The following is a 57,671-nucleotide window of genomic DNA, read 5'->3' as shown; positions in this document are numbered from 1 at the left end:
TTAACTTCAAAGTTTCAGACGAAAAGCGCAAAAAAGTCGAAAATGAGCTGATGATTGAAGCCTCTAAAAACTTCCAGCAACGCGCACAGGCACTGACTCAAGCCTGGAACAAACCGAGTTATCAACTGGTAAACTTAAATCTGAATACCAATAACTATTCACCACAACCTGTACCGCGTATGGCCATGATGAAAGCTGCATCGGCGGATATGGCTGTTCCAGAGCAGGAAGTTGCTGCGGGTGAATCGCAAATGACGGTGAGTGCCAATGGTGCGATTCAGTTTAAATAAGATTTCATCATATTATTCGGATTTTTAAGAACCACCCTTTTGGGTGGTTTTCTATCATTTGAATATTCTTTAATAATCAAGGCTACAAATTCATACAAACTCAGGTAGGAATTGAGGTTTGACCGGTTTAGAGTAACGGACATTTGTACCAATCCTCTCTGCTCATGTCTCTTGACCAACTGAATCTTTACCTGTTTCATATCCTAAATGTACCTGAACACGCCTCGATCTGGATGATCCAATATGCCTCCCTGATTGCGCATGATCTGGTTTATCTCTTTCTGCTGATTTTTGCTATTGCCTGGTTCCGTGGCAGTTATGAAGTAAAAACTGGCATTATCAAGGCATTTATTTTTACAGCAATTACCTTGTCGATCAGCGAGGTATTGTCCGCGATCCTGAATACCCCACGTCCGTTTGTAATAGATATTGGTCGCACCCTGATCGAACATGCACCTACAGGTTCTTTTCCCAGCAATCATATGAGTATTTTTAGTGGGATTGCCCTATCTTGTTATTTTTCATCACAACGTGATTTGGGAAAAATTCTAATCTGGACAGCTTGGCTAGTAGCTTGGTCACGTGTTTATGTCGGTGTGCATTTTCCGATGGATATGCTGGGTGCATTCCTGATTGCAATAACAGTAAATTTAGCTGGATTACCATTGTGGTGGAAATATCAGGATAAACTCATGCAGTTTATTTTAACTATTCATCAGTCACTGTTTGCGCCATTAATCCGGATGGGCTGGATTAAATAAATCGCATTAAGATGTCATAAAAAATCCCGCTCGAAAGCGGGATTTTTTATGATTGAAATTTAAATCTGAATGACTTAGTAAATCGCCATATGATTGCGGTGAATCATCTCGAGTGAACGTGCTTCACCTAGAACCTGATGCACTTTATCAGAAGCCAGACCACGTACAATATCTGCCGAACGCGAACTAAAGTTAACACGACCGACTGCAATTCGGTGACCTTGTGTATCCACACATTCCACCACATCACCGCGCTCAAAATGTCCTTCAACCGCTTTGACGCCGACAGGCAACAAGCTACGATGATTGTCTTTAATGGCCTTTACCGCACCATCATCAATTACCAAACGACCTGCCGTTTGCAGGTGTGCTGCCAACCATTGCTGATGCGCGGTCATCCGATCTTTGTCAGTCACAAACAAGGTTCCTAACAATTCACCAGACATCAGACGAGATAGCACAGCATCACTATCACCGCTTGCAATTAAGGTCGGACAACCGGACTTTGCCGCCAGTCGTGCAGCACGAACTTTGGTCAGCATGCCGCCGCGACCAAATTTACCACCACCACCGGCCATATCAAACAGGCTCTCATCCATCGCACGTACCGTATGGAACAGTTTGGCATCTGGATTCGAGCGTGGATCTGAGTCAAACATACCTTCCTGATCCGTTAAGATAATCAGAAGATCTGCATGCACCTGACCTGCCACCATGGCAGCCAGCGTGTCGTTATCACCAAAGCGGATTTCATCGGTAGAAACGGTATCATTTTCATTAATCACTGGAATCACGCGCCAGTCAATCAGGTTCTGCAAAGCATCACATGAATTGAGATAGCGGCGACGATCTGCCAGATCATCATGGGTCAACAATACCTGCGCCGTTCGAATCTGGTGTTTCTCCAGTACGCTTGACCAGGTATGAATCAGGCCCATCTGACCAATGGCAGCACAAGCCTGAAGACTGGGTAGATCGGTGGGTCGATTCTCAAGTTTCATTCGCACCATACCTTCAGCCACAGCACCGGAAGACACCAGAATAATCTCGTGTCCTGCATTGTGTAGATCTGCGATTTGTCCCGCCCAGTGCGAGATGGCATCTAAATCTAAACCTTGTCCGTTTGCTGTGAGTAAAGATGATCCGATTTTAACAACGATTCGTTTACAACCCTTGAGCTGACGCTGCCCATCTACCACTTCTATCATCTTGTCCTCAGACTCTTCTCTCAGAGATTAGCGTACGTAGTACACTTCCACATCACTATCATCATCGCCATCTTCATCATCTTCATCGTCGCCCAGAATACCGGCAAGACGTTGCTGACGACGCATCTCACGATACGCTTCTTTTGCAGCGATGGTTTGTTCACGTGTTTCAGCTTCAAGCTGATCACGGAATGCTTTCATTTCTGCTGCATATTCTTGATCTTCAGCTTCGCGTTCACGCTGCTCTTCGATCTGATCCATCAGGTAGTAAACCACGTCTTTGGTACCTTCAGCGGTTAAGCCAGAAGTTTCAAAAACCGGGCCTTCCCACTGCAATTCTTCAAGAATATGAGTACACCATTCTTCACGTGTTTCTTCAGCCAATTGGTCGACTTTATTCAGCACCAATACGATCGGCAGTTTTGAAAGTGTTGGGGAGAAATTTTCTAACTCTTTCAAAATTGCTTTGGCATTATGCGCCGGATCTGAACCATCAATCGGTTGTACATCAACGATGTGTAACAAGATACGGGTACGTGCCAGATGCTTCAGGAAGCGAATCCCCAGACCTGCACCTTCAGATGCGCCTTCAATCAGACCCGGAATATCGGCCATCACGAATGAACGGTGACTGTCGGCATCGACCACACCCAGGTTTGGCACCATGGTGGTAAATGGATAATCTGCCACTTTTGGTTTTGCCGCCGATACTGCACGAATGAAGGTTGATTTACCCGCATTTGGCATACCCAGCAAGCCCACATCTGCCAGAACTTTAAGCTCCAGACGGATTTCACGGAATTCGCCTTTTTGACCATGCGTACACTTACGTGGTGAACGGTTGGTCGATGATTTAAAGTGCGTATTTCCTAAACCACCGTCACCGCCTGCTGCCACTTTCACGCGTTGACCATCTTCGATCAAATCGCCAATAATGTCGCCAGACTCAACATCTACAATTGTTGTTCCGACTGGAACTTTTAATACGGTGTCTTCACCGCCACGACCAGCACAGTTCGCCCCACGGCCATTTTTTGCTCGTTCTGCACGGAATTTACGTGTATAACGATAATCAACTAGCGTACTGGTGTTGTCGTCAGCCTGTATATAAATACTGCCACCACGACCACCATCACCACCATCTGGACCACCAAATGGCACGAATTTTTCACGGCGAAAACTGGCTACGCCATTGCCACCGTCGCCAGCCTCTACGGTAATGACTGCTTCATCAACAAAGCGCATATTGCCAATCCTCTAAAAACTTTAAAACCCCATATTCTGCCATATTTTAAAGAATTTCTCGACTATATTTATATGCTATTCCATGAAGATCGCTTATTTAATCCTGTCATGTTATTGAACAGCCATTAATTTTTGATAAGTTTCAAAACTAAGCTCTATGCTTTTGTTTTAATATACTTTTTAATGATCACTTGATTGTTTTTAATTATTTCTGCTTTGTCGTGCAACTGCCTATAGTGTAGGCAATGTTAAAAGAGTCGGGCCTATGAGCAATTCAGAAAGGAAATCTGTCAGTCCATTGTCATCACAATTTGTATTATTGATGGCAATGGCATGTGGCTTATGTGCAGGCTCTGCCTATTTTAACCAGCCTCTGATCTATTCAATCGAGAAAAGTCTGGGCATTAGTACCAGTCAGGCCGGTTTTGCCGTGGTGATTGCACAGATTGGTTATGTCCTCGGCTTAATGCTTTTGGTTCCTTTGGGAGACTTTCTGAATAAACGCAAACTGATCGTTAACCTGATGGTCTTTGCAGCCATTTCGCAGATATTGCTTTCATTCAGTACGACTTTATCAATGTTATATCTGTTTACCTTGTGTGCCACCTTTGGCGCAATCTCGGCGCAGATCTTAATTCCTTTTGCATCGACCATTAGCCCACCTGAATCCAGCGCTGCTACAGTGGGTAAGCTGATGAGTGGGTTGGTGATGGGAATTATTCTGTCACGTACCTTTGCCGGCTTTGTTTCCACTTACTGGTCTTGGGAAGGTGTGTATTTATCCAGCGGTGTGATCACCTTGCTCTTTGCAGCACTCATGTGGAAAAAACTACCCGATACTCAAGCTCAGGCAGGCTTAACTATTGGTGACATTTACCGCTCTTTGTTTAGCCTTGCAGGTCAGAATCCACATTTAATCCGGCGTGCCTGTGCGGGTGCCTTGGGTTTTGGAATTTTATCGATGATCTTTACCTCGATGACTTTTGTATTAGGCAATGCACCTTATTATTTCACCGATTTCGAAATTGGGTTATTTGGCTTACTGGGCGTGATCGGGATTTATTCATCAAGCTGGTCAGGCAAAACCGTAGGACAAGGTAGAGAAAATCTGGTCGCCAAGCTATGCATTGTCCTGATGTTCGGCTCTACACTGCCCTTATATTTTGCCCAGCACAATATTGTAATCTATGCGATTGGTGTGCTGATGGCCTACTTTGGTCTGACAGCCTTCCATGTTTTGAATCAGAATCTGGTTTATCGGATTGATCTTAAATCGCGTTCACGTATTAATGCAGTCTATATGACGATTTACTTTAGTGGTGCCGCTTTAGGTTCGCTTGGTGCAGTCTATGCCTGGGAGCAGTTTGAATGGATCGGTTGCGTGATCCTTGGCTTTATTTTCTCGATTGGAATTTTACTGATTGATCGCTTGGATTTTAAGAAAATGCAAAATGCTTGATTCACAAAGGAATAAATCGATCGGTTTATTCCTTTTGGTAAAGTACATACTTCATTAACTCTGTTCTAAGATTAGAATTTTGTTCTCGATGAATACTACCTAATTGAGGTGTAATATTCGCGATATGTTCCAAATTTTCACTACCAACCAGTGCGTTATATCTTACATAGTTAAGCAAACATTGATTTTGAAATCTCCTAATTTGGTCTTTTAATTCTCCATCAGATATTGCTTTACCTAAAAATTTAAAAGCATCTTCTTGCTCATTAAATATAGATATAAATTTTTTATTCAATATTTTTATACTTTCATTTCGATCAGGTTTATAAATTAAATAATTACATATTTGATTACTAAGATGCTCAAGCTCAACAAGTTGAATAACTAGTCCTTTACAATAATTAGCAATTACTTCTACCCCTTTCTGCTCTCGCCAACTAGTATAGGTCATTAATATTGCAATCGGTGCAAATATCCCTGCTGACCAAAGCAAGAGATTGGTCGCTAAAGCAATATCAACATCTAAAAGTTTGAAGATTGCATAAATCGCAATGCATAAAACTAAAATGATTGCATACACTGCCAGTAAAGTAGCCAACAGATTTTCTGACTTTTTCATCTCTTGCTACCCCAAAAGCAATTTAGCTTCTATTTGGCAACACGTTGTTTATTTTCCAAAATTTCCGGTAAACCACGTTCAATCCAGTGAATCATTTGCATCACTTTATCCGCAGCTTGTGAACCGGTAATGGTCAACTGATATTCCACTTTGGGCGGCACAACCGGATAAACCGTTCTGAGCACAAAACCATCTTGTTCCAGCACTTTTAAAGTCTGGGAGAGCATCTTTTCACTCACTCCTTCAATCCGTTGTTTCAGTTCACTAAAACGATGCACACCTTCACTCAGGCAACGCAACACCAAGACCGACCATTTATTGGAAAGATGCTCCAATATTTCACGTGATGGACATTCAGTTGATAAAACCTGTCCTAATAACGGACTAATTGCATAATTTGTCATAAATCTATCTCGGGATTTTATTACTTACTGATTTTAATATACTTACTCTTTGTAAGCTAACAGATTAATATTTCGTCAGCAAGCTGATTTACATTTTGTGATTGAATCGAATCCACCCGACTTCAATAAAAAATAAGTATAAAAAAAGAGCCTCCATAGAGACTCTTTTTTAAACTACATCAACAAATTATGCATTTGTTTCTGCAGGAACTTTAGGATAGCTTACGCCGCCCATTTGTTCAGCAATACGTAATACCTGGCAGCTATAACCCACTTCGTTATCGTACCAAACATAAGCAGTTAAACGGTTGCCTGAAGTGATTGTTGCTTGCGCGTCAAATACACCTGCAGTGCGTGAACCAATAAAGTCAGAAGAGACCACTTCAGTCGAGTTGGTATAACCGATTTGACCTTGAAGGATCGAACCGATTGAAATCTGACGAATATATTCGTTTACTTCATCACGATCAACGTCTTGACCTAAAGTCAGGTTAAGAATTGCAAGTGATACATTTGGCGTAGGAACACGTACAGAATTACCTGTCAATTTACCTTGAAGTGCTGGCAGCGCTTTAGCAACTGCTTTCGCTGCGCCAGTTTCAGTAATAACCATGTTCAATGTTGCAGCACGGCCACGACGGTCCGCTTTATGGTAGTTATCGATCAAGTTCTGGTCGTTTGTGAACGAGTGAACTGTTTCAACATGACCATTTAACACGGTGTATTTATCATGCAATACTTTCAGTGTTGGAGTAATTGCGTTAGTCGTACAGCTTGCAGCAGAGATGATGCTATCTTCAGCAAGGATGTCCGCCTGGTTCACACCGTAAACCACATTCTTCATGTCACCTTTACCAGGTGCAGTCAAAATAACACGAGCAGCGCCCGGGCATTTGAGGTGTTGAGCAAGACCTTCAGCATCACGCCATTTACCAGTGTTGTCGATCACAAGTGCATTGTTAATACCATATGCTGTGTAATCCACTTCAGAAGGATTAGACGCATAGATCACTTTAATGAAGTTACCGTTTGCAATAATTGCTTCGTTTTCTTCATCTACAGAAATCGTGCCTGCAAATGGGCCATGAATCGAGTCACGACGCAGTAGAGATGCACGTTTTTCCAAATCACCATCAGATGATTTACGAACCACGATTGCTTTCAGGCTAAGACCGCGACCCAGACCTGATTGACCAATCATCAAACGTGCCAGGATACGACCGATACGACCGAAACCATAAAGAACTACGTCTTTATGTTCTACAGCAGCAGCATTACCTTCTAGAGATTTAACAGCGTCTGCAACAAATGCATCGATGTCGCCGCCTTTTTCTTTAAATTCAACAGCAAGTTTACCTAGATCAACTTCAGCAGAACCGATGTTCTCAACTTTCGCCAATGCTTCAAGAATTGGGAATGTATTTACAACCGAAAGTTCAACATCGAGTACGCGAGTACGGCGGTGTGCTTTCAAGATCTGAATCACAGAACGGTTAATTAAAGAGCGACCATAAACTGTAGCTACAATATTTTTTTCACGATATAACTGACCAACAAGGGCAATCATGCGTTCCGCAAGTTCTTCACGGTTTTTCCAGCGACCTTGGTGCTCTGCATGTAGGGCAACGATAGTGTCTTTGCTCACAGATACGTCCTCTAATTAATTGTAAATCTAGGCATAAATTTCAAAACCCCATAATTGTAATGGAATTGGAGGCAACTTTGAATCAAAAGCTCACCGAGACGAGTGGTTTTTAACGTATATTCACTATAAATCTGGGAAATAGTTGCAATTAGCTAAATGATTTTGCATTCAAAAATTTTAAAAGCATGCGTTTTCCCGTACGGAGCAGAAATTTGTTAAATGTTGTTTATTCATTCGATCTCTTTTTAATTTTAAGAGTCTAGTCGATCCTGATAGTTTGCCAGATTTTTCTTAAGTGCTAATTGCTGTTTACGCTGCTTAAATAGATGCAGAATTCCTTCAATCACCAGCACCAATACGGCAAGCCAAATTGGAATATAAGTCAGCCACTCGCCAGCTTCCACACGCTCCCCCAAAGCCATCGAGGCAAAGGCCAACAGCACAGGTTCCAGATAACTCAACAATCCAAAGATCACAAAGGGTAAATATCGGCTGGCGAGAATATAGCTACCGAGTCCCAGTGCGCTCAAAAAACCCAATACCAATACTGCCCAGATTAAATGAGAATGATTTAACATGAGCTGCATCGAGTCGCTATAAATAAAACCCAGATAAAATGCAGCGGGCAAAATCAGAAATAGATCCCACCAGAAGCCCCCCAGATGATCCGTAGCAAATTTACGCCGCATGAAGAAATACAAAGGATAGGCCAAAGCCACATAGACCGTTTCCCATGCAATAGAGCCGATCCGCCAGATTTCATGCCCCACACCCAGCACAGCCAAAGCCACAGCAACCATCTGAAATAATGATAATTTTTCTTTATAGACCACACAGCCCACCAGTACCATCACCAGCGGCAACAGAAAATAACCGAGTGAGACTTCTAGGCCACGACCATTGATAGGGCCCCACAAGAACAGCCATAATTGTGTGGTACATAACAGGGAGCTGATCAGCAGCCAGATCAACAAGGCAGGTTGCTGCAAAACCCGCTTAAAGATACTGCTGATATGTTGCAGATCACCCGACCACCACATAAAGGCAGTTAAAAACGGAATTGTGGCCAGCATGCGCCAGGCAAAGGTCTGTTCACTATCTAAAGGCTGCAAGAAAGGCGTAAATACATAGAGCACCCCGAAAACCACCGAGGCCAATACAGATAACGCAATGCCTTTATACATAGTCAAACTCTACTTTCATTCGCCGGCATTATAACGATTAGTACACTAGAAAGCTTGATGCTTCATCTATTTAAAGTGAAATCACTACCCTACTTTGAAATATATTTTTGCTCATAAAAATAAAAAACCATGCCTAAGCATGGTTTCGATTAAGAAGATATTTCTATCTTTGCGTTTGTTTGGTATGAATCACATCACTCAGGTCATAACCCACAGACTGTGCATATTGCAAATATTCGTTTACAACATTTTTATCTAATTGCGGATTACGTGACAGTATCCACATGTATTTACGTTTAGGCTCACCGACCAGAACGGTTTGATAATTCTCATCCAGTTTTAAGACCCAATAATCGCCACGCCCGACCGGAATCCAGCGAATAAATTCGGGCAGGAAACTGACTTTTAATTTGGTATTTTGCGGTGGATCTTGCACAAATGCCTCACCCAAGGATTGGGTGGGCTGACCATCTTTTTTCATACAGCGGTTATCGACCACAATATTGCCATTTTCATTTAAGGTATAGGTTGCAGTGACATCACGATCGCATTTATTTTGAAAAGACAAAGGCTTGCGCGCCACTTCATACCAAGTCCCCAAATAACGGTCCAGTTCTACTTTTTCAACAGTGGCTAATGGCTCATTTTGCGCATAGGCCATCGTCGCCGCGCCAAAACCAAGAAGAACCGCACTACCCACAGCAATTTTTGCCAGCTTCAATCCATTACCTGAAGAATTTTGAGTTGTCATAAAAATACCTATTATATGTTCACAAAATATTTATTTAAAAATTTTCTGTTCTTACAATAGCCTTATCCAAGCACTTGATTTGTTACATTATGTTTGGTTTATGATTGACTTTAGGTCATCGAAATAAAACTTCATGTAAAAAAAATCAATCAAACATCTGGGCTTTTAAGCGCAAAATTTCATCACGCAGACGTGCAGCCTGCTCAAACTGTAACTCTTTAGAGGCTTTCAGCATTTCCTTTTCAAGCTTGTTAATATGCTTCGCAAACATTTTCGGGTCTGCCATGATATGTCGTTCATCTGCACTGATCGCGCGCGCCTGATCAGAAGCTTTCAATTCAATTGAATCATCATCCAATATTTCACCGGTATCGATTTCCTTGATTACCTGACGGACTGCGCTACGCGGAGTAATACCATGCTCTTCATTAAACTGAATCTGCTTGGCACGACGTCGATCTGTCTCATCAATGGCTTTTTGCATTGAGTCAGTTATTCGATCTGCATACAAAATCGCCCTCCCTTTCAGGTTACGCGCAGCACGCCCGATAGTCTGAATGAGAGAACGCTCAGAACGCAGGAAACCTTCTTTATCGGCATCCAGAATCGCAACCAGTGACACTTCCGGCATATCCAGACCTTCACGCAGCAGGTTAATCCCGACCAGCACATCGTGTACGCCAGTACGCAGCTCATGAATAATCTTGACGCGCTCAACGGTGTCGATATCCGAGTGTAAATAAGCGACCTTAATCCCGTACTCTTTCAAATAAGAGGTCAGGTCTTCTGCCATGCGCTTGGTCAAGGTGGTGACCAGTACCCGCTCATTGATATCTTTGCGCAGATTAATTTCTGAAAGTACATCATCGACTTGCGTCAGTACCGGACGAATTTCAATTTCAGGATCGATCAGACCGGTCGGACGTACCACCTGCTCGACAATCTGCTGCGATTTTTCCAGTTCATAACGTGCTGGCGTTGCGCTGACATAAACGGTGGTCGGGACAATGCGTTCCCATTCTTCAAATTTCATCGGGCGGTTATCTAGCGCGCTTGGCAAACGGAAGCCGTAATTCACCAGATTTTCTTTGCGCGAACGGTCGCCTTTATACATGGCACCAATTTGTGGCACAGTCACATGCGATTCATCAATAATCAGCAAGGCATCATCGGGAATATAATCGAACAAGGTTGGCGGCGCCTCGCCTGAAGGACGTCCAGACAAATGACGCGAGTAGTTTTCGATGCCATTGGTATAGCCCAACTGCTGCATCATTTCCAGATCATAACGGGTACGCTGTTCAATCCGCTGCGCTTCCAGCAATTTGTCATTTTCACGAAAGAACACCAGTCGTTCTTTGAGTTCTTCCCGAATGGTTTCAATCGCGCGGGATAAATTGTCTTTTGGCGTGACATAGTGACTTTTGGGATAAATCGTCACCCGCGGGACTTTGCGCACCATTTTTCCGGTCAGTGGATCAAACCAGCGGATGGAGTCGACTTCATCATCAAACAGTTCAATCCGGATGGCATCCTGATCCGATTCTGCCGGAAAAATATCGATAATTTCCCCACGAATACGATAAGTACCGCGCAGGAATTCCAGTTCATTACGCGAATACTGCATTTCGACCAGACGGCGGATAATGTCATCACGACCAATGCGGTCGCCTTCCACCACATGCAGCAACATGCTCATGTAGGCATTCGGATCACCCAAACCATAAATTGCAGAAACTGATGCGACAATAATTGCATCACGACGTTCTAATAATGATCGGGTCGCGGAAAGACGCATCTGGTCAATATGGTCATTAATTGCGGCATCTTTCTCGATAAAAGTATCTGAAGATGGCACATAAGCTTCCGGCTGATAATAATCATAATAACTGACAAAATACTCGACGGCGTTATTCGGGAAAAATGCTTTAAATTCGCCATAAAGCTGTGCAGCCAGCGTTTTGTTATGTGCCATGACAATGGTCGGACGCTGGGTCTGTGCAATTACATTGGCCATGGTATAAGTCTTACCCGACCCGGTAACGCCCAGTAAAAGCTGATCATGAAAGCCCTGTTCAATACCCTTGACCAGCTTTTCAATGGCCTGTGGCTGATCACCTGCGGGTTGATAACTGGTTACTAATTCAAAGGGTTGCTTATCAGTCACAGCTACATGTCTCAACTCGAATGCGGATCAGGAATTTTAGCAGATTTCAGACTTGCCGGAGCAGATTCCATAGCCAAAATACCGAAATCCAACAGATGATGACAGTCGAGAAATATGTTGAGAATTCTCATATTTAGTCAGTCTTTCAACATTCAGGCCATCCCTGCTTTTTACTTGACCCCAACCCCGATCAAAGGCAACATGAAGATCAGGATGGCCTCGAATAGACAATTATGACTTACCACTATCACGATGAAAATATTGTTAAATCCCTTCCGGAAAATACCGTGTTTGTTTTTGGCAGCAATCTGGCGGGTCAGCATAGCGCAGGCGCAGCAAGAACAGCGCTTGAGCATTTTGGTGCAGTCATGGGCGTCGGTCGTGGCTGGTCGGGTCAAAGCTATGCCATTCCAACCATGAACGAGCATTTGCAGCAAATGCCGCTGTCACAAATCCAGCACTATATCGATGACTTCAAGATTTACACCAAAAACCATTCTAAAAATAAATATTTTATTACGTCTTTAGGATGCGGGATCGCAGGTTATAAAGTCGAAGAAATTGCACCGATGTTTAAAGGCATTTCACGCAATGTCATTTTCCCGCAATCTTTTCGCCCTTTTGTAGAAAAACCTTTACCTAAACTAACAGCAAATTTCCTACATACCATATTCCGTGATTCAGTCATTTTAACTCCGGCGACGGATGAACTGATTGAAGAACTACCACTAAGTGAAAATGAAAAAAGTCTGGCAAGAATTATTTTAAATACCCAGATCTATCCAACCGACAGCAATGGGCGGGAACGTGTCTTTGAAATTGAAGATATTCTGCATAACCTAAATACTAAACTGGTCGACTTCCAGAGTCATTCAGAAGGCGGCATGCTGTTTGGTGGTGTAATTTTAGCGCTACTTGAGCTATATAATCTCAATGAAAAAGACTTTATTGATGTATGGCAAGGAGTACGAGAAATTGCGCCACCGAAACCGGAAAATAAAGCACGTAAAACTATTCGCTAACCAGATCTGACTGAAAGCCAATTTTTGAATTGGCTTTTTTTATGGGGAGAAGCCATGCAATAGCTCAGGCGAACGTTTAGCTTCCCTGTCGATGCGATGTTCTAGATCTTGAATGCAGCAGCTCAAAGTAATAAAGAATATGGATAATTCAATAGGATTCAGAGTGTATTTTGCGGGAAAATAAATAGACCAATAAAATTGTGATGACTTAAATGCCAAATATTACACACAAAAAAAGCCATGGTTCATCATAGCTTTTTAAGTTGGATCAATTAGCGCTTGCCCATTGAACGACGAGTACCGCGTGGCGGCATCCAGGTACGGTCAGCATAACGCTGCGGTCTTGGTCTTAAATCTTCTAGAACTTCTTCTGCTGCATTCTGTTCTGCCTGCTTGATCGGAAAAGGCAAATTAACTAGGGGCTTTTTTTGGGGAGGCGTTTGGGTGCTCATATGATTCACTCAATAATATATGTGCCTATTGTACAAAAAAACTCAGGTGACTGGGTAGCATGATCTAGGATAAATTCATCCAGCTCTTTTTCTGGCTGCAGTCATGCAGAAAAAAACTAGCCAATTCTCAAACCACTTCCCCCCCTGTGCTTTGTCTCAACTCAAACATGAGCGTCAAATACAAAATCAAAAACATGCTGATAAAAAGACCAAATGTTTTCTAAGGCCAGCTGGGCATAATGGACTTAAATAGCTATTTTTCAGGTAGTTTGATCTAAATAACCCAATCCCACAAAACATAAAATATACGATAGATACAAATATTAACCAACGGTTAACCTTTGACCTGTTGTTCTATAACTGAATTTTTTAATGAAATTCACATAATAAATTTACTAGAAAAACGAATAAACACAGTGGACATGGAGTTCCAAATCAATGAAAACAATGCTGGCATGTATGGCAGGCCTAGCCACTTTACCTATGGTTGCACATGCAGATTCACCTTATTTTAGTCTGCAGGATGGAGATGGCTTTAAGCGCTTTTCTGTATCAGTCGGTGCCTTGCATGTCATGCCACAAGGTAAAGCACAGCCTGTTCGTGTCAATACTGCGATTAATGAAGGCTATCAATCTAAAGTTGGAGATATTCAGGCGCAAACCGTCATAGACAACCTTGACCCCGACCGCAAACCAAACCGTGTGGTTGAAGGATTAGTCAGACTAATTGGTGCATTTGGGGGTAAAGTATCTAGTGGCCTTTCTGGAGATTCCTACGTATATGGTCTTTCAGAATGGGATAATCCAGGAACAGGTCTGGAAGCCGATGATGTCACTACCTTAGGCATTATGTCCAACTACTATTTTACCGATAATATTTCGTTTGAAATGAAAGCCGGCATTCCTCCCAAGGTCGATATCAAGGGCAAAGGCACAATCTATGCGCCATTTGCCGCTGTGGCAACGCCATTAGGCGGGATTGCAGGTAATTTGAATCTTGCTAATGACATTAGAATTACAGATCTAGCCCAGTCTAGCAAAGCAGCAGAAGCACGTGCCTGGACCCCTGCTTTTGAATTCCAGTATCATTTTGGTAAAACCGGGGTCAATAAATTCAGACCTTATGTAGGGGTAGGCTTAATGTACGCTTATTTCAATGAGCTTGAAATGGATAAAGGCATTGAATCTGATCTCGTTGCTGCAGGTCATATGATCCAGAATATTATTAATCAGAATGCTGGTGCTTCCTTGGAAATGAAGGACAGTACTGGCAGAATGAAAGTGGATCTTGAGGCTACCGATGCCTTTGCTCCCGTAGCGACTGTGGGCTTCACTTATGATTTCAATGAGAAATGGTTTGCAGTTGGTTCAGTATCTTATGCCCATTTGAAAAATGAATCTAAAATTACAGTAATTAATGAAAATACCGGACAAACCCTGATTAGCTCAAAAGCTGATGTGGAAATCAATCCTATTCTGGCCTATGCAGGATTCGGGATGCGTTTCTAATTTCAAGATCAGGTTTTAGGAAAACGGCTTCGGCCGTTTTTTTAAGCTTAAAATATTGATAAAAAAAATTTATCTTTTGATTAATTTTTATTTTATCGCCTCCATAGCTTGAATCGAATACCATAAGCGCTTATTTCATCTGCATGCTCACCCTATGTCCGATACTCCATTTTCCAAAGCGCTTATTTTTATGCTGATTGGCTCCGCTATCATTCTGGCATTGTCATTGGGCGTACGTCATGCATTTGGTCTTTATCTGGTGCCGATGAGTGATGAATTTGGTTGGGGACATAATGTTTTTAGCTTGGCGATTGCCATGCAAAACCTGATCTGGGGAGCAGTACAACCCATTACTGGAGCCTTCGCAGATAAATATGGCAGCAAGATTGTCGTTGCCGTAGGTGGGGCACTCTATGCCGTGGGCTTGCTACTCATGGCGGTCAGTTCTACTGGACTGCTGTTAAATCTGAGTGTGGGCCTGATTTTAGGTCTGGCCCTGTCTGCAACATCTTTCCCGGTTTTACTGTCTGCTGTAGGACGTGCTGCACCACCAGAAAAACGCAGTCTGGCGATGGGTATTGCCAGTGCGGCCGGATCTTTTGGCCAGTTTATCATGCTGCCTTCGACCCTGTTGCTGTTACAGAATGTCGGTTGGTCAGGAGCATTGGTGGTCAGTGCGATTTTGATTGCCCTGATTGTACCACTGGCCTGGATGCTGAAAGCACCAATGTATATTCATCCAAATGCAGCATCTACACCCAATAAAGTGTCCCTCAGTTTTAAACAGATTCTGCTGGTAGTGAAAAATCATAAACCCTTCTGGTTTCTGTCTATGGGCTTTTTTGTCTGCGGTTTCCAGGTGGTATTTATTGGCATTCACCTGCCGGGTTATCTGATTGATCACGGTTTTAATGCCACCACAGGGACTATTTTTCTGGCATTGGTGGGTCTATTTAATGTGGTCGGCACCTATACTGCGGGCTGGCTCGGGGGTAAATATTCCAAGCCGCATTTGTTGATGGGTCTCTATGGCTTACGCGGGATCGCAATTATTGCCTTTCTCATGCTGCCACTGAGCACATGGACAGTCTATGCCTTTGGTGTCATTATGGGATTACTCTGGCTATCGACCGTTCCGCTCACCAACGGCATTGTGGCGAATATGTTCGGGGTGAAATACCTGACCATGCTCAGTGGTATCGTGTTTTTTACCCATCAGGTTGGCTCGTTTTTCGGTGGTTATCTTGGCGGAGTCAATCATGACTTGAGTGGTAATTATAATGCTGTCTGGATGCTGTCGATTGCCTTAAGCATTTTTGGCGTATTGGTACATTTCTGGGTCAATGAGGAGCAAATTGTGCATGACTGATTCTATGCTCATACTCAAAATCTCGATTGCTGTGGCGCTCTTGCTTTTATTTGCTCTGTCGGTGGCATTATGGATCCAGACACCGCAGCTGTTTGAATACTTTAATCAGGCCTTTTGTGCGCATTAAACTGCTGAAATTTACTCAGCTAAATAAACACAATTCACAGCACAATACCTTAAATGATTCATAATCAATAGAATAATAAAAATACAAGGTTATTTATAAACTTTCGATCATTACTTTTTTAATTTTGTTTCAATCGGCAATTTTCTTAGATGCTCATGAACAAGAAAATTCCGAGACTTTACATTCCAGTCGTCCTTTTCCAGCCGATCAGCACCATTTACTCAAACGGATCAGTCTTGCCGGTAGTCGCCTGTATTAATGAGAAACATCATAATAAAAAAAGGACGATCCAGCCTTCCAGAATAATTAGATCAGCGAGGTATACACTTTCACCATTGAGGAACTAACCACCTCAATGGTGTTTTATTTTTGGGATATTGCCAGTTCTGCTCGAGTGAATTTTATTTTTCAAGCTTGATGAATATAAGATTCTTTCGTATATCCTTTTACATAACCAAGTTATTCTTTACTTTTTCTCACCTAATTAACCTAGTGTGTTTTCCTTTTTCTGCTTAGCGTATTCAGTCATGAATATGTTTATCGCCTTAAGGAGAAAAAGATGAATACCAGTCATTTGTCAGATTGTGTTCAAACCTGTATGAGCTGCTCCCTCACCTGTATTGCTTGTGCAGCTGCCTGCTTAAAAGAAGAACATGTAGAAATGATGCGTGAATGCATCCAGCGTTGTCTGGATTGTGCCGATATTTGTCAGCTCTGCGCGCGTATGGAGCAGAAGCAATCGCCTTTTATGCAGGAAATCTGCGAGCTGTGTGCCAAGGCTTGTGATTATTGCGCAGAGGAATGCAGTCAGCACCAACATGAACATTGTCAGCAATGTGCAGAAGCCTGTCGCCGTTGTGCAGAAGAATGCCGAAAAATGGCTGCTTAAAAACCAAGTTAATCAACTTTATCTTCATCCGAATTGAATTGGTCAATGCTTTATCTTCTAGCTGATTTAAAGCATTTAAAACAAAAAACCCGCAAGCCTTCACTTACGGGTTTTTTAAATCCAAGGCAAACATCTCGCTTAGAATAAACGATTCATACCATTGAGTGTCGCTACACGGTAGGCTTCCGCCATGGTCGGATAGTTAAACGTGGTTTCCACAAAATACTTGATCGTATTGTTTGGACTGTTCATCACCGCCTGACCAATGTGGATAATTTCAGATGCATTATTACCGAAGCAATGTACACCCAAAACTTCCAGCGTTTCACGATGGAACAAAATCTTTAATTCGCCCATAGTGTCACCGGTAATTTGCGCACGCGCCAAATGACGGAACGAGGCCTGACCGACTTCATACGGAATTTTTTCTTCAGTCAACTGCTGCTCAGTTTTACCAATCGAAGAAATCTCGGGAATGGTATAAATTCCGGTTGGAATATCAGTAACGGGGGCAACGTCTGGCTCACCGCTCATATTGGCACCCGCGCAACGACCTTGGTCATAAGCAGCAGATGCAAGCGACGGCCAACCGATTACATCACCGGCAGCATAAATATTTTCAACTTCAGTCTGGTATTGATCATTTACCGTCAACTGACCACGGCTGTTTGGTTTCAGGCCAACATTTTCCAGCCCTAAACCATCGGTATTACCTGAACGGCCGTTACACCACAAAATTGCATCGGCTTTAATTTTTTTGCCGCTTTGCGTGTGCATCACCACATGATCATCAAATGTTTCTAAAAAGTCGATCTGTTCATTGTGACGAATCAGCACACCTTGCTCACGCAAGTGATAAGACAGCGCATCGGAAATTTCATCATCCAGATAGCTTAACAGTTTGTGCTGGGTATTGATTAAATCAACTTTATGCCCAAGACCAATGAAAATCGATGCATATTCACAGCCAATTACACCTGCGCCATAAATGATGATTTTCTGGATAGAAAAGTCCAGATCCAGAATTTTATCTGAATCAAATACACGTGGATGATTAAAATCAAGAATTTCTGGGCGATACGGACGCGAACCGCTGGCAATGACCAGTTGCTTAAACACCAAGGTTTCTTTAATGCCGTCTGGACTAAATACAAAAATAGTATTTTGATCCTGAACATAGGCTCGACCATGATAGATATCGATCTTGTTACGGTCATAGAACCGTGAATGTGTATCTACTTGTTGTTGAATCACTTTATGCGCATGACGCAATACTTGCTTCATGGTGAACTGTTTCCAGTCCCCAACTTTCTGAAACAGTGGATCACGTTGATAACGGATAATACTGGATACCGTTTGACGCAATGCTTTACTTGGAATAGTACCTACATGGGTACAGTTACCACCTAGCTGTTCACGCATCTCAACGATTGCAACACGCTTACCAGATTTGGCAAGTTTCATTGCCGCGCCTTCGCCCGCAGGGCCCGAACCTAGAACTACCGCATCATATTTAACGAAAGTCCCACTAACGACCTCTTTTTTACGTGGCATTCAACGCTCCTCAAAATTAAAAAATTCACTTTAATCTACCTGCTTATTATGACGTAAATCCTGTTGATTTTGTGTATTTAACTCACATATATTGGTTGATGAGAACATTTTTTAAATGAATACCCCTTTTTGCCCTATTTATAGCTAAGTTCGTTATAATAAACGCGCTATCTTTGATCATCTCCCCCTTCAAAAACAGTGGAAAAGTTGAATATGTCTGAAAACCGTAAACCTGAACAGGGTGTCAAACTTCGTGGCGCAGAGAAAGTCGCTCGTATTCCTGTAAAAGTGATCCCTACGGTTGAAACACCACGTAAGCCGGACTGGATTCGCGTAAAGATGGCAGCGCCGGAAGAAGTACAACGGATTAAAACAACGCTTCGCGAGCAAAAACTACATACTGTCTGTGAAGAAGCAGCCTGTCCAAACCTGCCTGAATGTTTTGGTGGCGGTACCGCAACCTTTATGATTATGGGTGATATCTGTACCCGTCGCTGTCCATTTTGCGATGTAGCACATGGTCGGCCAAATGCATTGGATGCAGATGAACCGCGCCACATGGCCGAAACCATTGCTAATCTTGGGTTGAAATATGCCGTGATTACCTCTGTAGACCGTGATGACTTACTCGATGGTGGTGCGCAGCATTTTGTCGATTGTATTAAAGAAGCACGTGCTTTAAGTCCAAAAACTTTACTTGAAATTTTGGTACCGGACTTCCGTGGCCGTATGGATATTGCACTGCGCATCATGACCGAATGTCCACCCGATGTGTTTAATCATAATATTGAAACAGTGCCGCGTTTATATAAAGCGATGCGTCCAGGTTCTGATTATCAGCACTCTTTAAACCTGTTAAAAATGTTTAAAGAATATTGCCCGAATATTCCAACCAAATGTGGCCTGATGGTCGGTATTGGTGAGACTGAAGAAGAAGTGCTTGCCTTACTTGACGATTTACATGCACACGGCGTGGACTATGTGACGATTGGTCAGTATCTACAGCCTTCTAAAGAACATGCAGCGATTGATCGCTTTGTGACCCCTGAAGAATTCGAACGTTATACCGAACATGGCCAAAAACTGGGCTTCCGCAATATCTGGGCAGCACCCATGGTTCGTTCAAGCTACTTTGCCGATCGTCAATACTACGGCGAACCGGTTCCAGCAGTGCGTCGTAAAACTGACCCTGCCAAGAAAATTGCTGTTCAGGCCATTGAAGCTTAGTCCTGTTTAAACCAATGAAATAAAAGCCCTCTCAAGTAGAGTAATGCCAGTCAGTTAAGCAATTGACTGGCATTTTATTTTTTAAATTCAGTATTATATTTGATAGATAGCAAAGTTATCCGCAACTGTTTGAAGCATGAGGTATATTGCACGGCAATATTAAAAAAATGATGGTTTCCATGACAAATTTACTAGTGGATGGTGGCTGACGAGTTTTGCGGTGAGGGATCACAAGATGCCTTCCTTGCGAAGTTTCGCTTCTCATTTGGGCGAAACCAAAGTAACAAATGATTTACAAATATTTGATTTAAAAAGTTAAGACTCCATCTTGAACGACCTTGAACGACTAAGCAGTTAAAGAGTCTATTTCTAAATTCTTTAACTGATCAGCTTTACTCTCCAGTAGAGGGCTTTTTAATATCCATATTAAAATTTTACTGAGCGTTAAACCCCATTTTTTATTTTAGATAAAGATTAAGTCATTACTTATCTTCACATTTCTTTGCGCGTTCTCACTTGAAGATTGATCATTTTTCCAACAACCTCAAAATAGATGCAAGACTTAAACATATCGTTGCAAGACTTGAAAACGATCATTCTCACATGTGCAATGCTGAACCTGTCCGATCCTCAAGCGACAAAAAAATGAATGAACTGTGACAAAAATTCTATGAGATCCCAGCACAGGCAACGTTGTATAAATCTGGAGAAATATAACAATGTCATTTATTTTCGCTGTGCTACTGCTATTACTGAGTTTATGGGCAGTTTTCTATTTTCAGCTCTCGCGTAGTGCGGGTGCAATCGTGCTGATGGTCGTGTCAGTGGTCTGTGCCTTTCTTAGTCCGTGGTCACTGATTCTTGGTATCCCACTCATCCTGATCAGCCTCGTGGTGATAATCGACCCTCTGCGCATGTCGTTTATTTCCAGACCGGCCTATAAAGCACTGGCCAATGCCATGCCGAGCATCAGTCCGACAGAGCGTGAAGCACTGGACTCCGGAACCAGCTGGTGGGAAAAAGAACTGTTTATGGGTGCGCCGAACTGGGAAACCTTTAATAGCTATCCTTATCCAAAACTCTCGCTAGAAGAACAGGCTTTTCTGGACAATGAAGTTGAAACCTTGTGCAGCATGCTGGATGAATGGGAAATTCACGAGCAGAAAGCGCTGCCTGATCATGTCTGGCAATATATTAAGGAGCATGGTTTTTTGGGCCTGATTATTCCCAAAGAATATGGTGGTCGCGCATTTAGTTCTTTTGCTCAAAGCCGGGTAATGAGCAAGATTTCCTCTCGCTCCCTCACCACGGCCGTGAGTTGCATGGTACCGAACTCTCTCGGCCCGGGTGAACTATTGCTGCATTATGGTACTGAGGAACAGAAAAACCGTTACCTGCCGGGCCTGGCGCGAGGTGAAGAAATTCCCTGTTTCGGCCTGACCAGTCCTGAAGCCGGCTCTGATGCAGGCGCTATTCCCGATACTGGCGTGGTCTGCTATGGCCAGTTTGAAGGTCAGGAAGTCCTAGGCTTGCGAATGAATTTTTCCAAACGCTGGATTACGCTGGCACCCATTGCAACAGTGGTAGGTCTGGCCTTTAAAATGTATGACCCGGATCATCTTTTGGGCGAACAGACTGAATATGGTATTACCTGTGCCCTGCTGCCTGCCAGTCACGAAGGGGTCCAAGTAGGTCCTCGTCATAATCCCGGCCCACCATTCATGAATGGTACAGTTGAAGGTAAAGATGTATTTATTCCTCTGGACTGGATTATTGGTGGCGTAAAAAATGCCGGTAAGGGCTGGCGCATGCTGATGGAATGTCTGGCTGTGGGTCGTGGCATTTCCCTACCGGCACTGTCTACTTCTGCGGCAGAAATGACTTATTTAAATGTCGGGGCTTTTTCCCGAATCCGTCAACAATTTAAAATTTCAGTCGGCAAGTTTGAAGGTGTTCAGGAAGCCAATAGTGAAATTGCCAGTGATACCTATATGCTGGAAGCTTTCCGTTATCTGGTGACTTGTGGCCTTAATCAGGGCGGCAAGCCTGCTGTAATGACAGCGATTGCCAAATACTATGCCACAGAGGGAATGCGTAAGGTGGTGAATCACGGGATGGATGTGGTCGGTGGCCGCGCCATTCAGATGGGGCCACGTAATTTTCTGGCACCTTATTATCAGGCGATTCCAGTCTCCATTACCGTTGAAGGTGCAAATATTCTCAGTCGTTCCCTGATGATTTTCGGTCAGGGTTCAATGCGTTGCCATCCTTATCTCTATGAAGAATTACAACTCTTACAGGCTGAAGACCCGGCAGCCGCACTCAAGCCTTTTGATCATTTATTGTTTAAACATCTGGGATATACCTTTAACCGTACCGCCCGTTCCTTTGCCTACGCATTTACGGGTGGTTCAAGTACAGCACCTCAAAGTGCGGTTGAGTTTACCCGACCTTATTACAAGGTCATTAACCGGCTGAGCGCCAACTTTGCCTTAACCGCAGACATGTGTCTGGGTTTGCTGGCAGGCGATATCAAACGCAAAGAAATGCTGTCCGGACGTCTCGCCGATATTCATGCTCACCTGTTTATTGCCTCCTCTATTCTGAAGTATTTTGAGCATAGCAAAAAGACTGAAGCTGAACATTTGCATGCACAGCTTGCAATAGAAAAGTCACTCTATACAGCGCAGGAAGCATTTTATGATTTATTTGCTAACTTCCCGGCCGGTGCAGCAGCAGGTATGGTCAAGCTGTTATGTTTCCCATTTGGCCGTCCTGTACACAAACCCTCAGACCAGCTTAAACAGCAGGTTGCAAATAGCATGATGGAAGATAACGCATTCCGTCAGGTATTGAAAAAGCATGTCTATTACAATACCCATGAAACTGATGTCACTGGACGCATGGAATCGACTTTCGCTTTGCTACTGGATATTGAACAGCTTTGGGATCGCTTTAAAAAAGCTGAAAACAAAGGTCAGTTTAAAGGTTTAAGCTTTGCCGAGCATGTGACAGATGCACAGCAACATGGCTTTATTAATGATGGAGAAGCAGAAAAACTGCTTCACTATAATGCACGTCGTTATGACAGCATGCTGACAGATGTCTTTGATCTGCATTTACAGGAAGTATTGGAGCTGGAGAACCCCCATATTCGTAAAGCAGATGCGACAGGAACCGATACTTCTGTTCAAACCGATCCTTCACACTCAACTTCGCCTTAAATCAAACTTTGACCAAAGGTGTCATAAATTCCAAAGTGGGATGTAGTTGAATATTTCACTTTAGAACCTTTCCAAGTGGCTTTTTAGCCACTTTTTTACGACTATGGCACGATGGTATTTCGCATAAAAAGCACTAAGCTAGAGCTATAAGAAAATTGAGGGTAAACCATGTCACAACAAGATTATGAAAATGGCCTGAAAGTGCGTACTGATGTCATGGGCGAAAGCTTTGTCAAACGTGCACAGGAAAATACCGTGCCTTTTACCCAGCCTCTACAAGACTGGATTAATGAACATGCCTGGGGTTCAACCTGGCAACGTGAAGGTGTATTGCCACGTAAATATCGTTCTTTAATTACCATTGCTTTCCTTACGGCTCAAAAAAGCCCCACTGAATTAAAAGGCCATGTTCGGGGCGCTCTTAACAACGGCGCGACGGTTGAGGAAATTCAGGAAGTGTTACTCCATAGCCTGCCATATTGCGGTGCACCAGCAACTCAGGAGGCATTTCGGGCGGCACTTGAAGTGATCCAGGAATATCAGGTGAATGAGGAATAATTTGGTTGCAGATGAAATTGAGCCGTTTTAGAAATGAGCTCACAATTTAATTTTGCAGATGATTCATAAGTTACTTAGGCTAAATAAAGCTCAGCTGATTTTAGTTGCTTACCCTGATCTCAGCCTATCCGTCAAATGAATATGTACCGAGAAATTGTAGATTCTCGGTACATTACAATAATGATTCTAAAATAAAACTGATGGATTTTTTAGAGTTGAGCACCTACTTATAAAAACTCGCGCCTTTGATCACATACAGCCCGATCACTCATAAGATCAAGATCAGACAGATCCAGTAAAATAGTGGCTCAAAATAAGCCTTAGTTCAATGAAGATTCACACTAGAGCCAGTACACATTAAAGCTATAATAAAACTCCAGCACTTCAAAACGTACGTTATAGCCCAGTTCAGTCAACTCGGCTGATAAAGCCCGAATATCTTCCAAAGGCAAATGTTTGGGAAATACAGTAATGACTGCGGTATTGCCCTGTTTCGCATTTTCTTCAATTAGCTTGGCTAGACGCGGCTTATAGACCTCAATATTTAAATTGGCCACATCTGATAAAACCTTGGCCTGATCCGCCGTCATAAAAGTCATTTTTTATTTTCTCTTTTGATGTAATTTCATCAAGTTAAATGATTTAAACCAAAAGCCGTATTTCATTTTTGTATCAGGTAACTAAAAAATAACAAGCAAAAAAATCCCTCTGCAGAGGGATTTTTTTAAATAAAAACTTACTGACCGGGCAGTGGAATATATTGAGAAGAACTGTTTTGTGCTTTACGCTCAGTCACTACTACATCCAGCATCATGGTTTTGCCAGCACGCTCCACTTCAATCTGAATGGTACTATTCGGCTTTTGCAGGGCAACAAAATTAATCAAATGCGAAGCCGAACTGATCTCTTCCTCATTCACTTTCATAATTTTGTCGCCACGCTGGATGCCCGCTTTCGCTGCCGGTCCATCTGCCAGCACTTCTGCGACGGTCACCCCTTTCTCTTTAGGTTGCAGTACATCATCACGTTCTGTCGGTAATAAACTGATTCCTAACCAGCCACGAACGACACGGCCATCTTTCAGAATAGCATTCATCACCTGCTGACAGATTTTGGCTGGAATGGCGAAACCAATCCCCAGTGAACCACCAGTTTGCGAGAAAATTGCCGTATTCACCCCAATCAAGTTGCCGGCGACATCGATCAAGGCTCCGCCTGAATTTCCCGGGTTAATTGCAGCATCGGTTTGCACAAAGTCTTCATAGGTATTAATGCCCAGATCTGAACGCCCTGTTGCTGAAATAATCCCTTGCGTTACGGTTTGACCCACACCAAATGGGTTACCAATGGCCAAAACGACGTCACCGACTTCATTGCCACTCAATTTAAAAGGCAACACGGGTAATTGATCCAGTTCAATTTTAATCACTGCCAGATCGGTATCTGGATCCATTCCCACAACTTTTGCTTCAGCACGACGGCCATCCTGCAAAGCCACCACAATCTGGTCTGCCTGTGCAATCACATGATTATTGGTCAGGATATAACCATCAGGACGTACAATCACCCCGGAACCTAAACTGTTCTCATTCGGACTTTGTCCATACTGGTCAGGCAACTGATCGCCAAAAAACTCACGAAAGACCGGATCGGTCAACAAAGGATGAGCCTGCTGTTTGACTTTTTGAGTGGTAAAGATATTGACTACAGCCGGCGCTGCTACTCTCACCGCAGCACTATAGGAGACCACGCCTCCTGAGCGCGACGTATCAATCAACGGCTCTACTTTTTCAGCAGGCATTTTGACGCCATCTGGCGCAACTGGTGCCTTTGGTTTTTGTAGTTGTTGCCACCCCAAAAAACCGATAATGACTAAAATCAGTAACACCCAGGGTAACCATGTAAAGGTGCGGCGCACGTTGCTATCCTCTAAAATATTTTAATTCGTTGATGACTAAGTAATTTGTGTTCTATTGTAATGCTAAATACATAACTAAACACAAAAAATTCCACAGAGATTTGTGCAGCTTTAGTTACAATTAAAGCTATAGATAAATATGGGCAAGTTTTTAAACTTACAGGAATTTTATGGCGAATTTGAACGATATTATTCAATGGTGTGACCAGACTTTAGCGTCACGTGAATTTAAGGACTATGCACCGAATGGCTTGCAGATTGAAGGTAAATCCGAGGTCAATAAAATTCTGTGTGCCGTGAGTGCTTCGCAAAGTGCGATCGAAGCGGCAATTGAGCAAGGCGCAGATTTACTGCTGGTTCATCATGGCTATTTCTGGAAAGGTGAAGCCTACCCGATCACTGGTATGCGCGGTAAACGAATTAAAGCCTTAATTCAAAATGATATCTCTCTGGTTGGCTATCATCTGCCTTTAGACAGTCATCCAACTTTAGGCAATAATGCGGCGATTGCAGATTTATTAGAACTGGAAAATATCGAACAGTTGGATCCGAGTGAACGCCATCCGATTGGCAGTATTGGCTATTTAAAACAACCGATGCGTCCTGAATATTTTAAAAACCATGTTTCAGAAAAACTTGGCTTTGATGCAATTCATCTTCCTGCGGACAAAACTCAAATCCATAAAGTCGGTTTCTGTACCGGTGGTGCGCAGGATTATATTCATAAAGCAGCGCTACAAGAGTGTGATGCTTATATTTCTGGTGAAGTGAGCGAACGCACCTTCTATGAAGCTCAGGAACTGAATGTACATTATTATGCCTGTGGCCATCATGCCACTGAAAAATATGGTGTACAGCGCCTGGCCAAAGCGATTTCAGAACAGTTTAATATTGAGTATGCTTATTACGAATTAAACAATCCGATTTAATTCTCGCTGACAGCATTTTCCACGAGCTTTATTTATATATTTTCAGGATTTATTGTGTATTGTTATTTATACGTAATGCCCATTTGGTCCGATTATCTATTACAATAAAGCCACTTATTGTTAAAACCCAGCTAAATGCAAGGAATTGAGAACATGACAACCATTACTTTACCAGCATTACCTTATGGCTACGAAGATCTTGCTCCACACATCAGCAAAGAAACTTTAGAATACCATCACGACAAACACCACAATACTTATGTGGTTAACCTGAACAACCTGATCGCTGGTACTGAGCTTGAAGGCAAAACTCTAGAAGAAATCATTACAGCAACTGCTGGTGATGCGTCTAAAGCAGGTATTTTCAATAACGCTGCTCAAGTTTGGAACCACACGTTCTACTGGAACTGTATGGCTAAAAACGGTGGCGGTAAAGCAACGGGCACTTTGGCTGCAAAAATTGATGAAGCTTTCGGTTCTTACGAAAAATTTGCTGAAGAATTTGCTGCTGCTGCAACCACTCAGTTCGGTTCAGGTTGGGCTTGGTTAGTGGCTGACCAAGTAAACGGTCAACTGTCAATCATGAAAACTTCAAATGCTGATACGCCAATGGCACATGGCAAAATTGCAGTATTGACGATTGACGTTTGGGAACATGCTTATTACATCGATTTCCGTAATGCACGTCCTAAATACATCTCTACTTTCCTGGAAAGCCTAGTAAACTGGGATTATGCAAATGCGAAATATGCAGGTCAGCCTGCAGGTGTTGAGAAATAATTCTTTATTTCTTTGCTAAAAAATCACCCATTTCGGGTGATTTTTTTATTTTTAAGCCCCAAATGAATATTTATAAAGCAAACAATTCATTTCTTTACATTAATTGATTGACGACCTTGGGTTTCCTGCCTAAAATGCCGATCAGATTCTCCAATAGCTCAGTCGGTAGAGCGACGGACTGTTAATCCGCAGGTCCCTGGTTCGAGCCCAGGTTGGAGAGCCATCTATTCTTCCATAGCTCAGTCGGTAGAGCGACGGACTGTTAATCCGCAGGTCCCTGGTTCGAACCCAGGTGGAAGAGCCAAGATTCTAAAAAACCCACTCATTGCGAAGTGGGTTTTTTTATATCTGCTTTTTTTAAATTGAGATCGGTAGTGATATCTGTATATACAATCAGCTACCTTATATTCTCTGATCCAGATCACTTACAAAAATTAAGGCTGATAACAATCTGACTGCTCAGACTGTTTACATAAACATAACAGTTTGAACTCCAAGCCTTTTCGACTATTTTTAAAACACTTGATTCAATTTCTTCGGCTTTTTTCTAAAAGTGCCTTGACCCCTTTTCAAATCTCTCTATAATCGCTGTCAGATTCTCCAATAGCTCAGTCGGTAGAGCGACGGACTGTTAATCCGCAGGTCCCTGGTTCGAGCCCAGGTTGGAGAGCCAATCTATTCTCCCATAGCTCAGTCGGTAGAGCGACGGACTGTTAATCCGCAGGTCCCTGGTTCGAGCCCAGGTGGGAGAGCCAAGATTCTGAAAAAACCCACTCATTGCGAAGTGGGTTTTTTTATTCGTCCCTATTTGTGATCTGTGTTTAATTTGAGTCAGTTTATATTTTTTGTGATTGGCTGCCTGGCAACTTTTGCGTTAGTTTGCCTGCTCTTCCCACATCTGTTCACCCGTCAAAAAAAATTCTATCCGAAGCGTGTGATTACTGCTTTTGAAAGCAGGATGTTTACACGCCTAAAAGAAGCCTTTCCTCATCATCATATTCTGGCTCAGGTTGCCTTTAGCGCCTTGATTACGCATGACCAGATGAACATGCGTAATCAGTTCAATCGTAAAGTTACAGATTTTGTGGTGCTTGATCGTGACTATAATGTACTGGCCATTATTGAACTGGATGATCCCAGCCACATTGGCAAAGAGCAGGAAGATGCTGAACGGGATGCTATGCTGATTGCAGCAGGCTATACCGTAATTCGATACACTCAGATTCCAAGCATCAGACAACTGCAAAGAGATTTGAGATAATTTAAGGTAAGGTTACTGCGCTTTCGGATGCAGCTTGGGTTGAATTTGTATCTTGCTCTGCTTTGAGCTTTTCCGCAGCTTCTCGCGCTTCGATGCGGGCAATCATTTCTGCCTGCTGCTGTTTATATTTTTCCTGATTTTTAGCATCACTATTTACCGCAAGAAAAGCCATACTCACCAAAAATATCGGTATACATAATACCAGCGCACCTAAAATTACCAGCTTTTTAACACTGCGGGGCTGCGGCTGCTCAGACATAACAAACCTACTTTAATTTCGTCATTTAATTGCACTGCTCAATATAACAAAATAAAGTCATAGCTCAAGTCTTTGAAAAGTTTTACTGTAAAAAAGGAGCCGAAGCTCCTTTGTAGATCTTAATAACTCTATTCTTTACTTAGCTGGCATATGCTCTTCAATAAATGCAACCAGTTCAGCATTCTTTTCTACAATTGCTTGAGTATGTCCTGCACCCTCAACCCCTAGGAAAGTCACATCTGTACCCAAAGCTGCCAAATTCTTTTGCAAAACATCTGTAACATCATAAGGTACTGCCATATCTTCCTTACCCTGAATAATCATGACTGGTACACTGATTTTTTTAGTCGCGGGTTGGTTCTCCACCAAAAATTCTTTCACAGATCTGTTTTGATCAAAAGCATCTATCAACCCCGGATATTCAGCTACTGTTCTTCCAGGATTCTGCCGCAACCATTGATCGATATCCGCACTAAACTCTGTCATTAAATCGCCTAGACACAAGCCATTTTCACCAGTGGTTCCTTCTGCACGCTCAGCAACCAGTTTTGCACTGGATTCAAAAATATTCTGATATACAAAATTTGGCTCATAAGCTTTAATTCCAACTGCCACATATGCTGCATAAGCAAGTAATTCTGAATACACAGCTTTGGCAGTTCCTGCCGGAACAACATCAGCACCCTCACCGAAAACTAATCGATTTAAAGCTTGTGGGGCAACTGTACCAATAATATAACCTAGGCTGGAGGCTGGTGCCGCAGCAACCGCTGCCTTATAGTTTGGATCATCTCCTGCAAATTCTGCCGTTGCAAGCGAAGCATGCCCCCCTTGTGATTGACCCACAGAAACCCAAGCTCCATTAAACCTATTCCCTTGCTGTTGCTTAAATCCTTTCACTGCATAAATTGCAGATTGTGCCGCACTCTCTAAATGTAAATAAGGATGAATGCCCTGTGTACCCAATCCTTCATAATCAGGAGCAACAATCACATAGCCTTTGGCAAGCAGACTCTCAGCCATGGCTTTAAAGCGTGGGTTAAAAGTATTTCGACTTGGCGCACAACTATCACCGCTCCCTACTGTACCGTGCTCCCAGACAACAACACGCCAACCATCTCGTGGTTGTTGTGTTCGCGGATAAATTACCAAGGCAGTAGCTTCTGCAGTCCTATTCTGTACATTTGGCATGTTATAGCGCATAACCCGAATACTTGATGCTTGAGACATAACATCTTGGGTATACGTTTGTTCACCGAGAAAAACCTGAGGCTGCGGGACAAAGAAATCATTATTATCATCATCGTTACACGCAGATAAAAATAGTACCGAGGAACACAGCACACCTAACATCAATTTCTTATAACTGTTCTGCATATTTCTATCCTTTTATTGTTATTCCCTATCTCTTAATCGAGATCACTCAAAATTAATCATAAAAAAAGCATCCTTTATAGGATGCTTTTGTTGTTATCCGACATACGGTAATTATCTTAGAGCAAACAATATTCCCACAAAAATAATGAGGCCAATCCAACGGTTATGACGGAATGCCCAAAAACATAGCTGTGGATTTTTATCGCGAGTTTTAAACCATTGGTAAATAAAATCAGCAGCAACCAGCAAAAGTGCTAACAAGCCAAATGGAATCAATAAATTTTCCAGCCAAAGTGCAGCACCTATCAATAAAATACTGCTCGCCTGCAAGGTGCTAATGATTGGAATATCATAGCGACCAAACAGAATTGCGGTTGATTTTACTCCAATCTTTAAATCATATTCACGGTCTGCAATCGCATATTGAGTATCGTAGGCCACAGTCCAGGCCAGATTGCCAAAATACAATAACCAGCAGGTCAGATCGGGAGTTTGCCCAACAGCGGTATAGGCCATGGGTATGGCCCAGGAAAATGCTGCACCCAAAAATACCTGAGGCAAATGGGTATAACGTTTCATAAAAGGATAAATAAACGCTAACAGCAAAGCCCCAAATGACCAGTAAAAAGTTTCGATCGGCAAGAAAAGTAGCAGACAGGCGCTGGCAGCCACCAAAACCAGAAATACCATCACCGCTTCTTTGGCGCTGATGACTCCGGTCGCTAGTGGTCGGTTTTTAGTACGCTCCACATACGCATCGACTTTACGGTCAGCAAAATCATTGATGGCACAACCCGCCGCCCGCATAAAAATCACACCCAAAATCATGGGAATTAAAATTTCAATGCGTGGCATCCCCTGAGCCGCAATCCATAACGCCCACAAGGTTGGCCAAAAGACCAGTTCAGTACCAATCGGTTTATCAAAACGACAAAGATAATAATAGGCGCCAAGACGCTCACGCCAGGTTATTGCTTGTGCAGTTGCCATATAAAGTCAAGCCCTTGAATTTTGTATAAAGTGTTCAAATGCCGGTAAAAATGTTTCTTGTACGATAAATTTACAGCCGTGCCAAGTATAGCAGCTCTGACGCGTCCAACCCTCTTCTAAAAGAATGACCCGACGCTGGCAAAGTGGATTCGTCCGTTGAAACAGGAACCAGCCAATTGGCTTAGTCCCAATATGCTGAAAGATTCGGGCTTTTTTCTGCAGGCTTAAAATTGGAAAAATACTCTTTGCTTTCACCCAGGGCGACTGTTCTGAACCATAGAGATAGCTTTCCCGCACCCAGGAAGTATGCTGATGTGACATCTGCATCCATTTGGCATTGGCGAAGCTTAAACGCTGAAAATGCTCTTGAATAGGCTCAACATGAAATTGTCCCTGCGCCAAGCCGGTCAATTGCTGTGTCAGAGAACCTGAGGCATACAGCCATGGTTTTAGCTCAGCAGACATAGTGGGCATCAAGGCATGCTGATTTTTAGAAAAATACGTCATGTTTAACAGTTATCTGCTTTAGCAATCACTTCAAATTTGCCTTGGGGTGTTTTAATTAAAATTAAGCCTTCAGCGCTTAAATAAAACTCTTTTGGATAGTCAAATGTAAGTGCCAGTTCAGGATTTTTCAGTTCAACAAACTGTGCTTGTTTATAACCTTCAATGGTATGCCCTACTTCCAAATATGTAACTTCAGAAAAATTTAACTTAAAACCTTGTGCATGGTCTTTAGGATCATTCCAAGGAAAAAATCCGGTATGTTTTTTACGTGGTTTAGCCATAACAATCTAATTCAACATTCTTTGCTTTATATTAACCCAGTATAGAAAAAACCCGCGACATGCGCGGGTTTTTTACAGGGAAATTCTTGAAAGAATTACAGGCTGTAGTACATCTCGAATTCAACTGGGTGAGTGGTGGTGTTTAAACGACGCACTTCTTCAGTTTTAAGTTCGATATAGGCATCAAGCATGTCTTTCGTGAACACGCCACCTTTCAGCAGGTAATCATGATCTGCTTCAAGTGCTTCAAGCGCCATATCCAGGCTATGCGCCACTGTCGGGATTTTCGCTTCTTCTTCAGGAGGAAGATCGTACAGGTTTTTGTCAGCCGCTTCACCTGGGTGAATCTTGTTTTGAATACCGTCGATACCTGCCATCAACAATGCCGCGAAACCGAGGTAGGGGTTCATCATCGGATCTGGGAAGCGAGCTTCAATACGCTTGCCTTTCGGGCTTGACACGTAAGGAATACGGATAGATGCAGAACGGTTACGCGCTGAGTAAGCCAGCATAATCGGTGCTTCAAAATGCGGAACCAGACGCTTGTACGAGTTTGTAGAAGGGTTGGTTAATGCATTCAATGAACGCGCATGTTTGATAATACCGCCAATGAAGTACAATGCCATTTCTGAAAGGCCTGCATATTCATCACCAGCAAACAGGTTCTTGCCATCTTTAGAGATCGACATGTGAACGTGCATACCAGAACCGTTATCGCCAACCATTGGTTTAGGCATAAAGGTTGCTGTTTTCGCATATTGATGCGCAACGTTCCAAACCGCATATTTAAACTGTTGAACTTCGTCCGCTTTACGAACCATGGTGTTGAAGCTTACACCAATTTCCAACTGGCAAGATGCAACTTCATGGTGATGTACTTCTACACGACCTGGGCCCATGATGTCTTCAATTTTGGCACACATATCTGCACGCATATCATGTGAAGAATCAACTGGAGGAACCGGGAAGTAACCACCTTTTACGCGTGGACGGTGACCAGAGTTACCACCTTCGTAGTCATTGTTGGTTGACCAGGCCGCTTCTTCAGCGATCAATGTATGGCGCGCGCCAGACATATCGATTTCCCATTTTACTTCGTCAAATACGAAGAATTCTGGTTCTGGGCCAAAGAATGCTGTATCACCAATACCTGTTGATTTTAGGTATTCTTCAGCACGGCGAGCAATCGAACGTGGGTCACGGTCATAACCCTGACCTGTAGAAGGCTCAATCACATCACAAGTCACAACAACTGTAGGCTCGGCAAAGAACGGGTCGATGAAACCGGTTTCTGCATCTGGGCGTAAAATCATGTCAGATGCTTCGATGCCCTTCCAACCAGCAATTGAAGAACCGTCGAACATTTTACCGTCTTCAAAAGTATCTTCGTCGATTGTATCTGCTGGGTAAGTCACATGTTGTTCTTTACCTTTAGTATCCGTAAAACGGAAATCGACCCATTTCGCGCCACTTTCTTGGATGAGTTGAAGGACTTTGTTCGCCATGCTCATTTTGCTCCGATGAATTTTTGTTGCACTCGTTACGTGCGTGTTAGTAGTTGGTAGTCATTAAGCAATTACCGTACCAACTATTCAAAGTATAGATAAAATCTTGAAATCTATATAAGAAATCATGAAGTGACAAAAATACTTTGCGACTATTATACTAGTTGAGAAACTAAATGCACTATATTCAGGCATTCTTCATTTATTTTATTTCGGCTTTATTTTTTAGCGCACCTAAATAGTGCAATCACCTATAGAAGTGTATTAAAAACATAGTTTTTTATATAAAATTTGCTACTTTTTCGTGTATTTGTTTAAAAAAACACCCATATGTTGCTAAAAATTGACTCTTTTCTCATGGTCTGAGGCAAACAGAAATCTGCAACATGCAGTTGCTCAGTGAATATTTTGATGCATTTTCTTTAAATATACTTTCTATACCATAGTCTATATAAATTTCTATTATTCAAGTGATGCTTTTTTCAACAGATTTTAGATCAATATTGCTGATTATTTTTAACTTATCAATTTTTCCCTAAAAAATATAAATTCTAAAGTTTCCTTAAGTAAGTCTATTACTTTAAATCATGATTAAAATTTTATTCCAGTTGATACAGATGCTTTTAAAGCAAATAAATTGAGCAAAATTGTTGCGCCGAATACGGCTATTTTTTGCTATGATGAATAGTGCTTTATTTTCACACAATGAAATCAATGATTTAGTCGTGGTACACCCGTGCTTGCAATAAGCGCAAATAAAGTACGATCTGGACAACTTTAGCACAGTTAAGTGCATTAATTTCAATAGGTTAAGCTCATGCTTTTAATGGTCGACAACTATGACTCCTTTACTTATAACATCGTTCAATATTTTGGCGAACTGAATCAAGAAGTAAAAGTAGTCCGTAATGATGCCGTGACATTGGAAGATATAGAGCGATGGCAACCCAAGTATTTAGTGATTGGCCCCGGCCCATGCTCGCCGAGTGAAGCAGGCATTTCGATTCCTGCGATTCAGCATTTTGCTGGAAAAATTCCTTTATTGGGCGTTTGTCTCGGCCATCAGAGTATTGGTCAGGCATTTGGCGGTGACATCATACGTGCCAAACGTGTCATGCACGGCCGTCTGTCGGATATGTACCACAGCGATACCGGGATTTTCAGTAATCTTCCGTCGCCATTTCCTGCAACGCGCTATCATTCCCTGGTGATTGATCAAGCCACCTTGCCTGAATGTCTGGAAGTGACCTGCTGGACCAATGAAGCCGATGGCTCTATGGAAGAAATTATGGGGGTAAAACATAAGACATTGCCGGTCGAAGGCGTGCAGTTCCATCCTGAATCGATCCTGAGCCAGCATGGCCATCAAATCTTTAAAAACTTTCTCGAAATTTATGCCTAAGAACATCTTATGAATATTCAACAAGCTTTAAACAATATTACCAAAAACATTCACCTGACTCAGGATCAAATGCAAGACGTGATGCGTGCCATCATGTCAGGTGAAACCACTGATGCCCAGATTGGTGCCCTGCTGATGGGTTTACGCCTTAAAGGTGAAAGCATTGATGAAATTACCGCAGCCGCACGGGTCATGCGTGAACTGGCTACCAAAATTGATGTCAGTGATATTCCCTATTTAGTCGATATTGTCGGTACAGGCGGTGATGGCCAGAACCTGTTTAATGTCTCTACTGCTTCCGCATTTGTAATTGCAGCAGCGGGCGCAACCATTGCCAAACATGGTAACCGCGGCGTTTCGACCAAATCAGGGTCGTCAGATTTACTGGAACAGGCCGGGATTAATCTGGACCTGAATATGCAGCAGACCGAGCGCTGTATCCGTGATGTCGGTGTCGGTTTCCTGTTTGCACCCAATCATCATCAAGCCATGAAATATGCAATCGGCCCACGTAAAGAATTGGGGATTCGCAGCATTTTCAATTTACTTGGCCCGCTGACCAATCCGGCCGGCGTCAATCGCTTAGTCATTGGCGTGTTTTCCAATGAACTGTGCCGTCCAATTGCAGAAGTAATGAAACAGCTCGGTGCTGAACATGTGATGGTGGTGCATTCTCGCGACGGGCTGGATGAGATCAGTCTTGCCTCTGCAACGTATGTGGCAGAGCTAAAAAATGGCGAAGTGACTGAATGGGAAATTACCCCTGAATTGGTTAATATCGAATCCCAAACCTTGACTGGTTTAATTGTAGAAGATTCTGCACAGAGTCTGGCATTAATCAAGGATGCATTGGGCAAGAAAAAATCAGAGATCGGTGATAAAGCGGCCAATATGATTGCCCTCAACGCGGGTGCAGGTATTTATGTCTCCGGTTTGACCAGCAGCTATAAACATGGTGTTGCATTGGCACATGACATTATTTATGGCGGCCAGGCTCTGGAGAAAATGAGTGTGCTGTCTGAATTTACCAAAACCATTAAACAATACGAAGCTTAATTCGGTCAGGAATTTTGATCATGGTGGATATCGCAAATACAATTTTAGGCAAGATTGTTGACCGTAAAACGGAAGAATTTGCTCTACGTTTAAAGCAGAAAAGCTATAAAGATCTGGAAGAGCTGGCTCAAGGTGCATCAGCTGTGCGTGGTTTTGCCCAGTCTTTAATGTCAAAACGTCCGGGTGTAATTGCTGAAATCAAGAAAGCCTCACCATCTAAGGGGATTATTCGTGAGAATTTTAATCCTGCGGAAATTGCAGCACAGTATCAAGATGCGGGTGCCGCATGTTTATCTGTCCTGACCGATGTGGACTTTTTTCAGGGTGCAGATGAAAATATTCAGATTGCCCGTTCGCATTGTGACCTGCCGGCGCTGCGCAAAGATTTCCTGATCGATCCTTATGGAGTCATTGAAGCACGTGCCTTAGATGCAGATTGTATTTTACTGATTGTGGCATGTCTGTCAGATCAGCAACTGGAAGAAATGTCGAAGACTGCTTTTGAGCATAATTTAGATGTTTTAGTTGAAGTACATGATGAAGCAGAACTGGAACGTGCGCTGAAACTTTCAGATCGCTGCTTGCTGGGTGTGAATAACCGTAATTTAAAAACCTTCGATGTCGATTTAGATACCTCGATTCGTTTAAAGAACTTACTCGATCCTTCCCGCCTGTTAGTCACTGAAAGTGGTATTGCTACTCCTGCCGATGTGGCGATGATGCAGCAGCATGATATTCATGCCTTTCTGGTCGGTGAAAGTTTTATGAAACAGCCTCGACCTGATCATGCATTCCGTAACCTGTTTGGTGAGCCGGAATCTGTTTAACTATTGACTAGTTTAATACTTAGACCAAGCCCAATTTCAGGATTGGGCTTTTTTATTTTCAGGATTGATAAGAAAAGAAATGGCATCATGTGAATTCACAAATACCGAAGCATGTCATGCAAGCAATTCATTTCTCCTTTATCTATTTTCAGACTATAATTCTGTTAAATTCCGCATCTTCCTTGTTTTTACATTATGAGTAAACACGATTCTTCATTATCTAAAGATCAGTACAACCTGCTGAAATCTTTTAAGAAGCAAATTACACAGCCACATACCCCTGCGGTTGTTGCTGCACCCGTTGAAAAGACTGTCGAGCAAGAAGCTTTAGAAGAACTGGAATTATTCCGCAAGCAAATGCAGGGCGTGCAAAAAATTGAATCGGGAAATACCGTTCAATTGGACAAACCACGCAAGAAAAAACCGGATGCACAAGTTCTGGCAAAGCGTGCAGCGGCGACTGGCCCGATGGAAACAGATGCCATGGCATTATCGGACACGCAGGCCATGCTCAATCCTGTCGGGAGTCAGGCCAACTTGAGCTATCGCATTGCCACCTTGCAGCATAAAGTGTTTGAAGACTTAAAAGCCGGCAATTTACGCTGGTTTGAAGCTGTGGATCTGCATGGCTGTACCGTGGAAGAAGCGCGTCAGGCGGTGCTACAAATTATCCAGATCGCCAAAGATGAAAACCAGAACGTGATTAAGATCGTACACGGTAAAGGCCCGGAAGCGATTTTAAAAACCTATGTGAATGGTTGGCTGCGTCAGCATCGCGATGTTTTGGCTTTTGTCAGTGCGCCTGAAAAACAAGGCGGTACTGGTGCAGTTCTGGTTCTGCTAAAACGTGCAGAAAAGAATCCAAAGTTTAAACAGTAACCGGTTTTCGCCTCAAAACAAGGCATTGTAAAAGTTTTCTGCTACAATGCCGTCCTTGTTCATTCTCAGTTTAAGTGAATACGTCATATGACTATGCAGCAATCCTACGCAAACATTCTTACTGCCGTTGGCGAAGATCTCAATCGCCCTGGTCTCAAAGATACGCCTGTGCGTGCTGCCAAAGCATTTTCATATTTAACCTCGGGTTATAGTCAAACACTTGAAGAAGTCACCAACAAAGCGGTCTTTCCTTCCGACAACCGTGAAATGGTGCTGGTCAAAAACATCGAATTCTATTCCTTATGTGAACATCATTTATTACCATTTTATGGCCGTGTCCATATCGCCTATTTACCAGAAGGTCATGTCTTGGGCCTGTCCAAATTTGCCCGTATTACTGAAATGTTTGCGCGTCGTTTGCAAATCCAGGAAAACTTGACCCAGCAAATTGCAGAAGCAGTGGCGGAAATCACCAAAGCACGTGGTGTCGCCGTGATGATTGATTCTGCACATATGTGCATGATGATGCGTGGTGTGGGCAAACAGGAATCGACCACACGTACAGTCTCTTTTATTGGTGATTTTAAAACTGATAAAGAAACCCGCCGTGAGTTTTTAAGTGCAGTGCCAGAAAGCTACTAAGCCTTAAAAGCCAATTATTTAAAGCCTCGATCATTCGGGGTTTTTTTAATTTCTTATAAACTGCTCTGGTCAGAGAATATCGATATCACAGCTGCTGTTGACCAAATTTGCATTCGTTATACTTGCAGCTAAACAATTGCTGCTTATCTTTGCAACAAGCCTACATTTAGATACATGATAAAGTTTTAATCCAGTTAGTCCTCGCTTAAAGTAAATTGACGTTGATATACAGCAAACAGCTTTATATCTTTCTGCTTGATTTTTAATGACAAGGAAAATGACCATGGCGAATAGCAAAAACAATCAGGACAAAGACAGCAAGAAATCTGCAAAAACTGCTAAAAAGACGCAAGATGAAAAACTGAAGAAGTCAAACAAAAGCAGTGACAAGGACAGCGATCGCAAAGTCAGCAAAAAAGCTGAAAGTGCTAAATCTAAAGCAGCATCTTCTAAAAAAGAGAATGCCAGTAAAGATGAAAAAGTAAAGGCGAAGAAAAGTGCGAGTTCTAAAGGCAGCGATAAAGCCAAAGACCTGAAAACATCTTCAGCGAAAAAACCGGCTAAAGCGAAAAGCAGCAATAAGAGCAAAGATGAAGACAGCAAGACGAAAAAATCTTCTTCAAAAAAATCAGCACCGGCCAAAAAGCAGTCAAGCACTTCGTCCAAGAGCAAGTCTGATAAAGCCAAAACCTCGAAGACCAGTTCGAAAAAGTCAAAGTAAAATCCAAGCCCCATGACTGGGGCTTTTCTTGATCCTGATCTCGGGTGAGTAGATCAGTAGAATTATTTTATATTTTTTAGTGTGTTCTTTATTGGGTGATATCTACTCTTCTAAATATAAGGCAAAGATATGAGTCCAGCAGCCAAAAATCCGCCGCCAAAACGTCAGTCACGGGTGGTGTCGAATAGTTTTGATTATTCTCTGGACTTCGAAAAGATTAATTTTCGCAAACGGCCCGAGTTGTACCGAATTGGCCGAGGAGAACAAGGCGTATTATTGGTGGAGCCTTATAAATCTGAAATTCTGCCGCACTGGCGCTTTGCGGATGAAGAAAAAGCCCAAGCCAGCAGTGACAAAATTTATCAGCTATTCCTAGCTTATTTAAAACAAGATGATTTTATCGGTGCGGACATGGCACGCAAGTTTTTACAGATGGGTTATACCCGTGCCCGCCGTTACGCCAACCATAAAGGTGGGAAAAAATATAATGGGCCGGTTCCGCAAGATAAGAAAGGCTTAAGCGGCGCACATGGCCGTTCAGAATTGCCACGCAGCCACGAAGATCCGGTCAAAGCAGCGGCCGCCAACATTTTTAAACAAAAATGGAATGATGCGAAAAACCATCCAGACTATATTCAGCAAAAGCGAAAATTTCAGGAATTTATCCAGCAACATACGGCAGAGGAATAAAACTTTTAAGCTAGCTGGATCATTGCTGCCCCACTGGATTTGAGGGTGGCTGTGCCATATAGACCCGGTTACGACCGGTATTTTTCGCCATATACAGTGCGGCATCCGCAGCATCTAAAAATCGCTGATAATCCGGATGCCCGTCATAGAGCGTACATCCAATACTGATCGTGATTTTAAACTGTTGTCCTTGCGCGGCTTTAATCATGCCATTTTCAACATATTTACGAATACTTTCGGCAATACTTAAGGCACGTTGTTTATCTGTGTCGACCAGCAACAATAAGAATTCTTCCCCACCGACCCGGAAGGCATAATCACTGCCCTGACTGTATTTTTGCAGCGCTTCGGCAATAAATTTAAGTGCCAGATCACCTGCGGCATGTCCAAATTTATCATTGATACTTTTAAAGAAATCGGCATCCATCGCAAGTAAAGACAAAGGTGTATGATTTTTACGGGAAAAAGTGATTTCACGAGAAATCACCGTATTTAAATAACGGCGATTTAACAACTGGGTCAATGAATCATTGCCTGATTCAATATATTCCGCAACCTGAAATAACTGATCGACCAGCAGTTGAATTTCACGGTTTAAGTCACGGATTTGTTGAATCAGCCCCAAGACATTATTTTTATCCGTACAATCCATGATGGTCTGATTAATTGCATCAATCTGATAAATCCGCTCAATGATTAAATCGACCTGGTCCGAACCGGTAAAAGCATAAGAGGCTTTATGGATAAACCATAAACCGAACTCAGATTTGGACAACATCGGATGCTTTAAATTGTCAGGGCTCGAAAAGACCTTGAACATCAGTTCATTTTCCCAGTCCAGCAATGAGCTGCGCTGTTTGTCTTTTTGTACCGCCACATCCTGCATGGCTGAAAAAACACGGTAACTGTGTTTGATTTCCTGATTCACGGCTGTTTTGGCTTCATAAGAACGGCACATGATTTCTGTGGCAAATCCCATGATTTGCACAATATAACTGCAGGCGGTCAGCATGCTGTTTTGAGAAGATGCTTGCAACAGTTCAAAAACCTTGCGTTCAATTTCACGGACACCGCGCATGATTAACCAGGAAGGGATACCGACTCGGGCATGTACATGTCCAACCATCGCCTGCTTTTGTACGGCTTGCGCATAACTCTTGTTGATCGGTACGCTAAAACTTTCTGACAGCCATTGAATCAAAGTATTACGCAAACGCTGCTGAACCATCTGTTCGGTCAGGAACTGGGCCGATTCTTTTTCTAAGAGCATATTCTTATAGAATTCTTCGACCAGAATAACAGAATGTTCCTGAACAAAATGAAATGCATGCAATAGATCATCTGCTGAATAATTCTGACAGATCTGCCTCCATTGTTCGGCCAGCATTGCCATGCATTCATTATTCATACGCCCTATTCCCCAAAACACTGCAATTTGCACTAACATTATGTGACAAATATAACAAAATTCGGGTGCATTAACTAAAATATCGACAAGATTATTCCAATTATACTGATCGATGATTCACAGGAAAAGTTTCGTAAACTAGCCCTTAAAATATATAAGCCGTTTAAAAATAACGGATCAGGCCCAAACTCCATTGATCCCAGTCTTTCGCCTGTTGTTGCTGATATTCCCAAGACAATCGAACCGCATTCTGTGCAGTAAAGGCATATTGCAATTGGGTATTTAGCTTCAGATGCCAGCGATGCGAATCTTCCCAATAAGGCAGTTCCACTTGCACCAGACTGTTGATCTGATCAGTCCAGATATTCTGGCAGCCCAAAGTTGGCCCTGCTCCTACGCGCCAACCCTGATCGAGCGCCTTGCCCGCCTGAACGTGAGTTTGCATTTGTGCATAGCACAAATGTTCGCGGCTCGCATTTGCCCAGCTATAGCCCGCTTGGGTCTTAAAACCGGCGACGCCATGCTGTTGCTCTTCGCTAAACTGGCCATGACGGTCTAAGGCTTCCTGTGTCCAGCCCAGATTAAAACCCCAAGATAAGGGCGTATTAAATGGATTAATCGGGTTATAGGAATTGACGGCCAGTAAATCCAGATGTTCCAGTTTGAGTTCACTATTACGATATTGTAATGCCCCATCCAGAAACAGCAGTTGTGTGCCGGTACGCAAACCACCCTGTGGATCGATTAAATCATGATAAGCCTGCCGATGCCCAAGCTGAACAAAGGATTCGCCCTGAACCTGTCCGGCCTCAAAACTGATATTTCGTGCATGATGACTTTGTACTGGATCTGTTTTCGAACGCTCAGGTGCTTGACGCTGTTTCTCGATAGCCAGCTGACTTCTTAAGCCCAATAACTTGCGAAAACGTGGCTGGGCAAAGGACTCATCTACTTTCTGTCTGAGAAAATCCAGATATAGATGATCATAGGCCATTTCCAGCACTTTGGCCTGATCCTCTGCCGGATAAGTTTGCAACATTGAAGGCATGGTACCTGTTTCTGCATAAGCCAGCTGATGAGCCTTTTTTGCCAAAGCTTTGCCATGCTGTCTAGATTGAGCCAGCAACTGTGTTTCCAGGGCAGGACGATAAACTTTCTGTTTGATCAAGCCCTGCTGTTCTACCACTTTCAAGGTTTCGATCGGAATGGCAGTCGAATTAAACTGTTTTTGTAGATTCAACTCAGGACGCACCAGATCGAATAGCCCCAGCAAGCGATAAGCACAATTATCATTGATAAAATAATAAGGGAAACTCACCTTTTGCATTTCCCAAAGATGCTGCACCAGAAACCGGGTCTCTTGTGGAGTTAAATTTAATTCATATTCCCATAAATCCCGGCTTTCAAAGTCGCCATATTCTTTGACCTTGCGATAATACGGCATCAGGGAATATTCACCCAGATATTGTCCGGTCAGTCCTTTCCAGGCAAATGACCAGTTGTCATTGCCGTCGACGGTTGCGGCATAGTTGACGGCATAGGAAATCAGGTTGAGCTGCTGTTGATCTTTGGGATCTAGACGCAACAAGGTATGCCCGAACATCGAACTGGGATTACCCATAAAATCTGTGGCATAAATCAGCGTGGCCTGATAGGGCTTGACCTCAGCAATCCATCGATCAAAATCCGGACAACTCACTTCAGGTAATTGCTGTTCGGAAATATCCAGCTGCTGCATTAACCAGCTGCTTCGGGCCGGAAACTTACAACGGATGGACTGATTCGGTTCTGTACTGCCAAATAAGGCCTGAATATTATGCTGTATTTCTTTTTTGAGATCAGTCTTTCCCTGCTCTGCCAGAAAATAGCCTGAATAATCGACCTCGCTGTGGCCTTTAGAATTGGCATACATCAGACGCTGCCAGGTGGTGCTCTGATCTAGGCGTTTGCTTTTGGCCTGATCGAGATAATGCTGGATATCCGGATTAATTTCGTTTGCAAAACTTAAGGGACTGAAGGCCAGACCCAACATGAAGAACGCATATTTCATTCAGTTAACTTATTCTCGTCAATTTCTTTGAGTCATAAGAAAAACCCTGCCAGAGCAGCAGGGTTTTCAAAGTGCGGATCAGATGTAAGATTTCAATACTTCATCTTTGGCCATCACTGTTTGTAATGAACTCAGAACTTGAAGGGTATTCTGGTTTTGTTCGGAATAGATTTCAGAAAAATTCTGCTTGGAAATGTTAAAGAAATGGCCTTTGTCTTCAGATTTGATATTCAGAAGTTCGGCCAGAACATTCAGGCTTTCACCTTCACCCACTGCCATATCACGCGCCAGTGCTTCAGCATTTTCATTGGTAAAAGTCACCACTTGAGCGGTGACTGTTCCACCCTGGCTACAACCCAAAGTACCAAACGTGATCCCGAGCCATTGATTCGTGAAAAGAACGTTGGTGGTACCTGCTAAAAGTTTAGGAATAATACCAGTCTGACCGGCCCACACCTGACTTCCGATACCACAGCCGACATCTCGGTCAGCCATCGCCATACTTGAACCAGTCGCTAATACTGCCGCCAGCATAATTTTTTTCAACATACTTATTCTCCAGTTATTCTCATGCAATCTTTGTTATTACTCTCATTATGTAATTTGACTTACACACTCAGCAGAGTAGCGATAAGTCAGGTTTGGCGCAATCGAAAAAATGCATGCTTTACATAAACATAACCTGAATAATTCCATTACTCTTTCAGCGTCCAGTCGCCATGTAAATTGCGCTGCCCTAAAATCTTCAGTACCAAGACCAGACTCAGCAATAACAACAAATACCAGGACCCGAGTTTGCCCCAGCCCACCATATGCCATTGTTCAATCTGACTTGGATAGAGCCAGATCTGATAAAAGGTACTGATGTTCTCGGCAATCCAGATGATAAAGGCCAGCAGCAGCAAGATCGGTAACATTGGCAACTGAAAAGCGTGCTGATTCAACTGAAAACGAATTTTAGTTTTCCAGAACATCAGCACGCTCCAGACAAATAAAAGCATGCGATAGTCAGGAATAAAAAACTTGCTCATAAAGTTGATATAAGACAACACCGCCAGCAGCAACATATGGCGAAAGCCTGGCAACTTTTCAAATGAGACCTGATATAAACGCAAGGAACGCGCAAAAAAACTGCCGACCGCAGAATACATAAAACCGGCAAATAAAGGCACGGTCATAATTTTAAAGATTGCCGGTTGTGGATAATACCAGGAGGCAATCGCAGGATGGGTCAGAAAGATTTCCATCACCATGGCCATGAGATGAAACAGCGCAATCACTTTGGCTTCGGCCCAGGATTCCAGTTTGGTATAAAGCAGCAGCACCTGAATGAGCAGGGCAAAAAATAACAGATAGTCATAACGGTAAAAACCGTAAAACAGATCACTGCCCATGGCAGCAGTGAGTGCAAACGCCAGCAGGAGTAGAATCCCAAATAAGGCAGCCGAAGCTGCCTTATAGGTAAATTCAAACCCTGATTTGAATAGATCGATCAAGGTTTAAATCCTAAAGATATTTAGCACTATACTCATGTACGGTATCAATAAAGGCTTTTGGATTGGCTGGATCGACCCACTGGGTAATGCCGTGGCCGAGGTTTGCTACATAACCGGTTTTTTCACCATTGGCATAAGCATCATCCAGCATGGCTTTGGTCGCCTTAATAATAGTTTCCGATGAACCATATAAGGTCGCAGGGTCGAGGTTACCCTGAAGCGCAGCACGACCCGCAACGGTTTGACGTGCTACATCCAGTGGTGTGGTCCAGTCCAGACCAAAGGCATCTGCGCCTGTAGCGATCATCGGTTCCAACCACTGACCGCCACCTTTGGTAAACAGAATTACTGGAATCTTGCGGCCATCTTTTTCACGGTGCAAGCCAGTAACAATCTTCTTCATATAGTTGAGCGAGAATTCAATATATTCACGATGTGCCAGTGCGCCGCCCCAACTATCAAAAATCTGTACCGCTTGTGCACCTGCATCAATCTGCGCATTCAGATAATCAATCACGGCATCGGCTAGACGTTCCAGCAAAGCATGCAGCACTTCAGGCTGTGCATACATCATATTTTTGGTGAAACGGAAATCCTTGCTTGAACCACCTTCCACCATATAAGTCGCCAAGGTCCACGGACTGCCAGAGAAACCGATCAGAGGAACCTGGCCACCCAAGGCCGAACGAATGGTCGACACTGCATTCATCACATAATCCAGATCCGATTTTGCATTAAAGGCCGGCAGATTTGCGACATCCTGCTCGGTACGGACAGTTTTATGAAATTTAGGCCCTTCACCCACTTCAAAATACAATCCTAAACCTAAAGCATCAGGCACTGTCAAAATGTCAGAGAACAAAATCGCGGCGTCCAGATCATAACGGCGTAAAGGCTGTAAGGTCACTTCACAGGCCAGTTCAGTATTTTTGCAAAGAGAAAGGAAATCTCCTGCCTGAGCACGCGTTGCGCGATATTCTGGTAAATAACGGCCCGCCTGACGCATCATCCATACCGGAGTGGCATCTACAGGTTCACGCAACAAGGCGCGCAGAAAACGATCATTTTTTAAGGTCGTCATTTACTTTCCTATCTATCTTTGATATTCGCCATATCATAACAAAAAGGTTGTATTTTTAATAACTTCTGCTGACTTTAAAAACCGATCAGCTTAAGCGGCCAAATGTGATGTTTTACACAAAACAACTACTGCATCTCCACATTTTTTCTGTAATACTTATAGTGTTTTTTCACATTTTTAAAGAAATAATTTTAAGGTTGATTTACATGTTCGTTCGCACAATGCTCGCTGTGAGTTTAGGTTGCATTTTCGCAGGTACTGTTTTTGCTGCGTCTACTGCTGAACAACCATTGAACCCGCAAGTTGTTACCGATGTTTCAGTCCAGGATCCTATTGATCCACTCGCGACTGAAGCTTCAGCCGCCCAAGCACCGGCTGAAGCCAAAATTACGGCGCAAGAACAACAAGACTTAAATCAGGCCTCTGAAGCACTGAATGAGCTACAAGATACCGAAGATCAATCTGCCGACATTGGTGCAGCACCAAATACCAAGGCCCCGACGAACTCTGCTGCGACCAAAGCTTCGTGGACTTTAGACGGCTTAAACAATGCCCAGTGGTATGAAAACATTGGTGCAGGTCAATTTCCGGTCTACGCACGTGCACATGTCATGCTCAACAATGCCCACGCTTCACCGGGTGCGATTGATGGTACCAGCGGCAAGAACACACTGAAAGCAATTGCCTCTTTCCAGCAAATGAATGGCATCAAGCCAAATGGCGTACTGACGCAGGAAACCTGGGACAAACTGGTGGCACGTCAGGGTTCCAAGCCGACCTTTGTAGAGTACACCATTACTGAAAAAGATCTGGCAGGACCATTTGCCAAATCGATTCCTTCAGATTATGCGCTACAGGCGAAAATGAAAGGTTTGTACTACACCAGCGCATCTGAAATGCTCAGTGAAAAGTTCCATATGGATGAAAACTTCCTGAAGAAGTTGAATCCAGGTGCTAATTTTAACAAAGTCGGCCAAAAGATTCTGGTGACCAATGTTCGTAATGAGCTACCAGAAGGTATTCACTTGATTGTTGCACATAAAGGTGCCAAACAACTGTACTTATTTAACAGTAAAAATCAAATGATCGGCTCATTCCCTGCCAGTATCGGCAATACCAGTACGCCTTCACCAACGGGTACTTATAAAATCACCGGCGTTGCACCAAATCCTTGGTATAGCTACTCGCCAAGTAACTTTGTTCAAGGTAAAAACACCAAACCACTGTCTCTACCACCAGGTCCAAACGGCCCGGTCGGTAATGTCTGGATTGGTCTCAACAAAAAATCATTTGGTATTCACGGCACACCGAATCCGTCCATGATTTCTAAATCCTATTCACACGGTTGTATCCGTCTGACCAACTGGGATGCCAATGATCTTGGCCGTAAAGTCAAATCTGGCGTAACTGTTCGTTTCTTAGAATAATGATCCGTAAAATGCTTTGAATAAAATGGCCCGCTTTTCAGTGGGCTTTTTTATGACTTGATTTTAAGCTGATATATCGTTGCAAAAATGCAATGATATGTCGCCTATTTGAGATTTTTTTGAGCTTAAAACAACAGTATGATGATCTCAAGTTGAAAATAAGATCGAGATGAAATCATGAAGGCTTTTCTACATCCTAGCGAAAATCGTGGTCATGTAAAAATGGGCTGGCTGGAGTCTAAGCACAGCTTCTCATTTGGTAACTGGTATGATCCCAAGTATATGGGGATCAGTGCCTTACGTGTTATTAATGATGATTTAATCGATGGGCATCAGGGTTTTGGAACCCATCCCCATGACAATATGGAAATCCTGACCTGCGTACTGAAAGGAACCATTACTCATCAGGACAGCATGGGCAATCATGGCGGCATTGCTGCGGGTGAATGGCAGCTCATGAGTGCCGGAACAGGTATTCGTCATAGTGAAATGAATCAGGGCGATGAGCAGGTACATTTACTGCAAATCTGGATTATTCCCAATGAACAGGATGCCAAACCGAATTATCAGCAAATTCGTCTGGATCCGCATGAGCAGCCCAACCAGTGGCATTTAATTTGTGGACCGAATGACAATGCGCCGATGCATATTCGTCAGAATGCTGAAGTCAAAACTGCGGTAATTCAGCAAGGTCAAAGTTTGCAAGTGCAGGCCACCCAGCAGATCAATTATATTCATGTAGTTTCTGGCACTGTGCAGATTGCAGAACATAGAGTTGAGGCGGGTGGTGCAATTGCTTTTCTGGATGACTCAGAGATTCAAGCCATCGATGATGCGCAAGTGATCTGGTTTGATTTACCAGAAGTGCCTCACTAAGTTTTAAGGCTCTCACCCATCATGGCTATTAATCACTTTGATGAATAGCCATGATGGGTGAATCGAGAATAAAAGCAGACAGAAGCTTTATCAGAAGATAATTTTTTAAAAACAGCTATAAAAATCACACCAATTCACATCAGTTTTTTACTTAAAATTCTGGCATTTCAGGCGAAGATGAAGCTGATTCATTTCTATTGAATGAACGCATCGCGAATGGCTGATCTGGTCATGGTCTTATATGGGATTCAACGTCTATCCAGCTTTGTATTGATTTTAAATAAACCAAAGAGCAACGCTTATGAACCAGATTTTAGAAATTCAGAATCACCAGCAACATGCTCTGCATTTTTTACTAGCGTTTTTAAAACAACAAAACTATCAGTTCACAGCCATTACCCCGTTGTCGCATCAACGGATTTTAGATCGTAAAAGAAACGAGAAAAATCAGGAAATAACCCTGCAGGATATATTTGGCTGGAATCTGGAATTTAGCAAAACCGATCTTGATCCGGTTCTTTTTTCCTTGCTGGCAAAACAGCAACTTCTACAGGTTCAGGATGAGCAATACACCAGTCTGGTCAGAGTCGCTTCACTGGAAGGTGAACTCTTTATTCACTCTTCCTTTCCGACCACACAACAGGATGCTGTTTTTTTTGGTCCCGATACTTATCGCTTTGTCTATCATCTCAAGCAATATCTAGCCACCGAACCTCGCCCTTTCAAACGGGCTGCTGAAATATGCTGTGGCACCTCTGCTGCTGCCATCAGTATCGCCAAATACTTTCCGGATCATGAGGAAATCTTTGTAGCAGATCTAAACCCCAAAGCTTTGCTCTATAGTCAGCTCAACATTGATTTTTCGGGTTTTGCTTCAATCTCTCCTGTACAGAGCAATTTATTTTCCAATCTTGAAGGTCAGTTTGACCTGATTTTTGCCAATCCACCTTATTTAATTGATCCTGAGCAACGGCAATATCGACACGGAGGTAATGAGCTCGATGGCAATGAATTATCTTTTAAAATTATAAAACAAGGCCTGCAAAGGCTAAATTCAGGCGGCCGTTTATTTTTATATACCGGCGCTACCATCACACGAAATGGCAATCGATTTTTACAGTATCTGCAAGACCTGATGCAGCAGCATCAAAATATTCACTGGTCTTATGAGGAAATTGATCCGGATATTTTTGGTGAAGAATTAGAGCAACCTGCTTATCAGCATGTGGAAAGAATTGCTCTGGCTCTGATTAAGATTGAAGTATGCGATTGAAGAATATCTTTTTATAAATTATCGACTTTTTAAATATCGGACCTCTTCAAGATCCGTTTATTTTAAATCATTCTGTAAAATTCATCAGCAATAAAAAACCCCAATCTTTCGATTGGGGTTTTTAAAATTTGGCGGAAGCGGTGAGATTCGAACTCACGGAGGACTCACACCCTCGTCGGTTTTCAAGACCGGTGCATTAAACCGCTCTGCCACGCTTCCATGGGCGCAATAATACGGCGCTTTTATGCAACTGACAAGTGAAAGTTACAGTGAATCTGATTAACTGCATATAGTTTCATCAAATCCCTACAATTTGGCGGCCAATTCGGCTCCTTCACGAATGGCACGCTTGGCATCCAGCTCGGCAGCCAGTTTAGCCCCACCAATAATATGATATTGTGCCAAGGTATTTTCCCCGGCAAGTGGCATCAAATCTTTTACCGACTCCTGTCCTGCACACACTACAATACTATCCACACGCAATAATTGAGCGTGGTCATCCACCTCAATCCATAAGCCTTCATCGGTAACAGATTTATATTGCACACCGCGCAACATGCGCACCGCGTGTTTTTTTAATTGGGCACGATGTACCCAGCCTGAAGTCTTGCCTAGGCCTGCGCCAAGCGGTGTCTTTTTACGTTGTAATAAATAAATTTCACGAATAGGTGCTTCAATTTCTGCACCTTGCATGCCGCCTTCACTGACATAATTTGGATTCGGGTCTACACCCCATTCACGTTTCCATTCATTCACAGGTTGCGGCTGTACCTGATGCGGCGGCTTTAACAAAAACTCGGACACATCAAAACCAATACCGCCTGCACCAATGACTGCAACACGATCTCCGACTGGCGCACCGCGTAGTACTTCTGCATAAGACAAGACTTGCGGTGCCTGACTGCCTTCGATCTTAAGCGCTCGCGGCACGACACCAGTCGCGACAATGACTTCATCAAAACCTTCACGTTCCAGCTGTTCACGGTTCACTTGGGTATTTAATCGCACATCAACGCCGGTTTTTTCCAATTGGACTTTAAAATAACGAATCGTTTCGTGAAACTCTTCTTTCCCCGGAATGACTTTAGCCAGATTAAACTGTCCACCCACTTCATGACTGGCCTCAAACAGCGTCACATCATGCCCGCGACTGGCTGCGACTGTGGCCGCAGACAGCCCTGCAACACCACCACCGACCACTGCAATACTTTTGGCTTTTTTGGTTTTGACATAGACCAGTTCGGTTTCATAGCCGGCACGTGGATTGACCAGACAGGTTGCGCGCTGGTTTTTAAAGGTATGATCCAGACAGGCCTGATTACAGGCAATACAGGTATTGATTTCATCAACACGATTGGTCGCGGTTTTATTGACCCAGAAGGCATCTGCCAAGAATGGACGTGCCATCTGCACCATGTCTGCCTGGCCGGAAGCCAGAATTTCTTCAGCAGTATCTGGCATATTGATCCGGTTCGATGCAATGACCGGCACCGCCACGTGCTTTTTCACTTCAGCGGTATAATCGACAAAAGCTGCACGCGGTACAGAAGTCACAATGGTGGGAATACGTGCTTCATGCCAGCCAATACCGGTATTGAGTAAAGTAATCCCCGCCTTTTCCAAAGCTTTAGCCACGGTAATCACATCTTGCATGGTATTGCCATCATGTACCAGATCCAGAAGCGACAAACGGAAACAGATAATAAATTTTTCGCCAATTTCCTCACGAATCGCTTTGACAATTTCTACGGCAAAACGCATCCGGTTTTCGATCGGGCCACCCCAACGGTCAGCACGCTGATTGACATGCCGGCTTAAAAACTGATTCAGCAAATAGCCTTCAGAACCCATGATTTCTACGCCATCATAGCCGGCTTTTTTGGCAATACTGGCCGTTCTGACATAATCCTGAATGGTATTCAGAATCTGTTTATCTGACATTTCACGTGGTTTAAAGGGAGAAATCGGCGACTTGATCGGGCTGGCCGAGACCACAAAAGGCTGATAGCCATAACGTCCGGCATGCAGAATCTGCAACAGAATTTTGGCACCATGCTTATGCACTGCATGCGTCACCAAACGATGCGGCGCAATGTCCCCCAAAGTATTCATGGTACCGCCCGCCGGTAACAACCAGCCTTGACGGTTGGGCGATATTCCACCCGTAATCAGCAGACCTGCGCCACCCTTTGCACGCTCACCAAAATACGCAGCCAGTTTGGGATAATTATAAAAACGATCTTCTAGGCCAGTATGCATCGACCCCATCACCACCCGGTTCTTAATGGTGGTAAAACCCAAATGCAGTGGCTTTAAAATGTTGGCATAGCGCGTCGTAGTCATAACAAATCCCTGATTATATTTGGCTGAGCAAGTCATTCCCTTACTTTAACTGATTTTCAGTGGCTTTTTATGACCCGGAGTTCAGCATTTTCAGGCACAAATATCAATCTTTAGAAGAGGATCACTTTCTATTTGGCGGATTAATCCTGCCATTGTCGCGCGCTAGATTTCCATAATGCAATCACGCCCAATACTGTACCAATCGGAAAACTCAGGAGCATCAGGATGGCCATAATTCTGGATAAAGTCCGTCCTGAACCATTGCCCTGTTTGACTTTGATGCTGGCCTGTATATTAAAAAATACCAGGCCGCCTAAAAGCAGCAGCACCATACCTAAACTCAGCGTAGAAATACTGGCTTGCTGATATTCCAGATATAAAAATACCAGTGTACTAAAACCAATCAGACCGGCATAAATCCCATGCAACAGTGCCAGCGTTTCATTCTTGGTTTTAGGATTTAAATTAGGTAAGGGTGGGATATGAGTCGCCATGCATTTATTCCTGTTTTATCTGAGTTTTTAACTTTATTCGGCTGAATATAGCGAATTTTTAATTTTTTAGCAGGATTCTGCTCAAAATCGTGCGATTTATGATTATTTAAGCCTATTGAATATAGATTTTAAAACGAGTTTTTCTTTTCTAAAGCAAACCTAAATAAATTAATGATACAATTGAGACAATATGTATTTTTTCAGGCCACCAATTATGGCGTGCCTATTTCATATCATTAGGATGAACAATGTCTGATAATGCAACTATCTTGCAGAATGTCCCAGTAGGTAAAAAAGTTGGTATTGCCTTCTCTGGTGGTCTAGATACTTCTGCTGCTCTTTTGTGGATGAAACAAAAAGGCGCTGAACCTTATGCTTACACAGCGAACTTGGGTCAGCCAGACGAAGACGATTACGATGCGATTCCAAAAAAAGCTGAAGCTTATGGCGCAGTAAAAGCACGCTTAATCGACTGCCGTTTACAGCTTGCATTAGAAGGTATTGCTGCAATTCAATGTGGCGCGTTCCACATTTCAACTGGCGGTGTTCCTTACTTTAATACGACTCCTCTTGGTCGTGCTGTTACAGGTACCATGCTTGTCACTGCCATGAAAGAAGATGACGTCAATATTTGGGGTGACGGTTCTACTTACAAAGGTAACGACATTGAACGTTTTTACCGTTATGGTTTGTTGACCAACCCTGCGCTTAAAATTTACAAGCCTTGGCTAGACCAAACCTTTATCGATGAGCTTGGCGGCCGTGCAGAAATGTCGCAGTTCCTGATCGACAACGGTTTTGACTATAAAATGTCAAAAGAAAAAGCCTACTCAACAGATTCAAACATGTTGGGTGCGACCCATGAAGCCAAAGATCTTGAATACCTGAATGCGGGCATCAAAATCGTGGATCCAATCATGGGCGTTGCCTTCTGGAAAGATGACGTAGAAGTTAAAGCTGAAGAAGTATCGATTACTTTTGAAGAAGGTTTCCCTGTTGCGATCAACGGTCAACGTATCGAAGATCCAGTTGAATTCATTCTTGAAGCAAACCGTATCGGTGGCCGTCATGGTCTAGGTATGTCGGATCAAATCGAAAACCGTATTATCGAAGCAAAATCTCGCGGTATTTATGAAGCTCCGGGTATGGCGCTGCTTCATATTGCTTACGAGCGTCTTGTGACCGGTATTCATAACGAAGATACCATCGAACAATACCGCATCAACGGTTTACGTTTAGGCCGTTTGTTGTACCAAGGCCGTTGGTTCGATTCTCAAGCGCTGATGTTGCGTGAAACTTCACAGCGTTGGGTGGCTAAAGCCGTGACCGGTACTGTGACTTTAGAACTGCGTCGTGGTAATGATTACACCATCATGAACACTGAGTCGCCTAACCTGACCTATGAAGCTGAGCGCTTGACCATGGAGAAAGGTGATTCTATGTTCTCTCCAATGGATCGTATTGGTCAGTTGACCATGCGTAATCTGGACATTACCGATACCCGCGCAAAACTTGGCATCTATACAGAAACTGGTTTGCTTGCAGTGGGTACAGCCTCTGCAGTGCCACAACTGAAAGACAAAAACTAAGTTTTGTTTTTGTTAAAAAACCGCTCTTGATGAGCGGTTTTTTTATGGATAGTTGTTCTTGATGTTTAAAGCATCGAGCCATTAGCGGTATCTGAGTTGACGGAACGAAGTGATTGATAATAAATCTTATTGCGCCCAAGCTGCTTGGCACGATACAACGCCTGATCTGCAATTCCCAATAATATATCTTTATCAGTATCTGTTTCACCACGATAGACGGTAATGCCTAAACTGATGGTAATATGTTTCGCAACCAAAGATTTTTCATGGGGAATTTCCAGACGGTCAATCGCCTTGAAAATATTTGAAGCTACGGCATAAGCACCATGTGCATCTGTTTCTGGCAATAACACAACAAACTCTTCCCCGCCATAACGCGCCACAAAGTCCATATGACGGATCGCATTCTTGATGGTTCTGGCAATGGTTGAAATAACATCATCGCCTTTCTGATGCCCATAAAAATCATTATAGTTTTTAAAAAAGTCCACATCGATAAACAGAATCGCCAAGGCAGTGTCTTCACGACGGGCCCGTTCAAAATACACTTCAAGCGTTTCATCGAAGGTTCTCCGATTGGAAATCTTGGTCAGTTCATCATACTGGCTTAAATGTAATAATTCGGTGGTATGAATACGCTGGATCTGCTCACTGATTCTGGCCCGGATACTGTATAAAAAAATCACACGCTCACGCGCGAAAATCATATGACTAATTACATAACCCAGTAAGCAACTCCCAATCAGAATTCGCCCAAAAACCAGCGGATTAAAGTCTATGGCCATGATTGATAATACAATAATGGTCGTTGCTGCAGCGACCAGTCCGGTGACCAGCATCTGTACAGGCTTAATACCGGTCAGGATATAACCCAGGATATACACGATTGTGACTATCGCCATGGATTGATGCTGCAAGGCATCAGTTTTAATCGACATGGTGATACATGAAATTGACACCAGCATCCAGAATACCAGCAGCATTGAAGCTTGCAGAAAAAAGCGCTTGATCTTGGGTAAACAGGAAAACATATAAAAGAGAATTAATGACATACCGCCATTCAGTAGCCCGAACATAGACAGCACAAAATCATGCACGAAATATTCTTTACTGATAATCCAGTAATCTGTGGGGATCATCACCACCAGAAAAATAAAATAAGCCAATACCCCACCCCAAACATATTTTTCGACATGTTTGCGGGCACGTTCCAGATTTTTTGTCCAGAATTCCTGTTCCAGATGTTGAGGGAAAACCGGGCCTACACGCTGACTTTGGCGTGTAATTAATTCTTCTATGTTTTCCTTGTCATCTTGTAATTTCGCTAAACTGTACTTGTATTCCATTGCAAGTATTTATGTAATTTTTTTAGTAATTTTAAAATAACATACTTTTTCAAATTAATTTATAGATATCCCTTATTTTGTAGCGCTTTCTCGTTACCATTTTTACTATAGATGGATTATCATTTGTTTTATTTGTTCGACTGAATTTGCCTTGAATACGATTACGATTCTCCAGCCAGATGATTGGCACGTTCACCTGCGTGATGGTTTAGCACTTCAACGTACCGTTCCCGATTTAGCCAAGCAGTTTTCTCGCGCCATTTGCATGCCAAATCTGGTGCCACCCGTAAAAACCGTCGAAGAGGCCAATGCCTATCGTGAACGCATCATGGCACATGTGCCTGAAGGGGTAAATTTCGACCCACGTATGGTGCTGTATTTCACTGACAACATCCCGGCAAGCGAAGTTAAAAAGATCAAAGAATCTGCGCATGTTAATGCCATCAAGCTCTATCCTGCGGGTGCGACCACCAACTCCGACAGTGGCGTAAGCGATATGAGCAAGGTCTATGGGGTGATTGAGCAGCTTGAAGAACACCAAGTGCCTTTATTGCTACATGGTGAAGTGACTCATAATCATGTCGATATTTTTGACCGTGAAAAGCGCTTCCTGGATGAAGTTCTGGCACCATTACTTAGACAATTTCCCAAGCTGAAACTGGTGCTCGAACACATTACTACCAGCGAAGCCGCAAACTTTGTACTTGAGCAAGACCGTAATGTCGCTGCAACCATTACGCCACAACATTTATTGTTTAACCGCAATGACATGCTGGTCGGTGGGATCAAGCCGCATTTCTATTGCTTGCCGATTTTAAAGCGTCAAACACATCAGCAAACTTTGCTGGAAGTGGCCACCAGCGGTAATCCTAAATTTTTCTTGGGAACAGATAGCGCGCCGCATTCGAAAAATGCAAAAGAAAATGCGTGTGGCTGTGCAGGATGTTATAGTGCGCCGACTGCCATTGAGCTGTATGCTCAGGCATTTGATCAGGTGGGTAAAATTGAACGCCTGGAAGGTTTTGCCAGTCACTTTGGCGCAGACTTCTATGGCCTGCCACGTAATACCAGCACCATTACACTGGTTAAAGAAGATCAAGTAATCCCTGAAAGTTTAGACTATTTGGATGGTGAACAGATTATTCCGCTCTATGCGGGTAAAACCATTCAATGGAGAAAAGTGTGACAAATGAAACCCTCCCAATCATTGGTCAACGTTTTCGTGGATTCTTACCTGTAGTTGTCGATGTCGAGACGGCAGGTTTTAATGCACAGACTGATGCATTGCTGGAAATTGCGGCCATTCCGATTGTTTATAATGAGGATGGCCAGTTTGTGCCGGGTCAAGCTTACCATGCACATATCAATCCTTTTGAAGGGGCCAACCTCGATCGTAGGTCACTGGAATTCATCGGCATTGATCCGTCAAATCCGATGCGAATTGCCATGGCTGAAGATGAAAAAACCGCATTAAAGCGTATTTTCAAATCGGTCAATGACGTGCGCCGTCAGCAAAACTGTACCCATGCGGTTTTGGTGGGTCACAATGCACATTTCGATTTAGGTTTTGTTCAGGCAGCAATTGCCCGTACCGGCACCAAAAACCAGAACCCGTTCCATAGTTTTTCTGTGTTTGACACGGTGACCTTGAGTGCGGTGATGTTTGGTCAAACCGTACTGGCGAAATCCTGTATTCAGGCCGGGATCGATTTTGATGGCAAAGAAGCTCACTCTGCGTTATATGACACACAGAAGACGGCTGAACTGTTTTGCTATATTTTAAACAAACTCGCGCCTCACCTGCTTGACACTCTGGTGGCGGATCAATAAGATACCGCCATCTTCTAAACGTCCCTATCGTCTAGAGGCCTAGGACATCGCCCTTTCACGGCGGTAACCGGGGTTCGAATCCCCGTAGGGACGCCATATATTTTCCTCCCTTTTCATATTTTTATTTTTCAGCGACTTAAGCTGCTTAAATCTTACACATTTAAAGCCCAATTAATGCAAATAATTCTCATTACTATTGATTATAGCAATCAAGTTAATGATAATCGCTTTCATTATCTTTCAAAGATTTAACCTTCTCATGCGTTTTGCCTACTCTTCACTTTCACTTGCTATATTGGCAGCTTTATCAACCTCTAGTTTCGCAGAAGAATCCAGTTATCAAGAATCCATCCCTAATGAAGCTACGGTTAAGTTCAACACGATTATTATTGAAGCTCAGCAAGGAAATGAAGTTGGGAAAACGGTTTATAGCAAAGAAGATTTAGCAAAAACGCCGAATAGCTCAAAGAATATAACTGATTTTTTAAAGGTGAATCCGAATGTGCAGTTTAGCCAATCACAGTTAGCAGCAGGCTCACAAGGTGAACTTAAACCCTCTGAAATTTCTATCAATGGTGCTCAGGTAATCCTCCCATAAATAACCGAAGTTAAAAGTAGAGGTTAAGCAGCCATTAGAGGTGGCTTTCCTTTGTTAGCTTGATGTGGTCTTTCATGGTTGTAATGCCACAACCAGTTTGTTGCATAATCTTGTACTTCATCCAAAGTATCAAATAAATGCTTGCTCAGCCAACTATAACGTATGGTCCGAT

Annotated in this window: 55 protein-coding genes, 6 tRNA genes and 1 pseudogene (1 of these 62 running past the window's edge); 34 read left to right on the top strand and 28 right to left on the bottom strand. The window is 43.0% G+C overall.

Annotation, left to right across the window (positions count from 1 at the left end; genetic code table 11):
* Both FTU87_RS00300 and FTU87_RS00295 read left to right on the top strand, forming a co-directional pair.
* Positions 1-290, top strand: partial view of an SIMPL domain-containing protein gene (locus tag FTU87_RS00300; protein ID WP_180096463.1) — the 3' portion only. It extends 415 nt beyond the left edge of the window; 290 of the gene's 705 nt are visible here — the last part of the coding sequence; the start codon falls outside the window, past its left edge; its stop codon occupies positions 288-290.
* A gap of 164 nt (positions 291-454) precedes the next feature.
* Positions 455-1,051, top strand: coding sequence for a phosphatase PAP2 family protein (locus FTU87_RS00295; RefSeq protein WP_180096462.1), 597 nt, complete (start codon positions 455-457; stop codon positions 1,049-1,051).
* A gap of 74 nt (positions 1,052-1,125) precedes the next feature.
* Here the strand turns inward: FTU87_RS00295 and proB are convergent, their stop codons facing one another.
* Entirely contained in the window at positions 1,126-2,259 is a 1,134-nt protein-coding gene (gene proB / locus FTU87_RS00290; RefSeq protein WP_074383013.1) for a glutamate 5-kinase, read from the bottom strand.
* 27 nt (positions 2,260-2,286) lie between these two features.
* Positions 2,287-3,504 (bottom strand): Obg family GTPase CgtA, encoded by a 1,218-nt coding sequence (gene cgtA / locus FTU87_RS00285; RefSeq protein WP_180000441.1) that lies wholly within the window; start codon positions 3,502-3,504, stop codon positions 2,287-2,289.
* A 265-nt stretch (positions 3,505-3,769) separates the two neighbouring features.
* Between cgtA and FTU87_RS00280 the strand changes: the two genes are divergently transcribed.
* Positions 3,770-4,963, top strand: a complete 1,194-nt coding sequence (locus FTU87_RS00280) for an MFS transporter (RefSeq protein WP_074383014.1) — start codon at positions 3,770-3,772, stop codon at positions 4,961-4,963.
* Positions 4,964-4,988: 25 nt separating this feature from the next.
* On the opposite strand, the gene FTU87_RS15055 is transcribed toward FTU87_RS00280, so the two are convergent.
* The 6 genes from FTU87_RS15055 to uvrB all read right to left on the bottom strand — a co-directional run bounded on the left by FTU87_RS15055 (position 4,989) and on the right by uvrB (position 11,733).
* Positions 4,989-5,582 (bottom strand): hypothetical protein, encoded by a 594-nt coding sequence (locus FTU87_RS15055; protein WP_257220444.1) that lies wholly within the window; start codon positions 5,580-5,582, stop codon positions 4,989-4,991.
* A gap of 29 nt (positions 5,583-5,611) precedes the next feature.
* Entirely contained in the window at positions 5,612-5,986 is a 375-nt protein-coding gene (locus tag FTU87_RS00270; protein WP_180039424.1) for a helix-turn-helix domain-containing protein, read from the bottom strand.
* A 187-nt stretch (positions 5,987-6,173) separates the two neighbouring features.
* Positions 6,174-7,631, bottom strand: coding sequence for a glyceraldehyde-3-phosphate dehydrogenase (locus tag FTU87_RS00265; RefSeq protein WP_005096443.1), 1,458 nt, complete (start codon positions 7,629-7,631; stop codon positions 6,174-6,176).
* Positions 7,632-7,882: 251 nt separating this feature from the next.
* Positions 7,883-8,815: an EamA family transporter RarD gene (rarD, locus tag FTU87_RS00260; RefSeq protein ID WP_180096461.1), complete on the bottom strand. Its 933-nt coding sequence runs from the start codon at positions 8,813-8,815 to the stop codon at positions 7,883-7,885.
* A gap of 163 nt (positions 8,816-8,978) precedes the next feature.
* Complete coding sequence (locus tag FTU87_RS00255; protein ID WP_100328754.1) at positions 8,979-9,566, bottom strand: lipocalin family protein; 588 nt, start codon at positions 9,564-9,566, stop codon at positions 8,979-8,981.
* Between the two features lie 145 nt (positions 9,567-9,711).
* Entirely contained in the window at positions 9,712-11,733 is a 2,022-nt protein-coding gene (gene uvrB, locus FTU87_RS00250) for an excinuclease ABC subunit UvrB (RefSeq protein WP_005096439.1), read from the bottom strand.
* A 233-nt stretch (positions 11,734-11,966) separates the two neighbouring features.
* Here uvrB and FTU87_RS00245 point away from each other — a divergent pair, with 233 nt between their 5' ends.
* On the top strand, positions 11,967-12,755 hold the full coding sequence (locus FTU87_RS00245) for a hypothetical protein (protein ID WP_180096460.1): 789 nt from the start codon (positions 11,967-11,969) through the stop codon (positions 12,753-12,755).
* Between the two features lie 272 nt (positions 12,756-13,027).
* Here FTU87_RS00245 and FTU87_RS00240 read toward each other — a convergent pair whose 3' ends face one another.
* Positions 13,028-13,207 carry a hypothetical protein gene (locus FTU87_RS00240; RefSeq protein ID WP_074383020.1) on the bottom strand — a complete coding sequence of 60 codons (180 nt, stop codon included), beginning with the start codon at positions 13,205-13,207 and terminating at the stop codon, positions 13,028-13,030.
* 438 nt (positions 13,208-13,645) lie between these two features.
* Here FTU87_RS00240 and FTU87_RS00235 point away from each other — a divergent pair, with 438 nt between their 5' ends.
* From FTU87_RS00235 to FTU87_RS00225, 5 genes and pseudogenes are all read left to right on the top strand, one after another.
* Positions 13,646-14,716: an OmpW family protein gene (locus FTU87_RS00235; RefSeq protein WP_074383021.1), complete on the top strand. Its 1,071-nt coding sequence runs from the start codon at positions 13,646-13,648 to the stop codon at positions 14,714-14,716.
* A gap of 154 nt (positions 14,717-14,870) precedes the next feature.
* On the top strand, positions 14,871-16,085 hold the full coding sequence (locus FTU87_RS00230; protein WP_180096459.1) for an MFS transporter: 1,215 nt from the start codon (positions 14,871-14,873) through the stop codon (positions 16,083-16,085).
* Positions 16,078-16,212, top strand: coding sequence for a hypothetical protein (locus FTU87_RS15050; protein ID WP_005096435.1), 135 nt, complete (start codon positions 16,078-16,080; stop codon positions 16,210-16,212). The genes FTU87_RS00230 and FTU87_RS15050 overlap by 8 nt, the downstream gene beginning before the upstream one ends.
* Positions 16,213-16,375: 163 nt before the next feature.
* A pseudogene (locus FTU87_RS15045) lies at positions 16,376-16,471 on the top strand (TauD/TfdA family dioxygenase); the annotation flags it as partial.
* Between the two features lie 300 nt (positions 16,472-16,771).
* Positions 16,772-17,101 (top strand): four-helix bundle copper-binding protein, encoded by a 330-nt coding sequence (locus FTU87_RS00225; RefSeq protein WP_100355231.1) that lies wholly within the window; start codon positions 16,772-16,774, stop codon positions 17,099-17,101.
* 138 nt (positions 17,102-17,239) lie between these two features.
* On the opposite strand, the gene sthA is transcribed toward FTU87_RS00225, so the two are convergent.
* The gene (gene sthA / locus FTU87_RS00220) at positions 17,240-18,655 is read right to left on the bottom strand and encodes a Si-specific NAD(P)(+) transhydrogenase (protein WP_100355232.1); all 1,416 of its coding nucleotides are present in this window, start codon (positions 18,653-18,655) and stop codon (positions 17,240-17,242) included.
* Positions 18,656-18,868: 213 nt separating this feature from the next.
* Between sthA and lipA the strand changes: the two genes are divergently transcribed.
* The 3 genes from lipA to FTU87_RS00205 all read left to right on the top strand — a co-directional run bounded on the left by lipA (position 18,869) and on the right by FTU87_RS00205 (position 23,664).
* Positions 18,869-19,882 carry a lipoyl synthase gene (gene lipA / locus FTU87_RS00215; protein WP_180072149.1) on the top strand — a complete coding sequence of 338 codons (1,014 nt, stop codon included), beginning with the start codon at positions 18,869-18,871 and terminating at the stop codon, positions 19,880-19,882.
* A 719-nt stretch (positions 19,883-20,601) separates the two neighbouring features.
* On the top strand, positions 20,602-23,106 hold the full coding sequence (locus tag FTU87_RS00210) for an acyl-CoA dehydrogenase (protein ID WP_180096458.1): 2,505 nt from the start codon (positions 20,602-20,604) through the stop codon (positions 23,104-23,106).
* A 168-nt stretch (positions 23,107-23,274) separates the two neighbouring features.
* A complete protein-coding gene (locus FTU87_RS00205; RefSeq protein ID WP_005096428.1) occupies positions 23,275-23,664 on the top strand; it encodes a carboxymuconolactone decarboxylase family protein in 390 nt (129 codons plus the stop codon).
* Positions 23,665-24,005: 341 nt separating this feature from the next.
* Here FTU87_RS00205 and FTU87_RS00200 read toward each other — a convergent pair whose 3' ends face one another.
* Together FTU87_RS00200 and FTU87_RS00195 are read right to left on the bottom strand one after the other, a co-directional pair.
* Positions 24,006-24,263, bottom strand: a complete 258-nt coding sequence (locus FTU87_RS00200) for a hypothetical protein (protein WP_005096427.1) — start codon at positions 24,261-24,263, stop codon at positions 24,006-24,008.
* A gap of 137 nt (positions 24,264-24,400) precedes the next feature.
* Positions 24,401-25,582, bottom strand: coding sequence for a trypsin-like peptidase domain-containing protein (locus tag FTU87_RS00195; RefSeq protein ID WP_005096426.1), 1,182 nt, complete (start codon positions 25,580-25,582; stop codon positions 24,401-24,403).
* Between the two features lie 170 nt (positions 25,583-25,752).
* Here FTU87_RS00195 and FTU87_RS00190 point away from each other — a divergent pair, with 170 nt between their 5' ends.
* From FTU87_RS00190 to FTU87_RS00160, 7 genes are all read left to right on the top strand, one after another.
* A complete protein-coding gene (locus FTU87_RS00190) occupies positions 25,753-26,511 on the top strand; it encodes a Nif3-like dinuclear metal center hexameric protein (protein ID WP_180096457.1) in 759 nt (252 codons plus the stop codon).
* Between the two features lie 153 nt (positions 26,512-26,664).
* Positions 26,665-27,291, top strand: coding sequence for a superoxide dismutase (locus tag FTU87_RS00185; protein ID WP_100328762.1), 627 nt, complete (start codon positions 26,665-26,667; stop codon positions 27,289-27,291).
* 147 nt (positions 27,292-27,438) lie between these two features.
* Positions 27,439-27,514 (top strand) — tRNA-Asn (locus tag FTU87_RS00180).
* Between the two features lie 5 nt (positions 27,515-27,519).
* Positions 27,520-27,595, top strand: a tRNA-Asn gene (locus FTU87_RS00175).
* Positions 27,596-27,888: 293 nt separating this feature from the next.
* Positions 27,889-27,964, top strand: a tRNA-Asn gene (locus tag FTU87_RS00170).
* A gap of 6 nt (positions 27,965-27,970) precedes the next feature.
* Positions 27,971-28,046: transfer RNA gene (locus FTU87_RS00165), tRNA-Asn, on the top strand.
* 62 nt (positions 28,047-28,108) lie between these two features.
* Entirely contained in the window at positions 28,109-28,552 is a 444-nt protein-coding gene (locus FTU87_RS00160) for a DUF2726 domain-containing protein (protein WP_005096422.1), read from the top strand.
* Between the two features lies 1 nt (position 28,553).
* On the opposite strand, the gene FTU87_RS00155 is transcribed toward FTU87_RS00160, so the two are convergent.
* From FTU87_RS00155 to glnA, 6 genes are all read right to left on the bottom strand, one after another.
* Positions 28,554-28,811 carry a hypothetical protein gene (locus FTU87_RS00155; protein WP_005096421.1) on the bottom strand — a complete coding sequence of 86 codons (258 nt, stop codon included), beginning with the start codon at positions 28,809-28,811 and terminating at the stop codon, positions 28,554-28,556.
* A gap of 135 nt (positions 28,812-28,946) precedes the next feature.
* Positions 28,947-30,188, bottom strand: a complete 1,242-nt coding sequence (locus tag FTU87_RS00150; RefSeq protein WP_180096456.1) for a S9 family peptidase — start codon at positions 30,186-30,188, stop codon at positions 28,947-28,949.
* A 111-nt stretch (positions 30,189-30,299) separates the two neighbouring features.
* Positions 30,300-31,178, bottom strand: coding sequence for a 4-hydroxybenzoate octaprenyltransferase (gene ubiA / locus FTU87_RS00145; protein WP_180096455.1), 879 nt, complete (start codon positions 31,176-31,178; stop codon positions 30,300-30,302).
* A 6-nt stretch (positions 31,179-31,184) separates the two neighbouring features.
* On the bottom strand, positions 31,185-31,652 hold the full coding sequence (locus FTU87_RS00140; RefSeq protein WP_034609065.1) for a chorismate lyase: 468 nt from the start codon (positions 31,650-31,652) through the stop codon (positions 31,185-31,187).
* Between the two features lie 35 nt (positions 31,653-31,687).
* A complete protein-coding gene (locus FTU87_RS00135) occupies positions 31,688-31,966 on the bottom strand; it encodes a hypothetical protein (RefSeq protein WP_005096415.1) in 279 nt (92 codons plus the stop codon).
* Between the two features lie 95 nt (positions 31,967-32,061).
* Positions 32,062-33,477 carry a type I glutamate--ammonia ligase gene (gene glnA, locus FTU87_RS00130; protein WP_171063330.1) on the bottom strand — a complete coding sequence of 472 codons (1,416 nt, stop codon included), beginning with the start codon at positions 33,475-33,477 and terminating at the stop codon, positions 32,062-32,064.
* Positions 33,478-34,288: 811 nt separating this feature from the next.
* On the opposite strand from glnA, the gene FTU87_RS00125 reads away from it, so the two are divergent.
* The 7 genes from FTU87_RS00125 to FTU87_RS00095 all read left to right on the top strand — a co-directional run bounded on the left by FTU87_RS00125 (position 34,289) and on the right by FTU87_RS00095 (position 39,688).
* Positions 34,289-34,873: an aminodeoxychorismate/anthranilate synthase component II gene (locus FTU87_RS00125; protein WP_005096412.1), complete on the top strand. Its 585-nt coding sequence runs from the start codon at positions 34,289-34,291 to the stop codon at positions 34,871-34,873.
* 9 nt (positions 34,874-34,882) lie between these two features.
* On the top strand, positions 34,883-35,929 hold the full coding sequence (gene trpD, locus FTU87_RS00120) for an anthranilate phosphoribosyltransferase (protein WP_180096454.1): 1,047 nt from the start codon (positions 34,883-34,885) through the stop codon (positions 35,927-35,929).
* 20 nt (positions 35,930-35,949) lie between these two features.
* Positions 35,950-36,756: an indole-3-glycerol phosphate synthase TrpC gene (gene trpC, locus FTU87_RS00115; RefSeq protein ID WP_005096409.1), complete on the top strand. Its 807-nt coding sequence runs from the start codon at positions 35,950-35,952 to the stop codon at positions 36,754-36,756.
* A 195-nt stretch (positions 36,757-36,951) separates the two neighbouring features.
* Complete coding sequence (locus FTU87_RS00110; RefSeq protein ID WP_074383030.1) at positions 36,952-37,635, top strand: Smr/MutS family protein; 684 nt, start codon at positions 36,952-36,954, stop codon at positions 37,633-37,635.
* Positions 37,636-37,728: 93 nt separating this feature from the next.
* On the top strand, positions 37,729-38,277 hold the full coding sequence (gene folE / locus FTU87_RS00105) for a GTP cyclohydrolase I FolE (RefSeq protein WP_005096407.1): 549 nt from the start codon (positions 37,729-37,731) through the stop codon (positions 38,275-38,277).
* A gap of 283 nt (positions 38,278-38,560) precedes the next feature.
* Entirely contained in the window at positions 38,561-38,998 is a 438-nt protein-coding gene (locus FTU87_RS00100) for a hypothetical protein (RefSeq protein WP_005096405.1), read from the top strand.
* Positions 38,999-39,127: 129 nt separating this feature from the next.
* A complete protein-coding gene (locus FTU87_RS00095; RefSeq protein ID WP_180096453.1) occupies positions 39,128-39,688 on the top strand; it encodes a DUF4385 domain-containing protein in 561 nt (186 codons plus the stop codon).
* Between the two features lie 19 nt (positions 39,689-39,707).
* On the opposite strand, the gene FTU87_RS00090 is transcribed toward FTU87_RS00095, so the two are convergent.
* The 5 genes from FTU87_RS00090 to hemE form a co-directional block, all read right to left on the bottom strand.
* Complete coding sequence (locus FTU87_RS00090) at positions 39,708-41,096, bottom strand: diguanylate cyclase (protein WP_180096452.1); 1,389 nt, start codon at positions 41,094-41,096, stop codon at positions 39,708-39,710.
* A 163-nt stretch (positions 41,097-41,259) separates the two neighbouring features.
* Positions 41,260-43,146 (bottom strand): DUF4105 domain-containing protein, encoded by a 1,887-nt coding sequence (locus tag FTU87_RS00085; protein ID WP_180096451.1) that lies wholly within the window; start codon positions 43,144-43,146, stop codon positions 41,260-41,262.
* Positions 43,147-43,224: 78 nt separating this feature from the next.
* On the bottom strand, positions 43,225-43,695 hold the full coding sequence (locus tag FTU87_RS00080) for a DUF3015 family protein (RefSeq protein WP_005096400.1): 471 nt from the start codon (positions 43,693-43,695) through the stop codon (positions 43,225-43,227).
* Positions 43,696-43,841: 146 nt separating this feature from the next.
* Positions 43,842-44,642 (bottom strand): DUF817 family protein, encoded by an 801-nt coding sequence (locus FTU87_RS00075; RefSeq protein WP_005096399.1) that lies wholly within the window; start codon positions 44,640-44,642, stop codon positions 43,842-43,844.
* Between the two features lie 10 nt (positions 44,643-44,652).
* Positions 44,653-45,723 (bottom strand): uroporphyrinogen decarboxylase, encoded by a 1,071-nt coding sequence (gene hemE / locus FTU87_RS00070; RefSeq protein ID WP_005096398.1) that lies wholly within the window; start codon positions 45,721-45,723, stop codon positions 44,653-44,655.
* A gap of 206 nt (positions 45,724-45,929) precedes the next feature.
* On the opposite strand from hemE, the gene FTU87_RS00065 reads away from it, so the two are divergent.
* The 3 genes from FTU87_RS00065 (at position 45,930) to FTU87_RS00055 (ending at position 49,299) form a co-directional block, all read left to right on the top strand.
* The gene (locus FTU87_RS00065; protein WP_005171817.1) at positions 45,930-47,150 is read left to right on the top strand and encodes a L,D-transpeptidase family protein; all 1,221 of its coding nucleotides are present in this window, start codon (positions 45,930-45,932) and stop codon (positions 47,148-47,150) included.
* 177 nt (positions 47,151-47,327) lie between these two features.
* Positions 47,328-48,026 (top strand): pirin-like bicupin family protein, encoded by a 699-nt coding sequence (locus tag FTU87_RS00060; protein ID WP_180096450.1) that lies wholly within the window; start codon positions 47,328-47,330, stop codon positions 48,024-48,026.
* A gap of 301 nt (positions 48,027-48,327) precedes the next feature.
* On the top strand, positions 48,328-49,299 hold the full coding sequence (locus FTU87_RS00055) for a class I SAM-dependent methyltransferase (RefSeq protein ID WP_005096395.1): 972 nt from the start codon (positions 48,328-48,330) through the stop codon (positions 49,297-49,299).
* A 129-nt stretch (positions 49,300-49,428) separates the two neighbouring features.
* Here the strand turns inward: FTU87_RS00055 and FTU87_RS00050 are convergent.
* The 3 genes from FTU87_RS00050 to FTU87_RS00040 all read right to left on the bottom strand — a co-directional run bounded on the left by FTU87_RS00050 (position 49,429) and on the right by FTU87_RS00040 (position 52,136).
* Positions 49,429-49,518: transfer RNA gene (locus FTU87_RS00050), tRNA-Ser, on the bottom strand.
* An 87-nt stretch (positions 49,519-49,605) separates the two neighbouring features.
* Complete coding sequence (locus FTU87_RS00045) at positions 49,606-51,642, bottom strand: NADPH-dependent 2,4-dienoyl-CoA reductase (RefSeq protein WP_180096449.1); 2,037 nt, start codon at positions 51,640-51,642, stop codon at positions 49,606-49,608.
* Between the two features lie 140 nt (positions 51,643-51,782).
* Entirely contained in the window at positions 51,783-52,136 is a 354-nt protein-coding gene (locus FTU87_RS00040) for a hypothetical protein (protein ID WP_100534377.1), read from the bottom strand.
* Positions 52,137-52,384: 248 nt separating this feature from the next.
* Between FTU87_RS00040 and argG the strand changes: the two genes are divergently transcribed.
* Positions 52,385-53,725 carry an argininosuccinate synthase gene (gene argG / locus FTU87_RS00035; protein WP_100328771.1) on the top strand — a complete coding sequence of 447 codons (1,341 nt, stop codon included), beginning with the start codon at positions 52,385-52,387 and terminating at the stop codon, positions 53,723-53,725.
* Between the two features lie 65 nt (positions 53,726-53,790).
* Here argG and FTU87_RS00030 read toward each other — a convergent pair whose 3' ends face one another.
* Positions 53,791-55,071: a diguanylate cyclase gene (locus FTU87_RS00030; protein WP_180096448.1), complete on the bottom strand. Its 1,281-nt coding sequence runs from the start codon at positions 55,069-55,071 to the stop codon at positions 53,791-53,793.
* 151 nt (positions 55,072-55,222) lie between these two features.
* Between FTU87_RS00030 and pyrC the strand changes: the two genes are divergently transcribed.
* The 4 genes from pyrC (at position 55,223) to FTU87_RS00010 (ending at position 57,499) form a co-directional block, all read left to right on the top strand.
* Positions 55,223-56,257, top strand: coding sequence for a dihydroorotase (gene pyrC / locus FTU87_RS00025; protein WP_180096447.1), 1,035 nt, complete (start codon positions 55,223-55,225; stop codon positions 56,255-56,257).
* Complete coding sequence (gene rnt / locus FTU87_RS00020) at positions 56,242-56,901, top strand: ribonuclease T (protein WP_034608604.1); 660 nt, start codon at positions 56,242-56,244, stop codon at positions 56,899-56,901. Before pyrC ends, rnt begins: the two co-directional genes overlap by 16 nt.
* A gap of 20 nt (positions 56,902-56,921) precedes the next feature.
* Positions 56,922-56,997: transfer RNA gene (locus FTU87_RS00015), tRNA-Glu, on the top strand.
* 163 nt (positions 56,998-57,160) lie between these two features.
* Positions 57,161-57,499, top strand: a complete 339-nt coding sequence (locus FTU87_RS00010; RefSeq protein ID WP_257220443.1) for a hypothetical protein — start codon at positions 57,161-57,163, stop codon at positions 57,497-57,499.
* Between the two features lie 23 nt (positions 57,500-57,522).
* Here the strand turns inward: FTU87_RS00010 and FTU87_RS00005 are convergent.
* A partial coding sequence (locus FTU87_RS00005; protein WP_180096446.1) for an integrase core domain-containing protein occupies positions 57,523-57,671 on the bottom strand: 149 nt, incomplete at its 5' end.

The sequence above is a fragment of the Acinetobacter sp. YH12156 genome (assembly GCF_013418235.1).
Taxonomy (GTDB): domain Bacteria; phylum Pseudomonadota; class Gammaproteobacteria; order Pseudomonadales; family Moraxellaceae; genus Acinetobacter; species Acinetobacter pseudolwoffii.
The sequence above is the reverse complement of the archived record's forward strand: the minus strand, read 5'-3'. Positions and strand labels throughout refer to the sequence as shown.

Excerpts from the sequence above, each read along its gene's own strand:
- FTU87_RS00295 (WP_180096462.1), top strand. The coding sequence starts at position 455 with ATGTCTCTTGACCAACTGAATCTTTACCTGTTTCATATCCTAAATGTA.
- proB (WP_074383013.1), bottom strand. The coding sequence starts at position 2,259 with ATGATAGAAGTGGTAGATGGGCAGCGTCAGCTCAAGGGTTGTAAACGA.
- cgtA (WP_180000441.1), bottom strand. The coding sequence starts at position 3,504 with ATGCGCTTTGTTGATGAAGCAGTCATTACCGTAGAGGCTGGCGACGGT.
- FTU87_RS00280 (WP_074383014.1), top strand. The coding sequence starts at position 3,770 with ATGAGCAATTCAGAAAGGAAATCTGTCAGTCCATTGTCATCACAATTT.
- FTU87_RS15055 (WP_257220444.1), bottom strand. The coding sequence starts at position 5,582 with ATGAAAAAGTCAGAAAATCTGTTGGCTACTTTACTGGCAGTGTATGCA.
- FTU87_RS00270 (WP_180039424.1), bottom strand. The coding sequence starts at position 5,986 with ATGACAAATTATGCAATTAGTCCGTTATTAGGACAGGTTTTATCAACT.
- rarD (WP_180096461.1), bottom strand. The coding sequence starts at position 8,815 with ATGTATAAAGGCATTGCGTTATCTGTATTGGCCTCGGTGGTTTTCGGG.
- FTU87_RS00255 (WP_100328754.1), bottom strand. The coding sequence starts at position 9,566 with ATGACAACTCAAAATTCTTCAGGTAATGGATTGAAGCTGGCAAAAATT.
- FTU87_RS00245 (WP_180096460.1), top strand. The coding sequence starts at position 11,967 with ATGACTTACCACTATCACGATGAAAATATTGTTAAATCCCTTCCGGAA.
- FTU87_RS00240 (WP_074383020.1), bottom strand. The coding sequence starts at position 13,207 with ATGAGCACCCAAACGCCTCCCCAAAAAAAGCCCCTAGTTAATTTGCCT.
- FTU87_RS00235 (WP_074383021.1), top strand. The coding sequence starts at position 13,646 with ATGAAAACAATGCTGGCATGTATGGCAGGCCTAGCCACTTTACCTATG.
- FTU87_RS00230 (WP_180096459.1), top strand. The coding sequence starts at position 14,871 with ATGTCCGATACTCCATTTTCCAAAGCGCTTATTTTTATGCTGATTGGC.
- FTU87_RS15050 (WP_005096435.1), top strand. The coding sequence starts at position 16,078 with ATGACTGATTCTATGCTCATACTCAAAATCTCGATTGCTGTGGCGCTC.
- FTU87_RS00225 (WP_100355231.1), top strand. The coding sequence starts at position 16,772 with ATGAATACCAGTCATTTGTCAGATTGTGTTCAAACCTGTATGAGCTGC.
- sthA (WP_100355232.1), bottom strand. The coding sequence starts at position 18,655 with ATGCCACGTAAAAAAGAGGTCGTTAGTGGGACTTTCGTTAAATATGAT.
- lipA (WP_180072149.1), top strand. The coding sequence starts at position 18,869 with ATGTCTGAAAACCGTAAACCTGAACAGGGTGTCAAACTTCGTGGCGCA.
- FTU87_RS00210 (WP_180096458.1), top strand. The coding sequence starts at position 20,602 with ATGTCATTTATTTTCGCTGTGCTACTGCTATTACTGAGTTTATGGGCA.
- FTU87_RS00205 (WP_005096428.1), top strand. The coding sequence starts at position 23,275 with ATGTCACAACAAGATTATGAAAATGGCCTGAAAGTGCGTACTGATGTC.
- FTU87_RS00200 (WP_005096427.1), bottom strand. The coding sequence starts at position 24,263 with ATGACTTTTATGACGGCGGATCAGGCCAAGGTTTTATCAGATGTGGCC.
- FTU87_RS00190 (WP_180096457.1), top strand. The coding sequence starts at position 25,753 with ATGGCGAATTTGAACGATATTATTCAATGGTGTGACCAGACTTTAGCG.
- FTU87_RS00185 (WP_100328762.1), top strand. The coding sequence starts at position 26,665 with ATGACAACCATTACTTTACCAGCATTACCTTATGGCTACGAAGATCTT.
- FTU87_RS00155 (WP_005096421.1), bottom strand. The coding sequence starts at position 28,811 with ATGTCTGAGCAGCCGCAGCCCCGCAGTGTTAAAAAGCTGGTAATTTTA.
- FTU87_RS00150 (WP_180096456.1), bottom strand. The coding sequence starts at position 30,188 with ATGCAGAACAGTTATAAGAAATTGATGTTAGGTGTGCTGTGTTCCTCG.
- ubiA (WP_180096455.1), bottom strand. The coding sequence starts at position 31,178 with ATGGCAACTGCACAAGCAATAACCTGGCGTGAGCGTCTTGGCGCCTAT.
- FTU87_RS00140 (WP_034609065.1), bottom strand. The coding sequence starts at position 31,652 with ATGCCCACTATGTCTGCTGAGCTAAAACCATGGCTGTATGCCTCAGGT.
- FTU87_RS00135 (WP_005096415.1), bottom strand. The coding sequence starts at position 31,966 with ATGGCTAAACCACGTAAAAAACATACCGGATTTTTTCCTTGGAATGAT.
- glnA (WP_171063330.1), bottom strand. The coding sequence starts at position 33,477 with ATGAGCATGGCGAACAAAGTCCTTCAACTCATCCAAGAAAGTGGCGCG.
- FTU87_RS00125 (WP_005096412.1), top strand. The coding sequence starts at position 34,289 with ATGCTTTTAATGGTCGACAACTATGACTCCTTTACTTATAACATCGTT.
- trpD (WP_180096454.1), top strand. The coding sequence starts at position 34,883 with ATGAATATTCAACAAGCTTTAAACAATATTACCAAAAACATTCACCTG.
- trpC (WP_005096409.1), top strand. The coding sequence starts at position 35,950 with ATGGTGGATATCGCAAATACAATTTTAGGCAAGATTGTTGACCGTAAA.
- FTU87_RS00110 (WP_074383030.1), top strand. The coding sequence starts at position 36,952 with ATGAGTAAACACGATTCTTCATTATCTAAAGATCAGTACAACCTGCTG.
- folE (WP_005096407.1), top strand. The coding sequence starts at position 37,729 with ATGCAGCAATCCTACGCAAACATTCTTACTGCCGTTGGCGAAGATCTC.
- FTU87_RS00100 (WP_005096405.1), top strand. The coding sequence starts at position 38,561 with ATGGCGAATAGCAAAAACAATCAGGACAAAGACAGCAAGAAATCTGCA.
- FTU87_RS00095 (WP_180096453.1), top strand. The coding sequence starts at position 39,128 with ATGAGTCCAGCAGCCAAAAATCCGCCGCCAAAACGTCAGTCACGGGTG.
- FTU87_RS00090 (WP_180096452.1), bottom strand. The coding sequence starts at position 41,096 with ATGAATAATGAATGCATGGCAATGCTGGCCGAACAATGGAGGCAGATC.
- FTU87_RS00085 (WP_180096451.1), bottom strand. The coding sequence starts at position 43,146 with ATGAAATATGCGTTCTTCATGTTGGGTCTGGCCTTCAGTCCCTTAAGT.
- FTU87_RS00080 (WP_005096400.1), bottom strand. The coding sequence starts at position 43,695 with ATGTTGAAAAAAATTATGCTGGCGGCAGTATTAGCGACTGGTTCAAGT.
- hemE (WP_005096398.1), bottom strand. The coding sequence starts at position 45,723 with ATGACGACCTTAAAAAATGATCGTTTTCTGCGCGCCTTGTTGCGTGAA.
- FTU87_RS00065 (WP_005171817.1), top strand. The coding sequence starts at position 45,930 with ATGTTCGTTCGCACAATGCTCGCTGTGAGTTTAGGTTGCATTTTCGCA.
- FTU87_RS00060 (WP_180096450.1), top strand. The coding sequence starts at position 47,328 with ATGAAGGCTTTTCTACATCCTAGCGAAAATCGTGGTCATGTAAAAATG.
- FTU87_RS00055 (WP_005096395.1), top strand. The coding sequence starts at position 48,328 with ATGAACCAGATTTTAGAAATTCAGAATCACCAGCAACATGCTCTGCAT.
- FTU87_RS00045 (WP_180096449.1), bottom strand. The coding sequence starts at position 51,642 with ATGACTACGACGCGCTATGCCAACATTTTAAAGCCACTGCATTTGGGT.
- FTU87_RS00040 (WP_100534377.1), bottom strand. The coding sequence starts at position 52,136 with ATGGCGACTCATATCCCACCCTTACCTAATTTAAATCCTAAAACCAAG.
- argG (WP_100328771.1), top strand. The coding sequence starts at position 52,385 with ATGTCTGATAATGCAACTATCTTGCAGAATGTCCCAGTAGGTAAAAAA.
- FTU87_RS00030 (WP_180096448.1), bottom strand. The coding sequence starts at position 55,071 with ATGGAATACAAGTACAGTTTAGCGAAATTACAAGATGACAAGGAAAAC.
- rnt (WP_034608604.1), top strand. The coding sequence starts at position 56,242 with ATGGAGAAAAGTGTGACAAATGAAACCCTCCCAATCATTGGTCAACGT.
- FTU87_RS00010 (WP_257220443.1), top strand. The coding sequence starts at position 57,161 with ATGCGTTTTGCCTACTCTTCACTTTCACTTGCTATATTGGCAGCTTTA.